Genomic DNA, 56,200 nt, shown 5'->3' on the forward strand with positions numbered 1-56,200 from the left:
CGATCTAGGTCAGCATTCCGTTAGCCTGGTCGGTTGGATTCGGCAAGAAGATGGGATACAAAACTTCGGTTGGAATGCAGAGAAATTCGAGAGCCCAACGCTCAGTAGCATGATGCTTGCCGGATCCGGCTCGTTTGCATTGAAGGAATATTCGAAGTTGGCGGACGGCAGTGACTTTGCTTCGAATTCCCCAGACACTTCGTTTCATGCGGTAGGTCGGGCGCTTATGCTGGGTGGGATGCTCCTACAAAGTGAATATCGCGGCGGATACTCCGCGCCCACGCTAAGAAATATGTTCGGTGGCGGTTATCAAATAGCTTTGCACCATGAAGGCCGAGTTAAGAGAGTGAACGAATTGACGTACGTGTTTTGGGATGCGATGCTAAAGGGCAGAAAGCTCGGATTGACTATGCCCCAATTCCTAGTGAAGCAAAAATATCTCGGCGACTATTTGTTCTTGAGAAGTTGTCGCGTGGAGAATCAGGACGGGCATAACCCAGAGGTTGTTGATGAGCAGCGGTTTGTGGTTCCTCCTATGTACGATGCGGTGCCTCAAATTGACCATGCTGGGGTATCTGCAATCTCGTATCAATCACCTATGTACGTGCATTGCTTGCCTGTTTTCGCGCCAAATCACTTGGGGATATACACCCGTGTGGTTCAACAGGGCTCAAGCGGAGAGCCAACAATGCGATTCGAAGACAAGGAAGAGGGCCGAATTGTTGTTGGTTTTCGTCGCGACATCATGGAAGAGCTTTTTTCCGATCTCAATAAAGCTGTTCACCAAGGTGAAAAACGTACCCACGATGAACGCCGAAAGGCATCACCAGCTAAGCGAAAACTGAAACCTAAGCGCGGCGGAAAGAAAGGGAAGGGCGCCAAGCAGACCAGGCGGAAGCGTTAGCCTTTGGTTGCAACCCCCGAAAGCATAAATGCCGCTTATTTTTTCTCGGGGTCGATCTTGTTGCTGAACTGAATACCAGAAACACGAGGGTCAGGAAACACGAGTAGGAAACACGAGAGGAAACAGGGAAACACGAGGGGCTAGCCTTTTGCCTGCAGTCGGCGGAGTTTATGAAATGCGATCTAGCTCACCCTGATCCGTTCTCACAGCTTCGGAAAGCTGGCTTCAAATCTGCAGTGTACGTATTCAATTCGTAGAGCAACCTGATTGAATCCCAAAGCTTGATCCATTCGCAGCCAAATTCCTCGGCCGCAAACCTCTCGGGCACTTCCTTGAGCAATGAAACTACCGTTTAAATGCATGGGCTCGATTTCATTTCGCTTGCGGCTTGACCCGGGTCGAGCTTGCAAAACGGCATTTCTCAATCACCGGTTGTCTTTAAAGACGTTCGTCCTGCTCAGCGATACTTTCGCGTGCACCGGATGATGGCTTCGTTGCTTCCCGCTTTGAGGCAGGTGCGGGCATCCTTGTGACGATCGACCTGAGGGCGGGTATTGCGAACCAAGACCGTGGTCTTCGCCGCGGACATCTCCTCGGCTTTCGCCGACTTGGAATTGTCCTGCTCTACCGCAAACGCGGCACCGCCCGCAAGCAGGAATGCGAAGGCAACTGCTGCAACTGGAATCGATTTGATTTGCATGAAAACGCGCTCCCTGAAAGATTGCACAGGATGATGATCCGGCGCGGTCGTGGGTTCGTCAAGGGAGAAAAGCGGTCGCGGCAGACGTCCCATGCCAATGGCGTGATCGGCGACGCATTTGTCGTCACGTTGCGACGGTCGTCACGTTTAATGCGAATGTCGGCACAGAGCGGTGGTACGAGGCTTGGCCTGCAGTGTGCAGTAGTGAGTCGTAAATTTATCCGACCGATTCCCTACTTGGTTCGTTTATCAAATCTCTTTTCACCCTAAGCCGTTTGGCCACGCCAAGTTCGAATTCTCCGATCAGCGTGCGCTGAGGACCGCGCGCCGTCAGAAAGAACTGACCTTCAATTCCTCGTAAGTCTCGAACGCCATCACCGCGAGAAGTCCCGCAAGCACCAGATACTGCGCCGCATATTTCAGCCTGACTTCGCGCGGCGCCCGGTAGTAATCCGACGCGAGGACATTCTTGTCCTTGAACGCCGTCCAGAGCTGGGGGAGGGCGAAGAGTCCGATGAGAATCAGGAGCGGGCTGGGGCGCCAGATGAACAACGCGACCAGCATCGGAAAGCCTAGGAACCAGATTCGCGGGGAGATGACGGAGACGATGCGGCCGCCATCCAGGGGCGAGACCGGAATCAGGTTGAACAGGTTCAGGACGAATCCGGCGTAAGCCAGAGCCAGCAACAGGTGGCTCCCCGAGTCGATCGCTAGAAGGTAACAAACGAAAGCCCCCGCGCTTCCCAGCATCGGGCCGGCGATGTCGACGAAGGCTTCCGTTTCCGCATCCATCGGTTGTTCCTTCAACTGGATCCATGCGCCCACGAACGGGATGAAGGTGGGGGCGCCGACATTCAGTCCGCGTTGCTTCGCCGCCAGGAAATGACCCATCTCGTGCACGAAGATCAGGAGGACGAAACCCACCGCGTAGCGCCAGCCGAAAACAAAGGAGTACGCGAACACCGAGAGCAGCATTGTGCCGCCGGTCGTCAGGAATTTCCCCAGCTTGCCGGCGGCGAACAATGCGGCGAGCAGCTTCAGGCGCGCTCTCCGCGTTGCCGCATGCCTTCTTCGTAGGCGACGTTGATTTCCTTCGACTTGCGTTCGGCGACGGTCTTCAGCTCGTCGCCGAGATTGGCGACTTTGTCGGGGTGATATTGGCTCATCAGCGTGCGGTAGGAAAACTTTATTTCGGCCGCCGTCGCGTCGGGCGATACGTTCAGTGTTTCGTACCAGGTCGGTTCCGCGTTTTCCTCTTTGAGATCCCGATCGGGAGGAGGGGCCGATTGATATTCCGGCGCGGGCTGTGCTTTCGGCTTGTCCATGATCAGTTTCGAGACGATCCAGTAGCCGAAGTAGAGCCCGGCAAGCGCGATGAGGATTTCAGTCGTGGACATGATGTTTTCTATTCCGCCAGTTGCAGGCGGTGCGCCTGCAACTTCGCCATGCGCTCGGTGCCTTCTTCCTCCAGTTCGATCTCTTCATCGAGGCGAAGGATCAGTTGCTGCCGGGTCTTCGCCTGACCATCGAGATCCTGCAGGCGGCGCGCGGCGGTGACCAGATCTTCCCCGACCTTCGGAATGGATGAAAGCGTCCTGACGACATTCAGTGCGAACGGCGGGCAGGTCAGATATTCGAACGCGAACTTGCCGACCTGCTTTATCGACAGATTCATTTTGTTGCGATGGAACCACAGGTACGCCAGCAGGGAAACGATGCTGAGATAAAGCAGCACGACGGCGGCCAGCAGCATGCCGTGACCCAGCCGGGTAAAGAAGCCCAGAGGCAGCATCACGAACAGCGCAACGGCTGTGCTCCATACCAGCGCCACCATCGGCAGGGGAACCTTTCTCCTTGCCTGCCAATTCTCCACCCCGGGTTGCGGCGGAATGCCTTCGAACCGCCAGGACAGCCGGAACATCGGCCGATGCGGAAACCAGGGCACCGGGATAAACAATTCCTTTCCCCGTATTCTGGGCTCGCGGAAGCCGAAGCGAACCTTCCAGCCCTTGCCCGCGGGAACGAGGACGCCTTCATTGCAGTAAAGCAACATCATCGAATCGTAGAGGTACAGCCCGACGGCGAGAACCATCAGCAGGACTTCTTCCTGAAGCGGCATCACTCTTTCTTTTTGAACATGGATTTGAAGCCGGCCACCGCCGCTACGAAAACGCCGACAAGAATCTTCCAGAACGCCACGAAAAAGCCGCCGATGACCGCCCACAACCCTTTCTTCGTGGCAACGGCCGCGGCGCCACCGAGTATCAACGCACCCAGGCCGTAGGCCGCGAGCTTGTCGCCTTGCTTGAACTCCGAATAATTTTCGCCGGGCGCATAGGAGAATTGCTCCAGCGCGGTTTTGAATATGGCCGAGTCGGCCGCCAACGAACTGGTGCCGGTGACCAGCGTGGCGCTCATCACGCCCGACCGGCCAAGCAGGCGGCTCGTGTAGTTGACGTTGGTGCGACCCTGTTCATTCCTCAACCGCAAGCCCCATTCCAGGCGCTTGGTCTGGTTGTCGTAGTGCGGGAGGACTTCCCAGCCGTCCGTGTATATTTTCGACATACCCAGGCGCTGACGCTCTTCGTTGGAAGGCTCGTCGTTCGCCTTCAACGACTTCAGCAATTCATCAGGATCTATTTTCTCGTCGTCCTTCACATATCCGGAAGGGTTGAAAGAAAAAACCGCGAACCATGCGAGCGTTTTGGGTGCGAACAGATAGTGACCTTCGGGGGGAGGGTTGCCCATCAGTTCAAGAAACCGCCGCGTATTCTTGTCGTCCAGAAAAACATAGCCGTCGGGGACCTTGATCGTCGCCTTGTCGCCGATCCGGGCTTCGGATGGGCCGACTTGCCAGGCGAGCTTCTTCAGCTCCGTCTCTATCGTCGAGTCGCCCTGAGCCCATCCGAAAATCGGCCAGACGAGAAATAAAACCCACAGAACCTGCCGCATGATGCGCATCCCCTTTGCTAATTGCGCAATAAATCTGCGCGTTGAAATTCAGGACTATTGACTCAACCCTTCTTCGAGGGATGGTGGAGAAAATCGACCGGGCGGAGAAACATGACAGCCCGGGAATTCACCCGCCCGGCATATTGCGCCACCGGATGTCGCCTTTGCAAGCGACGAGAGCATGCCGTCTAAGTTGCATAAGGAACTATGCGATCACAGGAAGGGTAGGCCTTGCCTTTTGCCTGTCGTCAAGGAAGAACGAACGGGGCGGGCCTGCAGTGTGAATAAAGGATCACGCGATCGGACGAGTAGCAGCGGCGTCTCGTGGAGTGAATAAGAATGATCCGCAGACTTGTAAAATGGACAATTAGCCCAACTTACAAGACTCGACCAATCTATTGAGCCCCCATGAAAAAGCCGCCCTCCATGGCAACCAAGTTTCAAAGCAGCATCGCGAAAACCGAAGCGGTAGGCGGAACGTCGGAGGTAAAAATCATGTTCACCGACGAAAGCGGTTTTTCGTTTCAGGCTGTAGCCGGCGATCCGAAGCCAAAGGTGAATGGCGCCGGGGATTCATTGGCGCATGAATTCTCTGCCGGAGTGAACAAATACACCTTTCTCGCCGCCGGCGTGCAAATGGCATTCAACGATGGGAGCTCCTGCAACATGAATTTCGGCAAGGCGATCGGCGCCTTGCCGTCGTCGTAGTCCGCCGCAATATCTCGTCGCGATCACACGGAATTGTCGGCTCGCTCCTGCAGATTACACTCATCAATACAGCCCGACAGGTTCGGGCCTACACCCCGAAGCGAACGCGGCTTCGGCTCTTTCGACAGTCAAGCAGCCATCGGTCTGACCAGTGATTCGATTTCCGCTTCGGCATCATCCTTTGCCAGACGCAATTCGTAGTCCTTTTGCAAATTCAGCCACAAGTCGGGCGTCGTGCCGAAATAGCGCGCCAGCCGAAGTGCGGTATCGGCGGTGATGCCGCGTTGGCCCTTCAGTATCGCCGTGATCCGGTTGGCCGGCACATGCAGCGCGTTCGCCAGCGCATTCGCCGTCAGCCCGTGCGGCTCCATTCCGGAAAGCCCGATATTCCCCGAGATTAAATCCCTGGTTGCGAAGACCTTCGGCATCGCCGACGTGGTGCGTGAGTCGCTGCAACCTTTCGCCCGGAAGATCCTCGCCGCGTTCATCTACGGTTCGGTGGCCCGCGGGGAACACGATGCATCAAGCGACGTCGATGTGCTTGTGGTGGGCGATATCGCGCCATCCCGGCTTGCGCCGATGCAACTGGAGCTCGGTCGTATTCTCGGCCGCCGCATGTCCGTCGTAGTCTACGGCGCGGCCGAATTCCGCAAACACATCGCCGAGCGCGAACACTTTATCGCAAACCTGATGACGCAACCTCGTATCTGGCTCATCGGCACGGAGGCGGATCTTGCGGCCTGGTATGGCAACGGCGCTAGACAATCTCGTCGTCGCAAGGCAGCTTAAGGCGGAGCCGTCCTCGCCGGCTGAGATCGACGCGCTGTCCCCGCGCCTGCCACGCTTTAACCGATTGCAGTTCTGCGGGCGCCCGCTGGTCATGACTTCAGGCCGGCACCAGCCTGAGATGGGTAATTTCGGAAGGCGCGCCGAAGCGCTTGGGCGGCCCCCAGTAGCCGGTGCCGCGGCTTACGTAAATCCAGAGGTCGTCCAGACGATGCAACCCCGCGGCAAACGGCTCCAGAAGCTTCACGACAAAATTCCAGGGAAAAAACTGTCCACCATGCGTATGGCCGGACAGTTGCAGGTGAAAACCGGCTTTCGCAGCAGCGAAGGCCGATCGCGGCTGATGCGCAAGCAGCACTTTCACGGCGGCCTTTTTGGGCGCGCCAGCCAGCGCCGCAACGGGATCGCTCCGATGCGCAGGATCGAAATGATGCGCGCTCAAGTCGGTAACCCCGGCCACCACGACGGACTCTCCGAAGTGCTCGAGCACGACATGTTCGTTCAGGAGCACCGACACGCCGAGGCGGCGCATTTCAGCAATCCAGGCATGTACACCGGAGTAGTACTCATGATTCCCGGTGACGAAGAAAGTGCCGTAGCGCGCCGACAACCGTCCGATCGGCTCCGTATGCGCGGCAAGCCGCCCGACGCTGCCGTCCACGAGGTCTCCCGTGATCGCGATCATGTCCGCTTCCAGGGTGTTCACCGCATCGACGATCCTGCTCACGTAGCCGTGTTTGATGGTCGCGCCGATATGGATGTCGGTGATCTGGACAATGCTGAATCCGCGCAACGTCTCCGGCAAGCCTGCGATCGGAACCTCGACCGTCCGTATCCGAGCCCGACGTCGAGCATTGACGAAGCCGACTATCGTGATGAGAACGGCAAGAACCGGTACCGCGGCCGCACTCCATGCGCGCAACTGCTGGAAGGCGGCCGCATCGATCAACGAACCGCTCGCGGCAACTCCCGACAACAGGACCACTTCGCGCAACAGCGTCAGGATCAGGAGCGTCGAGAAGAATCCCATGGCCAGGAAGCCCGCTCCGGCCAGGTGATCCGCACAGGGATTCTGTTTGTTCCGGCGCGCGTACTCGGCGAATGGCAGCACGGACAGTGAGAGGGCCAGCAAGAGAACTGTCGCAACAACGCCCGGCACGCCGAAAGGCATGTCGGGAACCAGGCGCCATCCCATGTAGAGATGGAGCAAAAGGACTAGGACAAACAGTCGGAGCATGGTGGCCCGCTTTCAGGGCGTGTTCGCACGTCCCCTTATCCAAAGGGACAACGACTCTGAGATGGGGCGTCTGACGCCAGATACAAGCACGGCTGCTTCCAGTTTGCGAGGGGGGGACTACCAAGTCTGCATAATTGCATTTTCAGTGCATGTAGACGAACGACTGCCGTGCCTTAGCTCAACTCGTCTGCCAGAGCTCTTTTCACCGCGGACGTTCGGACATTCGTCCACGGAATTCCAGGATCTTGGGATCAAGAGACCTATTTCAGCAGGTTATCGAACGATTCCTTGATTCCGTTCCGCACTGCCGGCAGCTCATCCCGTTTTTTCTCGACCAGATCGTATAGATCCATGCCGAACACCAGATGGACATCGTTGGAGATGCCCTCCACTTCCGATTTGTGCAGTGTCAGTCCCGCCGAGTATCGGCCGTAGCGGAACAGCGCGCCGTAGCCCATGCCCTGTCCTGTGCTGGTCGTGACGACGGCCGAGACGCCCCACCACTTCGCGTAGCGGCTATCGTCGACGTATCTCACAAAGCCGATGGGTTCCAGCAACAGGCTTCCCTCCAGATTCGCCCGCTCGCGGCTGCGCGTGTTGATCTCAACGCCGGCAGACGGACGCAGGAACACGACCTGGGTCTTGAACAGCGGATCGGCATCCGACTTCCCAAGACGCTTGCCATTGAGCCACAGTTCCCAGGGCCACATGGGCAGGCCGTTGCGGATGAGGTCTTCGTGATCCGTCGCCTGCTTTTTGACGGCGAGCCACAGCGCCTTCTTATCCTTGTCCTCCTGGGCGGCGAGGGCGATGCCGACATAGCCGGCGATAGCCACCATGTCGTGGGCGTACGCGGGGACCGGACCAGGCCGGCATGGAATGGTGGCCTTCGACCCGGTCGTGTCGCGTTCGAACAGGATCGCGTCACCGGTGTCGTCGTCCCTGGAGATTTCCCACAAGCTCGACTGGCGCGATGTCGGCGCGCGCAGATGCCGAAGAAAAGTCTGCACCTGCTGGGTTACCCTCTCCTCGGGGCGGAGCGATTGCTCATACGCATCCGCGAGCCGGTTCGTCGCCGCCTGCGGGCGGCCGGCCACGAAATCGGGGTAGGTCTGGTCTTTCAGTACCTCGCGTTCGAACTCTGGTGATGGGGTGACCGGGACGCCGCACAGCCTCGCAACTTCCTGCGCCCTGCTCGTCGATGACGGCAGGGCGAAGCACACCGCAACCAGGAGCCACGCCACACGCACTTTCCACTCCGGGACAGAAAGTCTCATACCAACTCCTTCAGCGCCTTGAACTTCGCCATCAGATCCTGGATGTCGCCTACGCCGATCATCGCTTCAAGCTTCTCGCGCAATTCAGCTTGGAGGGCCTCGCCGAGTCCATGCCAGCCCTCTTCGGCCAGCTTTTTTGATTTGTCGATATCGTCCGGCGTGACGACATCGGTCATGCGGACCAGCAGCGGCATGTGCACGAGCGGGTTCGAGAGGTAGTGGCCGAAACCATGCACGTTCTTCTCATGGATATGGTCGACGTCGATCCGCTTGCCGTTGGTCCGGTTGCCGACCGCAAAGCGCTTCACGTTGCAGATCGGATCGAACCGGTTGTTGACGTCTCGGAAAGCAGCGCATTGCAACAGGTTGTCGTGCATGCTGCTGAGGTAGTCGCCGTTCACCCGGCTGATCAGCGGGATCACGTTGGACACGAGCAGCAGCGTATTGACCGGGAAGGGCATCGGCCGATCGGGATGGTCGCGTGTGCCCGTTTCCACTTTCTCGAAGTGATCGCGTTGATCGTCTGACAGGGTTGTCGAAGCGATCAGTTCGGGCGCTTTAGTGATGGCCCGCGACGTCGCAAGCGTCGACTTGTCCTTCAGGAAGTCGGCGGTGGCAAGTGTCCACAAGGCATCGTGCGCGACTGCCGTTCCCATGGAATGCGCGACGATCCCGAACTTCGGGAACTGGCCCTCGAGATTCTGCGCCTTCAGGTGCCGCTGGAGCACCTCACCCGCGAACACCGACGCGACACGCAATCGCACCGCACGTGCCACGAGGTCGAAGCCCCCGTACAGCAGTACGTCGCCGCCGTAGTCCGCGTACTCGTTCTTGTTGTCGCCGACCCCGGTGAGCAGGGATTGCACCTTGCCGATCCAGTCGATGTTGCCACCGACGGGGCCGAGGTCCTCGGCGAGCTGCGCCCACTTCGACAACACCAGGTCGAACAAGTCGTCGTAGAGAATCTCGACGGGGTCCACGAAATCGGAGAGGGACTTGCCCTGGAAGCAAGCGTACTGCTTCATGGCTTCGTTCAGCGCGACGACTGGCCCGTCAGGCGCTTGCGACCATCCTTTGCCGTGACGACCGATACCGTGGACGAAAAAGATCACGTTCTTCATGGGACGGCCTCCGACAAGTGTGGGGGACACATCATCCGGCCTCGACGAGTCGCATCGTCGTCTTGACCGGTGGACTACTCGAACATCATAGTTGGCGGAAGGAGAAAGTCAACCGACGGGATCGTGCCTTGATTCTTGCGGGGATTTTGATCAGAGATCTTTTCACTGCGGGACGTTCGGACATTCGGCTGCGTAATTCCAGGACCTGCGGAATCCCCGCCTAGTTAAGAAAGGAAGTGATCCGACTCAACGGCCCGCCGCGTCGAGCCGTGCGAGCTTGACGGCATCGAGCTGCAGCCGGGTGGCTGCGAACAGATCTTCGAGTTGGGGCAGGGACGTTGCGCTCGCAATCGGAGCCGTGATTCCGGGCTGGGCCATCAGCCAGGCGAGCGCGACGCGCGCCGGCGTCGACGACGTTTCCTTCGCAACACTGTCCAGGGCGTCGAGAATGCGGTAGCCCCGCTCGTTGAGGTATTTCTTCACGCTTTGCCCGCGCGGACTTTTCGCGAGATCCGCTTCGGAACGATATTTTCCCGTCAGGAAGCCGCTCGCGAGAGAAAAGTAGCTGATTACGCCCACGTTGTTGCGAACGCAGACCTCCCGCAGCCTGGCTTCGAAATCCGCACGGTCGTAGAGGTTGTAGTTCGGTTGCATCGACTCGTAGCGCGGGAGATTGTGCTGATTGCTCACGGTGAGCGCTGCCTCGAAGCGTTCGGCGCTGTAGTTCGAGGCGCCGATGACCCGGACCTTGCCGGCCTTGATGAGCGCGTCGTAGGCGCCCAGCGTGTCCGCCAGCGGCGTCCCCGCGTCATCGGTGTGCGACTGGTACAGGTCGATATGGTCGGTCTGCAGGCGCTTGAGCGAATCCTCGACGGCGCGCTTTATGTAAGCGGGCGAGAGGCCCTTCTTGTTCGGCGCCATCTCCATGCCGACCTTGGCGGCGATGACGACCTTGTCGCGCTTACCGCTCTTCTTCATCCATTTGCCAATGATGGTTTCCGATTCGCCGCCCTTGTTGCCGGGGACCCAGCGCGAATACGTGTCGGCCGTGTCGATGAAGTTGAAGCCTTCATCCACAAACCGGTCAAGCAGGCGCATCGAGGTCGCCTCGTCAGCCGTCCACCCGAAGACGTTGCCACCGAATGCGAGGGACGAGACTTCCAGGCCTGAGCGGCCGAGCTTGCGTTTTTGCATGCCGATTCCTTCGTCGAAAGAGGAAAAAGTCGTGCACTCACGAACTCGCCGGGCCGTGGCTCACAGCAATGATCCTTCAAATCTGCGCTGGCGGGATATGGATCTTGAATATCGATTGATGAGGATCAGGTCCGCATAGCATAAACTGCCTTTTACCAACGACTGCAGGCCGCCAGGTAGGGCAAGCGCGAACTACTGATTCCCACTTCACAATGCCGTGGCCGAAGCTCGCAACCGGTGTGTGAAAATCATCGTTCGTTAGTACGGGATGACAGTGCTTGATAGGGCGTTGGTGGGACGGAGACGCAGAAGGCGGCCAAGACGTAACTACTAAAGTGAGTTTGGATCGAACCAGATGCGATGAGGGCCAATATGCAATTATGCACGTCTCTGACAGACCCGCATGCCACCTAGCGCCTACTATGTGAGTGTATGAAACCGCTATCTGCAACCTGCTGGCCGTCGTGCGCCAGGGAAAATCGTTCGCGAATGATCAAGATCGGACACGCAGGCATGCTGGTGGCAGCCGGCTTCTTGCTCAATGCGCTTTTGTCGTCAGGCTTTGCCGAAGAGACGAAGATCCGTCCCGGGACAATCATCCAGTTCAAAACCGCGACTCCAGCCTGTTTCTCCCGGGAAGGCCTGCAGGAATACCTGACGTATCTCGTGAGACGCGAGAAAGCCAAAGCCAGGGCCATGTTGTTCGAGTCCGGCGGGAACAAGTGCTTCATTCTGCCGCCGACGAAGAAACTCAAGGTGATTTCCGCAGAATATAATCCCGGTTCGGATGTCGCGCTCCTGCAAGTCGTCGGCGCCGATGTCACATCAGCCGAGGGTACTTGGACTTTGGCAACCGGAGCCGTTCCGGTCAGCCCGTGACGATCCGCCTCGCGGCATGAACGTACTGATGGGGTCAAATCGGAAAATCGCGTCAGCCTGACCCCTCTGGCATCACTCTGGCTCTCACGCCTCTAGCCCTCTGTTGGCTCTCTGGCTATGGCGACGCGCATGCGTTCGTTCTTCTGTCTTGCCGGTCTGATCAGTTAACGCCGCCGAAAGCAAAGCCGCGCCCCGGCGCTGCTTCCAGCAATGCTCGGGTGTACGCATGGACCGGATGCCGGAACACTTCAGCAATCGGCCCCTGCTCCACGACTCGCCCCCGCTGCATCACCGCCACCCGATTGCAGATCTGCGCCGCAACCCTGAGATCGTGCGTAATGAAAATCATGGTCAGTCCCAGGCGCCCCTGCAGGTCCCGGAGCAGATCGAGAATCTGCGCCTGAACCGAGACGTCGAGCGCGGAGACCGCCTCGTCAGCGATCAGCACCTCGGGCTCGATCGCGAGCGCACGGGCGATGCAGATTCTCTGCCTCTGTCCGCCCGAAAACTCATGCGGATAGCGGTCGAGGGAGCGTTGCGTCAGGCTTACCAGCTCCAACAGCTCGGCCGCCTTTTTGTAAGCTTCACTGCGGGCCGCACCGAAATTCATCGGTCCCTCGGCAATCGCGGCGCCGACTGTTCGGCGCGGATTGAGAGAGCGGTACGGGTCCTGGAACACCACTTGCACCTTGCGGCGGAAGCGCAAAGCCGCCTCGCCGCGCAGCCGCGTCACCACCTCGCCGTCGAGTTCGATTTCGCCACTGCTGGGTTCAATCAGCCGCGCGATCATGCGGGCGACGGTGGACTTGCCCGATCCGGATTCGCCGACGATGCCGAGCGTCTCTCCCCGGTTCACACTCAGTTCTACCGACTCGGCCGCCCGCACCTGGTGGCTGCTGCGCAGCCAGCGGCCGCTTTCGAACACCTTACCGAGGGCGCGGGTGCGCAGATGAACCGGCGCCTGTGCCCGCGATTGCGTATTGCGCGGAACGAGGCTGGGTACGGCATCGAGCAGCATGCGCGTGTATTCGTGCCGCGGATGCACGAGCAACTCCCGCGCCGGCCCGGATTCGACGAGCTCGCCGAGCTTGAGCACCGCGACCCGGTCGGCGATCTCCGAGACCACGCCGAAATCGTGAGTGATGAACAGCACCGCCGTACCGTTTTCGCGCTGCAGCTCGCGGATCAAGTGCAGGATCTCCGCCTGGGTGGTGACGTCAAGCGCGGTGGTGGGCTCGTCTGCGATCAGTAGCATCGGCTTCAGGATCAGCGCCAGGGCAATCATGATGCGTTGGCGCTGTCCGCCCGAAAGCTGGTGCGGGTAGGCGGCGTAGATTCGCGCCGGGTCCGGCAGCCGCACGCGCTCGAGCATTTCCAGGATGCGCGCGCGCCGCTGCGCCTGTTTGACAGCCGTATGCTGGCGCAGCAGTTCGTCGATCTGAGAGCCGCAGGTCATCACCGGGTTGAGCGCGGTCATCGGCTCCTGAAATATCATCGACATCTTTTCTCCGCGCAACCGGCGCAGCCTGTCCGGCGCCGCCTGCAGCAAGTCCTCGCCCGCGAGCAGTACGCGTCCGGTAACCGGCCGCACGCCGGCCGGCAGCAGACCCATCACGGTATGGGCGATGACCGATTTGCCCGAACCCGATTCGCCGAGCAGGCAAACCACTTGCCCGGCAGCTATTTCAAAGCTGACCCGGTCGACGGCATGTAGGCGATCGGCGCCGGGCGGCAGCCGCACGCGCAGGTCTTCAACGCGCAGAACCGGCATTGCGGCGCTCATATCTTGCGCGCCCCACGCTCGTTGAAACGCGGGTCGAGCGTGTCACGCAGCCCGTCACCCAGCATGTTCACGGCGAGCACCGTGAGCGCGAGGAATACGCCCGGGAACAGGACATTGTGCGGATACTGGTTAAACTGCAGCCGCCCCTCGGCCATGATGTTGCCCCAGGTCGGCACGTCCGTTGACAGACCCGCACCGAGAAAACTCAGGATCGCCTCGACCAGGATGGCCGATGCACAGATATAGGTGCCCTGCACGATCAGCGGCGCCAGCGTGTTGGGCAGGATGTGGCGGTAGAGCAGCCTGAAGGTGCGGGTGCCGACCGCTACCGCTGCCTCTACGTAGGGCTCCTCCCGGATCGACAGCACCAGTGAGCGCGTCAGCCGCGTCACGCGTGGGATCTCGGGAATGGCGATGGCCAGGATGACGGTCCACAACGAGGCGCGCCACAGCGACACCAGCGCAATCGCGAGCAGGAGCCCGGGAATCGCCATTATCCCGTCCATGATGCGCATTACGATGCCGTCGAGCCAGCGCACGTAGCCGGACACCAGCCCGATGGCCACACCCGCCAGCAAGCTGAGCGCAGCCACCGTTATTCCCAACACCAGCGAGACGCGGCCGCCGTAGAGCACCCGGCTGTAGATATCGCGCCCATAACTGTCGGTGCCCATCCAGAAGGTATGGGCAAAGCTGTCCCCGAGAAGCGTGGTGACCGTGGCGGCGGCGCCCGGCAACAGGTCGCGATTGGTCGGGTCGATCCATGTCGCATCGATGGTGCCGAGCCAGGGCGCGCACGCGGACACGATACCCAGCACGATGAGCACCATCCCGCCGATCAGCACCGCGGTGTTTCCGAGCAGCCTGCGCGACGTACCTCGCGCCGCAAGCGCTTCATCCCGTCCGGGAGATTCCAGAGTCGGATCGGAAAGCGGAATCATCAGTAGCGAATGCGTGGGTCGAACAACGTGTAACTGAGGTCGATGAGCAAATTGACAACCACGTATGCGGCGGAGAACAACAGGATTACGCCTTGAATCGTGGGGAAATCGCGCGCCAGCACGGCATCCACGGTAAGCCGCCCCAGTCCGGGGATCGCGTAGACGCTCTCTGTCACCACCACGCCACCGATCAGCAACGCGATGCCGATTCCGATCACGGTCACGATAGGGATGGCGGCATTGGCCAGCGCATGGCGGACCAGCACCACGGGCTCCGGCAGCCCCTTCGCGCGCGCGGTGCGCACAAAGTCCTCGGTAAGCGCGTCGGATACGGCGGCGCGCGTAACGCGCGCAATCAACGCAATGTAGATCACCGACAGGGTGAGGCTCGGCAGGATCAAATGTCGCATGCATGGAATCAAGCCATCGGCAATCCGGCGATAGCCCTCCACCGGAAGCCAGCCGAGTTTGAGCGAAACCAGCCAGATCAGCAGGTAGGCAAGCACGAATACCGGGATGGAGAAGCCGAGCGTGGAAAAACCCATGAGGACGCGGTCGAGCCAGCCACCGCGTCGCCAGGCCGCCAGCACCCCAAGCGGAACGGCAACCAGTACCGCGAGCACGATGGTGGCGAGCGCCAGCGCGAGCGTGGGTTCCAGCCGCTGCGCGATCAGCGCGGTCACCGGCATCTTGAAAAAGAACGACTCGCCGAGATCGCCGCGGAGAACGGCAGCGATCCAGATGCCGAACTGTACCGCGAGCGACCTGTTGAGCCCGAGGCTGTCGCGGATCTTCGCGATCTGCTCAGTCGTCGCGCTGTCGCCGGCAATCACCGCCGCCGGGTCTCCGGGCGTGAGCCGCAGCATCAGAAACACGAACACCGCCACCACCAGCAGGACGGGAATCGTGGCAAGAATCCGGCGCAGAATGAAACGAAGCATCTGGAAGAAAGGGTTCGTCGCTGACGAATCTGGTTAATCGGGCATACCGTCAGGATCTCGATGCAGCAGATCCCCGGCGACCTGCACGCGATCAGTGCTTCTGCAGATTCCAGGGCACTAGGAAGAAGCCGATCACGAACCCGGTCACATTCTTGCGGGCCGCCACGGGAAAGTTGTACTCGCCTACCGGCACGTGAGTGCCGATTTCCATGGCGCGCGCCTGCGTCTTTTCCGCCAGCGTCTTGCGTGACTTCTGGTCGTCCGCACGGGCAAAGGCATCCCGCAAGTCCTCGAGCGCTTTGTCGCAAGGCCAGCCGAACCAGGTCTTGTCGCAGGCGGCGTTGAGCGCCGAATTGGAGATCGGGTTCATCACGTCCACCGAGGCCCAGACCGTGAGGAAGATATTCCACCCGCCTTGCGAAACGGGGTCCTTCTTGGCCCGGCGCGACACCAGCGTTTGCCAGTCCATCGCCTGCATGTCCACCTTGAACCCGGCCTGGCGCAGCAACTGGGCGGCGACGACCGGCAGCTTGGCGATCACCGCAAGGTCGGTGGGCTGCATGATCACTACCGTAGTACCGTCGTAGCCGGAATCCTTGAGCAGTTGCTGGGCCCGCTTCATGTCCGGTTTGGCGATAAAGTCCATCGCGACTTCGGTGGCATAAGCGGTACCGCAGGGATAGACGGAAAAACAGGTGCGGTACATCTCGGGGATGCCCACCTGAGTGCGCAGGAACGCAAGCTGGTTCATCGCGGCCATTGCCGCCTGGCGCACCTTGGGGTTGTCGAAGGGCGGTTGCAGTTGGTTGAAGCGCAATATCGCTTGATATCCGAGCGGGTTGGTCTCAACCACCTGGATGTTCTTGTCCGCCTTGAACGATGCATAGAGCTCGTGAGCCGGCGCTTCGATTACGTCGATCTCGCCAGCTGCGAGCGCGTTGGCCTGGGTCTGGGGATCCTTGATGATCACCCACTCCACGCGGTCCACGTTGACCCGTTTGCCACCGGCGGTACCACTGGGCGGTTCCGGGCGCGGCTGGTAGTTCGGGTTCTTGACGTAGACCACCTTCTCACCCGGCTTCCATTCGTCTTTCCTGAAAATGAAGGGACCGGAGCCGGTGTAATCGTCGATCTGCTTGTCGGCGGGCGTTTCCGCCACCCGCTTGGGCATGATGAAAGGGACGTTGGAGCTGGGCTTGCCGAGAGACTCGAGCACCAGACCGTAGGGCTCGGTGAGTTTCACGCGCAAGCTCCTGGCGTCAATCGCTTCCATGCTTTCGACAAAAGACATGAGCTTCTCGCCCATGCTGTCGCGCTTGCCCCAGCGGCTGAGCGAGGCGATGACATCCTCGCTGGTGACCGTGGCGCCGTCGTGAAAGGCAAGTCCTTCGCGCAGCGTGAAGGTCCAGGTCTTCTTGTCCTTGCTGACCGTGTATTTGTCCACCATCTGCGGCCGGATCCCGCCCTTGGCATCCATGCCGAAAAGCGTGTCGTAGATCATGTAGCCGTGATTGCGGGTGATGTAGGCGGTGGTCCAGATCGGATCGAGAATGGTGAGATTCGACTGCGGCGTGATGCGCAGGATCTTCTCGCCTTGCGCGGACGCTGGCCCGCACAAAATCAATGCGAAAAATCCGGCAAGCACCAGAAGTAAGCGCAAGCGCATATGTGACCCCTTTTCTTCGCGGACTGCCCGGATGGTAAGGCAAGAGATGTGCCGAGCAATACCACCCGTCTGCGCCGGCACGGCAGGTCACATCAGAATGCCATACCACGCACCTAGGCGCACCGTCATCGCAGGAATACATATATTGACCTTTCCTGGACATCCGAATCCGATCGGGTTTACCTTGGAATCATGGCAACCTCCAAAGATGCTCGACTGACGGACCGGCAGATTGCGCGGATCTCCCGCGCCCTGGCCGAACCGCGACGCTATCAGATCCTCAAGCAGATCGGGTCCTCCGACGACCCGTGTCCCTGCAGCGTCCTGCACCAAGCCCACGACGTAAGCGCCGCGACCCTCTCTCATCACATCAAAGAGCTGGAGACGGCCGGCTTGGTCCATATCGTTCGCGAAGGCAAGTTCATGAACCTCGTCCTCCAACGCGACGTACTGCGCGCCTACCTGGACCGACTCTCGAAAATTTAATCCTGCAGAGCCGTGCATGGTTGACTTCACGCTTTTTCAGTTAGATACTTGTCTAATCGTCTAATTGAAGACGAATTGATTAGGAGAATGCAGATGAGCAAGTTGACAGGCAAGGTGGCCATCGTGACGGGCGCGTCGAAGGGAATCGGCGCGGGGATCGCGAAGGGCCTGGGCGCTGCGGGGGCTGCGGTCGTGGTGAATTACGCCTCCAGCAAGGAGGGTGCGGACCGCGTTGTCGCGGAGATCAGCAGCAAGGGCGGCAAGGCGATCGCGGTCCAGGGCGACATGTCGAAGTCGGCCGACGTGCAGCGGCTGTTCAAGGAAACGAAGAAGGTGTTTGGATCGCTGGATGTGCTCGTGAACAACGCGGGGGTCTTTGAGTTTGAGCCGCTCGAGGCGGTCACGGAGGCCGAGTTCCACCGGGAGTTCAACACCAACGTCCTCGGTCCGATGCTGACGATTCAGGAGGCGATGAAGCATTTCGGGCCCAAGGGCGGAAGCGTGATCAACATCAGCTCCGTCGCCAGTGCAAACCCGGTGCCAAACTCGGTGGTGTACGCGGCGACCAAGAGCGCCGTGGACTCGATCACGCGCGGGCTTGCGAAGGAGTTGGGACCCAGGAAGATCCGGGTGAACGCCATCGCTCCGGGTGGCGTGGAAACGGAAGGCACCCATCGGATCGGAGTCATCGGAAGCGACTTCGAGAAGCAGATGGTGGCGGAGACCCCGCTTGGACGATTTGGGCAGCCGGAGGACATCGCGCAGGTTGCGGTGTTCCTGGCCTCAGATGACTCCGGATGGCTGACGGGCGAGAGAATTACGGCATCCGGCGGCTATCGGTAAGGCCGCGCGATAAGGTCCGCCCTCTGCCGATGGTCATGCAGAGGGTGGACCCCTTGGTCTGCCTAACAGCTCAAACAGTTACTTGTCTACCTGCTCGGATGTCGCTTGATCGCGTGACGGTTTTTCGGTCGACGGCGCCTTGTCCTGACTCGCGTATTCAAGCTGGCCCAACACCGAATACCCACAGGCGCACCGGATGTCTCTCTCCCGAGTGGGTGCGCTCTGTTCCTGGGGAGGGGTGCCTCCCCTTTTTTTCGACTATCGGTGCCAGCGCATGCTCTTCGAGAACGGCACCGGAGACCGCCAAAGAGGAGCGAGGAAACCCGGATCAAGCTCGCGGTGCGCATAAACTTTCTTTCTCAAATAGCAGCTTGTCCGGTCAATAAATGGTCTTCATGGGATGTGCCACTACCGACCGGTTAATCCCCCATCCGTTCCCGTGGTTTTGAATGACTGCTTCGCCTTGGCAAGCGAAACGTCCGAAGACCGCTGAAACAATCAGACTAAAGTCAAGAAGATTCTTGCATAATGTTTTGGTCGCCCACCAAGATTACCTAGCATGAGACTTGCCCCGGTAAAGTCTGCGGCGCAAAATGCGCGGTCACACTCGAATGCACCGTAGGGATACCCGGATGAACACCTCAATTCTCCAATTTCTGAGAGACAACGGCGAACAAATGGACGCCGAGATTGCCAAGGCGCTCCGCATGCCTAAGGCGCTGGTTCAGAAACACATTTCGCAACTTTCATCGGCGGGAGAAGTGATCTGCTGTCAGGCGACACGATTCTTCAACGGAAAGAAGGTCGAGGGCGTAAGTTGCCGTCTGTCCGCCTACATACCGCCGCGCGCCACGGGGCCCAAGCCCGGAGCGAAGCGAGGCGTCGCCCCTGTGACGAGTGTCGCGTGAGGCAATGATCGATCCAGGCAGATCCTCGCCTCGCTTCACATTAGGAACAAACCGATCTGAGCGCAGTTAGATCAAATGAAACGGGCACCGAATGGTGCCCGTTTCTTTTTCAGCGCCTACCCTCTGGAGTGGGTACGTGGAGGAAAAACCGGGGCGCTCCTGCAGTGTGCACAAAGCGTTTTCTTGGGGCCAGCGCAGCCTGATCCTTTCCTTTCTTCCCGGCCAAGCCGCGGTTGACATCGGATGATCGGCTATTACACTCCATGTCATCCGAGTGCTGGAGGTGGCACGCGCTACCGAAAGCCGGCTGGTCACCGTCAACATGAGGAGTCGATGATGAAGTTGAATCGTCATGCGTTCCGTGTTCGCCCCGGCATGCGCCAAGGTCTGCGAACGGAAGTGCCGATCCCGACCCGGCTTGTATCCAACGAGGAGTTTCCGCCGCTGCTGCAGACCGCCGCCCAGCGGGAGGTGGAGGCCCGGATCCTGGCCGAGGCGGGACGCCTGGCCGCGAGGCTCGGCGTCAGCCGGCGGGACTTCCTGCGGACGAGCGGCGGGATGGTGACGTCGTTCCTCGCGATGAATGCGGTCTTCGGCCGGTTCTTCAACGTCTCCGAAGCCGAGGCGGCGGATCAGGCGGCCGCACGGGAACTCAAAGGCGGTCCCCTCTTCATCTTCGACGTGCAGCTTCACTATGTCGGGGCGGGATACGACCCGACGAATGCGGAGGCCGAGCGCAAAGGCGCCGTCGCCAAGGGCAATCTACTGCGCTTGCGCGGTCGGGCGAAGCAAATGAATCCGAAGCTCGCATCCGACAGCGGCACCCTCGCCGACCTTTCGTGGCAGAACTTTATCAAGGAGGTGTTCCTCGACAGTGAGACCGCGATCGGGCTCATCTCCACGCCGCCTGGGCCTTATCCGAATGAGGCGGTCGTTCCGCCGAAAGAAATGACGCACATCCGTGACGAGATCAACCGCATCACGCAGTCGCGCCGGATGCTGGCTCATGGTCTGGTGACGCCGCAGTTGGGGCAGACCGATCTCGACTTCATGGAGATGCAGGCGGAAACGCTGAAGGTCGACGCCTGGAAGGGCTACACCGGGTCCTGTCCCAAGGGGTTCGACCGGGGCTGGTTCGTCGACGACGAGAAGATCGCTTACCCCATGCTCGAAAAGACCCGCCAGCTCGGAATACGGCGCTTCTGCGTCCACAAGGGCCTGCCGCTCGGCCCCGTCGCCGATTACAACCATCCGCGCGATCTGATCAAGGCGGCGAGGGATTTTCCCGACATCGATTTTCTCGCCTACCACTCCGGGCTGCTGGGGGTGGCGGCGGCGAAGGCGTCGGGCGAGGTGCCCTGGACCACCGAGTTCTGCGAGATGAAGAAGAAGAATCCAGGCATCAACAACATCTACATGGAGCTGGGCTCCACCTTTGCGCAGCTCGTCACGACCAACCCCACGGCCTGCGCCCATCTGCTGGGCCAGATGATCGAAGCGTTCGGCGCGGACCACGTGCTATGAGGGACCGACTCGATCTGGTACGGCACGCCGCAGTGGCAGATCGAAGCGTTCCGGCGTTTCGAGATTCCCGACGCACTGATCGAGAAGCATGGGTACGCACCGCTGACCCGCTCGGTGAAGGAGCAGATCTTCGGCCTGAACGGGGCGCGGGTTTTCGGCGTCGACGTGAATGCCAAACGCAACGAAATTCCCAGCGACTATCTGAGCCGGATCAAGATGAGTTATCTCGAGGAGGGCGCTGACCCGAGCCACCACTGGTACGGTTGGGTCGCGGCCTGACGGGCCGTCGCTTCCCTGTCATTTGGCGCCGGCTCCCCGGCGTCTTCGATCACAATTCCGGTGCTGAGAAAGAGCTTTTTTCGAACACGAAAAAGCGTTCGTTCTCGTAGCGGAATCGATTTCCTGAAAATGAAACGCCCCGATCGATTTCACGTTCGGGGCGTTTTTTTTGGCGCCCAGGCATTCCGGCATGATCGAGTGCCGGCGATAGACCGGGTCAAGCGTGCATAACTTTTTTTCTCGAACGAACGCGATCACGTCTACAAATTTGAATGAGCAACAAAAGGCCGGGTTGTTTCATCGTTTCGTAATCTGCCGCGGCTAATCTGGCCAGCGTTCCCGCCCGTGTGAGAAAACCAGGGTACAAAGGGGCGGGAGCATTCGCGCTGACGTCATATTCAATCGACCCATTCAGATTGCAAAGACCCGCTGACCAGTTGCAAGTAAGGTAATCCGCGCCAGGCCTGCCGCAGGTATGGAGACCAAGCAAACGGGCACCAATCGGTGCCCGTTGCTTTACAGGCGCCAGGCGGCGCCTTTCGATGCGTTGCTCACGTCGGGTTAGGCCGATACTTTCTAGTGGGAGACGAGTCCGAAATCTATATGCTGAACACCCAGGCCGCGAACAAAATCACGCACAGGATCTGCACGATAGCCAAATGCAGCGTGCAGCGCATGATGGCCGTCGTCAGCACTGAAACACTCAATCCTCGCAACACGTTGGTCTTCATGCCCTCTCCCTCTTGGCTTTCACAACCACGCGCGGGCAAGAAAAACTGGACCTGTCCGCATCCCGACGCGTCCTTACGTGGATCGCGCTGGGCGGGATGCTGTTGCCAACCTTTGGTGCGGGCAAGCCGGCCGGGCGGTGTTGCTACCAGCGCTGCTCCGAGTATCGAAGAACGCTACAATGGAGTAGTCGGACCGTCTCGGTTGCCCGACGAGCCGCTAACTGACCAGAGGGAATTCAGATCGACAAGCGGGCCTGGAGTCAGGTTGTAGGGCTCTTGGCCCCCAAGGAACTAAGCTGCTGCAGGAACTTCGATCCCTTCCTGCTCGCACGTGGGCGCAACGTCCGACACCGTCGCGCGCTGCATGTCACGCGGCCAGCGCAAATCGTCGTAGCCTTTGCCGCGATGCATGGTGCAGCGGTTGTCCCACATCACGAGATCGTGCATGCGCCAGCGGTGCGTGTAGACGAACTGCCGCTGGGTCGCGTGCTCGATGAGCTGCTGTAGCAATGCCTGGCCTTCCTCTTCCTTGATGCCGAAGATCCGCCCGGCGTGGGAGGCGAGATACAGCCCCATGCGCCCGGACCCGGCATGCCGGCGTACCAGGGCCTGCGGAACCGGCGGCAGCGTCTGATTCTCCTCGTCGGAGAAATCGGTAAAGCCCAGTTTTTTGCGCGAGTACATGATGGCGTGCTCGGCAACCAGCCCGCGCAGGCGTAGTTTCATTTCATCCGCGAGGGCATCGTAGGCGGCCCGCATGTCGGCGAACTCGGTCTGGCCGCCGACCGGTGGAATGCTGCGTGCGTACAGCAGCGAGGCTTTCGCCGGCAGACGTCGAAACGAGCTGTCCGTATGCCACATCCGGTTGCCCATTTCGAACATGCGCTTGCGGCTCTTCTCGCCCCAGATCCCGTCGTTTGGATCCAGGTTGGATACGTCCGCGATTTCGGCGCGGACGCGCAACTTCGCGTCGCTGCGGGTGGCATGAATGGTGGTTTCCAGCGGGCCGAAGTTGCGCGCGAAATCGAGGTGCTGGTCGGTCGATAGCTGCTGGTCAGGAAAGACCAGCACCGAGTAGCGATTGAACGCCGCATCTATTTCGGCGCAGTCTTCACCCGACAGGGGTTTCGAGAGATCGATATCGCCGATCTCGGCGGCGAAACTTTCGGTAACAGGGTAAACCGTCATTGGCTCCTCCCATTTTTATCATCAGGGTGTCCGGAAACTATAGCGCCGCCGTCCAGGTTGTCAATTGTCCGTATTCCGTTCATGGGCAATCCAGGTCAGGCATGCACCACGCTTGCAGATTGCATTCGTCATTTCACTCCGCCTTGAACTCGATCACGATTCCAAGAAGCGGTGTGTCTCCTACATTTTTGACCATATGGATCACCGGCGGGCTGAAGGCGGGACGGTCGGGTATGGTCTCCACGAACTTCGACGGCTCGCCGTCGGGCCACTGCTGAAGACGAGCCTGGTTCAACTGGATGACGACGCGCTGGCTGTGGCTATGCCGCGCGCGGGTATCGCCGGGTGCGAGTTTTTCTTCGAAGACGAAAAAATCCTTACCGTCGTAGCGGATCGTGTTTTTCTCCGGCGGGATAAGCTCGCCGGGTGACTGGCCCGGAGGGTGATCTGTCTTGATCGCTACTTCGAAGAAAGAACCGCCGTTCGGCGGTTCGTACGATTGCCCCGGCCCGAAGACCGCGATGTCGCCACGTGCCATCGTTCGTCGGGCACCGTCCGAGGTCAGTTCGATATCGCCAAGGGCCACGATCACGCGGTCGGCGCATTCCGGACCATGCGCCAGGGCGCACGGTGCTGCGTCCCGCGTGACGCGGACGTAATCATTGTCGAGGACGATCTCGCCGGCGAAAGCGGAGATCGACAGCAGCAGGAGCGCCAGGAATCTCATCGCCAAGAATCTCATCGGTTACCTCGCAGTAGAACACCGGGGTCTGGCCCGAAGGTAAATGGAGAGCACCCAGCGCGCAGAACTGCATTATGGATGCATTTATACGGGCCTGCGCCTGTTATCGCCCCAGTCAGATGAGAGACAGCGCCAGCATGAGGTGATTTGTTGGTCGGCGGGTGCCACCACGTTGATTACTTGCCCTTGACGTAGCCCAGGCTCTCCACGATGAGGTTGTCGCGCACACACGTCAGGTTCACGCCGCGCACGGAATTGCTGTCGCCTTCGCCCCATCGATACCGCCAGCGGACGATCGCCCGCTCCCCGGCGATGAAGATATCCTCGACCTCGAAGTGTGTGCCTGGTGTGGTTGCAATTCCCTGCCAGAGAGCCAGGCATGCCTCGCGCCCCACGTGCCGCGAGCCATTCGGCGCAGGCTGCGAGTTCTCGACGACGCATTCCTCCGCGACCAGATTGGTCAGGGCGGCCGCATCATGACGATGAAACGCCTCATTGAACAGCCGGATCACTTCTGCCGTCGCGCTGTCCGTCGCCGACACCGGCTCTTTCGCATTACTCATGGCCTTGCTCCCGAATTATTGAGTCCTACAAAATTAGAGACAAACATTCCCTCATCCCATTCCTTCTCCCTGAGGGAGAAGGGCATGCACTTCTCTCTCCGCAATTCATACGGACCCTCTCCCTCCGGGAGAGGGTAGGGTGAGGGAGGCATAGCCCGGGTGAGGGCAAACAGCACGAGGATTTCCAGACTGTCATCTATTCTGTAAAGCTCAATAGCCACATCAGGACTTCGCGCGACTTTTCTGCTCTTCCTGGTACAACGCCCATTCCTCGCCGACCGCCTTCGCGACGCTTGGCCGCTTTAGCATCCGCTGGTGGTAGGCACTGACCGCGGGCCAGTCGGCCAGATTTACCCCGCTCGACGCCGCCCAGTTCAGCACGGTCGCCAGATACGCGTCGGCCACGCTAAAGCGATCGAGCAGGAACTCGTTTGCCGAGAGGTGGCGTTCCAGGACCCCAAGGCGCAGCGCGGCCTTTTCGCGCGCATAAACTTTCGCACCCTCGGGCGCCTTGGGGTCCAACAGTGGAACGAAGACGGCCTTCTGCAGTTCCGTTCCGATGAATCCGAGCCATTCCTGGAGTCGGGCGCGTTCCAGGCCCTCGGCTGGCGCGAGCTTCGCGGCGGGAAAGCGGTCGGCGACGTACTGCAGTACTGCTGCATTCTCGGTGAGTAGAACGCCATCGTCCGTGCGCAGCACGACCACCTGTCCCATCGGGGTGATGTCGAAGAAGTTCGATCCATCGGCGAGGCGCTTCGTCTTCATGTTGACGTAGGTGTATTGGGCTTCCGCGCCGGCTTCGTACAACGCAATTCGCGTGGCGAGCGAGCACGCGAGCGGGGCGAAGTACAGGTTCATCGTCAATTCCTCCACGGTTTGGTGTTTTTGTACTATATTGCACATAAATAACCCGCGTCAACGAGTTTTAGGCAGAATGGTACAAAAAGGCAAAATGGCACAACAAGAAGAGAAGAAGCGCCGCGGTCGGCCGCGCGCCTACGATACGGAGCAGGCGCTCGCGCAGGCGACGCGTGCGTTCTGGCGAACCGGCTTCTCGGGCACGTCGCTCGATGATCTGAGCGCGATGACCGGCATGAACCGGCCCAGTCTGTATGGTGCGTTCGGAGACAAGCGCGCCTTGTACCTGACGACGCTCGAGGGCTACATCGCGCGCGGGCGCAGGGGCATGGAAGAAGCCCTGGATTTCGACCGGCCGCTGCAAGAGGTGCTGATGCGCGTCTACGACGGGGCTCTGTCGCTTTACATGCCGGAGAAGGGAATGGCGCGCGGCTGTTTCCTGATCGGCACCGCCGCGACCGAGGCCGTGGGTGATGCGGAGATACGATCGAAGCTCGCGGAGGGCTTGCGCGAGTTCGACCGCGCATTGGAAGCGCGCCTGCGGCATGCCCAGGCACAAGGCGAACTGGATGCGGCGGCCGATCCGGCCGTACTCGCCAGGATCGCCTCCGCCGTTTTGCACACGCTCGCAATCCGCTCCCGCGCCGGCGATTCGCGCGCCTCGCTGAGAGCGACCGCGGACGCGGCGATGCAACTGATCTGCGGAACGAAGACTGTCGCGCGGAAAAAGCGCGTCGTGCGGAAGAAACGGCTCAAGCCTGCATAGCTGCCCGTTGCTTTGGGTTGTGCTGCTGAATTCGAAACCACTGCGGGTCAGGCTGTGCCCGCAATTCCCCCCACCGGACACACGGGTTCCGAACGTACAAAACTTCCGCAAGCGCATTCAATAAGCAATCTGCGGCAACGCCTATCTTGCAAGCCATGGACGGTGGAAGGAAGTTTCCAGTCCTCGGTGCCGCTGGACGCTGTTCAATGAAGCATCCTGCGACAATTTGCATCAAAAGCATTCGAAGAATGAAAGGATTTGAAAATGAAAGTTTCTTACCTGGCTCTTGCTGCGGCGTTTGCCGCGACGGCGACCGGCGCTTTTGCAGAAACTGGCGTGAAGATCACACAGATCGATAACGTGGCCAACGTCTACGGTCGCGCAGGCGTTCCGAACGTGAGAATCGCCGGCCCCGTTGTAACCCGTCCCGCTGAAGCAGTCCCCGCCGGGTCTACCATCGAACCCGGTCCCACCGCCGTTGCAATCGGCACCGGAAGTTCGAACGTCAACAACGTACTCGGCCGTTCGTAATCCCCGGGAAGTAGTTCGTGGCGTTTTAGTCCCGAACTTATTCACGGTTGCAATAAAGTCCAAGCGGGCCTTGAACTGTCGATACGACAAGTTCGAGGCCCGTTTCTTTTTTACCCGGCGCCATTCGAGCGGATGAAGCGCATGGGGTTCATCACCGAGGAGACCTCAGCGCGCAGGCGCTATTTCGCGGCGAGCGGATTTGGTGTGGGCGCGCCGATCCTGGTCAGCGTATTGCGATCCGTGTGGTGAAAAGGTTCGGTCTGGCCGCGGATCATCAGCACGGTGTCCTCGTCGTAGGACCAGGTGCCATCGGCGTTGATGTCGACTTTGATCCGGTATTCGACGGTCTTGAATGCATGCTCGAGAAACGGGTTCGAGCAGATGCCGTACGTTTCGGTTCCGCGGGTCGCGACCAGTTCGAAACTTTTCGCATCCGCACTGGCCTTGCCGACCGCCATCGCGATCTGGCCGCGCGGGATCGCGAGCGACTGGATCACCGTGCCGGTTGCCGGCTCCCACAGCCAGTATCCCACCTGGTCGTGGTACAGCTTGGTCAGACCGGGTTTCACTATATAGGTGTGGTAGCGCAGGCCATAGAACAACTGCGGCCCGTTGGTCACCGGATCGATCGGCTGGAGCTCGATCCGTTCGAAGAATGCCTGCTTTCTCGGGCCGTCAGCCTTGGGCTTGACGTCCAGGCCACGCTCCCCCATCCAGATTCCCGCCATGCCGGACAGGGGGCCGAGATTCTTCAGCGTATCGCCGTCCTGGTCGGCCGGCTCGGTGTAGATATCTTCCGGATAGGCGCTCATGCTTGTTCTCGTGAACGGATTGTCGAATATGGCGTCTTTATCGCAGCGGCGTTGCATGCTTGCGCAGACTCTCATGTCACATCTTGCCAGCCTTGCGCGGCGGGCGCCAAGTTCGCTCTTCGAGAGGTTGTTCCAGGATGATGGGAGGATAAGTGCTGGTTCCCGCACGCGCGGCCGCTCTTTCGCGCTCTCACGATGGTCGCCGGGCTGGCGGACGCCGTGAGTTATGTCAAGCCGGGACCTGTCTTCGTCGCCAGCGTAATCGGTGCCCGGTTTTCCGGGAACGAGCCGCCTTTTACGTTGCGCGTCGGCGTTGCGGCTGCAGCAAGGTGGCGATTGCCGCATCGACGCGGCCATTGGGCTGCACCTGCAGCCATGCGCTGATATCGATGACCAGGGGCCGAATCTCGTCGATCTTCAGTTCCGCGGCTCGGAGGGCCGATATGAGTTCACTGGCGACTACGCGGATATAACTCCCCTCGGGGGCCAGGCTTTGCGATACCAGCCCTATCGCCAGGAGATCGGAGCGATGACTTTCACGGAACCAGGGTTTGCCGATGGCTTCCAGCCCGACCAGCGCGGGAAGTTCTGTTTTGATGGGATTCTTGATCCCGAGGGGAAGAAGCCGCTTTTTCATCGATTGTGAAACGGCATAAAAACCGGTTTCTTGAGCCCGTAGATGAAGACCCGAAAATGAAACGCCCCGGTCGCTTTCGCGAACGGGGCGTTTTTACTGCCAGGCATTCCGGCCTAGTTGCCAGCCAGACTCCTGAACCCTGCGGTTGATCCAGTTCCAGAGTGCTGCCGACCGGTGCTGCCTTGGTTGTCTCTCACGGGATCACCTCCTTTCAAAGTTGCCAGACATTAGTGTATCAAAAGGAATGCGAACTTCAAGCGCCCGAAACCGGGCCAAGCCTGTACAGTTGCGGAAGTTGTGGACATCCCGTCGACCGCAGCATTCTGCAAGCCGGCCGGCGTTATTTCATTTGTAGGTCATCCGACACCTCGTTAAGCGCACAGGCAGCGTAGAAAGGCGCCCATCAAAACCCCGAAAAGAACCCGGCCGCCCGTCGATGAAGGCCTCGTCGACGAGGTCATCGGCCAGCTCATGAGCGACAAGGAAGCGGTGGTCTACGTCGTGCGCTGCGGGGAAGAGATTCGCTGCGCAAAGGTGTACAAGGAGGCCAACCAGCGCAGCTTCCGCCAGGCCGTTCAGTACACCCAAGGCCGCAAGGTCAAGAACAGCCGCCGTGCCCGTGCCATGGAGAAGGGCTCCCGCTACGGGCGAAAGGAGCAGGAGGAGGCTTGGCAGCACGCCGAAGTCGACGCCTTGCGCCGTCTCGCGGCTGCCGGCGTGCGCGTTCCGCAGCCGTATAATTTTCTGGATGGCGTGCTGCTGATGGAGCTGGTGAAAGACGACAACGGCCATGCCGCGCCGAGGCTCAACGATCTTGCGCTGACACCGGAGCAGGCCCGCGAATATCATCACACGCTGATCATGCAGGTCGTACGCATGCTCTGCGCCGGCGTCGTCCACGGTGATCTGTCCGAATACAACGTGCTCGTCGGCAGCGACGGGCCGGTCGTCATCGATCTGCCGCAGGCCGTCGACGCCGCGGGCAACAACGGCGCCGAGGCCATGCTGGAGCGGGACGTCGACAACCTGACCGCTTACTTCGGCCGCTTCGCTCCGGAACTTCGAACCACCGACTACGGCAAGGAAATCTGGTCGATCTACGAAAGCGGCGCGCTTCAGCCCGATGTCGCGCTGACCGGTTGCTTTGTGCGCAGTGAAGATCCCGTCGGCGTAAACAGCGTCATTCGCGAAATCGACGATGTGGTGAAGGAAGGAGCGGCACGTCAACGCCACAGGCAGGCGCTGGAGTTCGAGAAGTAGGCGGAGATCCGGTTTTGCCCGCTTCCTGGACAAACCATACCATTGACGATCTGCGCCGTGGCCTGGTGCCTCTCGAAAGAGGAAACGTCCAAAAATGCGGAAGCATTGTCCAGCACCTCAACACCGTGCGGCCCATGGCCGGGGAACTTCAAGCCCATGACAGAATCTTCTATCAGAGTCGGTTCGACTCTTACCAACCTAAAGGAGCAATCATGGTCAGGAAGGCATGGGCAGTGTGGAAGGGCGGTATCAAGGAAGGTGGTGGCACGATTTCCACCGAGACCGGCGTGCTCAGGGAAGCGCCTTATGGTTTCAAATCGCGCTTCGAAGGCGGCAAAGGCACCAATCCGGAAGAACTGATCGGCGCCGCGCATGCGGGCTGCTTTTCGATGGCGTTTTCCCTGATGCTGGGCACGGCGGGCCTGACCCCGGAGAAAATCGAGACGCATGCCGACGTCACGCTCGACAAGATCGGCGACGGCTTCGAGATCACCGCGAGCCACCTGACCGTAACGGCGAAAATTCCCGGCGCGAGCGCAGCGCAGTTCCAGGAAATCGCGGCCAAGGCCAAGGCCGGCTGCCCGGTGTCGAAGTTGTTGAAGGCCAAGATCACGATGGATGCGAAGCTGGAAAGCTGAACCGCTTGCAGTCCGGGGTGCTCCTCGCCTCGGGTCCAGATTCGCAGGGCTCGACTGTCGGCTACGCGTCAGCCGGAATCGGTAAGTCGGAATCATACGCTTCATTCGCCGCGGTTCTTCGCGGCGAATGAAAACTGGAGTGGTGCTACATTGGCAATGCCGGCGAGATGATTGGCGAGAATCGCAGTTTCGTCACCCCCCGTTTCCAACAACCCGTGTCACCGATGCAGGAGCCGCACGATGGCGAACGATCTTCTCGAAAAGCGTCGCGAACAGATGTTTCCCAAGCTCACGTCACGGCAGATCGAACGCCTGGAAACGCATGGTCAACGCATCGAGACGCGCGAAGGTGACGTGCTGATCGAACCGGAGGACCGCGAGCACAAGCTCTTGGTTGTCCTGTCCGGCAGCCTCGAGGTTCTCCTTCCCGGGATGCTCGGCGAGCAATTGGTAACGCTGCTGATGCCGGGTGATTTTTCCGGCGAGATGAGCACGCTGCGCGGCGTCGCCGGTTTCACGCGTATCCGCGTTCGCGAAAGCGGAGCGGTGCTGGCGATCAGCGAAGAGAATCTGCGCAACGTCGTGCAGACGGACGCCGAGCTGAGCGAGATCTTCATGCGCGCCTTCATTCTGCGCCGCATGGGATTGCTGGCATCCGGGCAAAGCGAGGTGGTGCTGCTCGGGTCGCGCCATTCGGCGGGCACGCTCCGGGTCAGGGAATTCCTGACGCGTAACTCCTTTCCCTACGTGAATATCGACATCGACAGCGATCCCGGCGTGGAGGCCTTGCTCGAGCGTTTCCATCTCACCGTGGAGGATATTCCCGTCGTCATCGGCCGCGGCGGACGGGTGTTAAAGAATCCCAGCCTTCACGAGGTTGCCGAATATCTGGAGATGAATCCCACGATCGACGATACGACGATTCATGATCTGGTCGTGGTCGGCGCCGGCCCGGCAGGACTGGCGGCCGCTGTTTATGCGGCTTCGGAGGGACTGGATGTACTCGTCGTGGAAACGACTGCGCCCGGCGGGCAAGCCGGATCGAGTTCGAAAATCGAGAACTACCTGGGTTTCCCCACCGGGATTTCCGGCCAGGCGCTGGCCGGTCGCGCGCTGGTGCAATCGCAAAAATTCGGCGCCCACGTGAACGTTGCCTGCCAGGCAAAGCAGCTCTACTGCGAGCGCCGGCCTTACCAGCTCGAGTTGTCGGATGGGCGGGTTTTGCTCGCTAGCGCTATCGTCATCGCAACCGGCGCGAAGTACCGCGAGTTGAAGATCGAAAACCTGCAGCGATTCATCGGTACGGGCGTCTACTATGCCGCCACCCACCTGGAAGCGAGGCTCTGCGACGGCGAGGAAATCGTCATCGTGGGTGGAGGCAACTCCGCGGGGCAGGCCGCGGTGTTCCTGGCCAGCAGTTGCCGCCACGTCCATATTCTGGTTCGCTCCGATGGTCTGGCCGAAAGCATGTCCCGCTACCTGATCCGGCGCATCGAAGAAAATCCGAACATCACCTTGCACGTGCGCACGGAGATCGTGGCGCTCGAGGGAGCGGACCGGCTCGAGAGAGTCGGCTGGCGCAGCGCTTCGAGCGACAACGTGGAAATGCGCGAGATCGGTCACGTCTTTCTCATGACAGGCGCCGTGCCTAACACCGACTGGATGCAAGGCTGCGTGAGTCTCGACGACAAGGGCTTCGTACGCACGGGAGCCGACCTGCATGCCGAGGATCTGACGGCCGCGCAATGGCCGCTGCCGCGATCACCTTACCTGATGGAGACGACTCTGCCGGCCGTGTTCGCCGTGGGCGACGTGCGCTCCGGCAGCGTCAAGCGCATTGCTTCCGCGGTCGGCGAGGGATCGATCTGCATTCAGTTCGTGCATCGCGCGCTGAGCGAATTATCCGTTCCTTCCCGGCAACGATCCGCAGCCTGAAAGCAATGCCGCGAATGCCTGCGGCGGGAGAATTAGAGTGCCAGCAACTGCTTTTCTCCCGGCACTCAGCACTCACTCCCATTTTGATAAAGTCCGTCTTTCCGGGAGGAAACGCGATGAGCGGATTCGCCGAGTACGAACAATACGACGCGCTGGGACTGGCCGATCTGGTTCGGTGCAAGGAAGTGACGCCGGACGAACTCCTCGAGGCCGCGATCGGGCGCGTCGAGGCGCGCAATCCGGCGGTCAACGCCGTGACCATGAAGCTCTACGACTACGGCAGGAAAGCGATCGCCGACGGGCTTCCCGACGGGCCGTTCCGCGGCGTGCCCTTCCTCATGAAGGATCTCACCTCGCCGGTCGCGGGTGTGCGCATGACGCGAGGCTCCCGGTTCTTTGTCGATACGCCGCCGTCCCCGGCAGACAGCGAACATGTGAAGCGGCTGAAGCGCGCAGGGCTCGTCATCTTCGGACGAACCAACACCTGCGAGCTCGGGCTTTCGCTGACATGCGAACCGCAGCTCCATGGCCCGACTCGCAATCCGTGGAACGTCGCGTACATCTCGGGAGGTTCGAGCGGCGGCGCCGCTGCGGCTGTCGCGTCGCGCATGCTGCCGATGGCGCATGCTTCCGACGGGTTCGGCTCGATCCGCGCGCCCGCAGCGTGTTGCGGACTGGTCGGATTGAAGCCGACGCGCAGCCGCAACACGTTTGCACCGTTTTCCGGCGAGGGCCTCGGCGGCGTGTCGACCGAGCACGCCGTGACGCTCAGCATCCGCGACAGCGCCGCGTTGCTCGACGCGACGCGCGGAGCAGGGCCGGGAGATCCGTACGTCGCGCCGCTGCCCGCGGGCTCCTATCTGAAGGAAGCCGGCACGAATCCGGGCAAACTGAAAATCGCGTGGACCGCCGCGGCGCCGAACGGTGCTAAAGTCGATCCGGAATGCCTGCGACTGCTCGCCAAGACAGTGAAGCTCTGCGCCGATCTCGGCCATCACGTCGAGGAGCGTGATCCCGAGATCGATCGGGCGGCGGTCGTGCCGACCTTTCTTACGCTCGCATCGGCGAATACCGTCGTGAACCTCGCCGGCCATCCGACGGCCGGCCGGCCGGCGCGCGAGGGCGAAGTGGAGCGTATCACCTGGCTGACCGCGAAAATGGGAGAGAACATCAGCGCACCGGATTACGTTCGCGCCACGCAAACGGCGCATCGCCTCGGACGTCAGATGGCCGCGTTCCATGCGGATTGGGATGTGCTGCTGACGCCGGGGCTGAGTTCGCCCGCCGCGAAGCTCGGCTGGCTCGACATGATGATGAACGACGTGAACGAGTACTGGCACCGTGTATTCACCTTCTCGCCGTTCACGGTGTGGTTCAACCTTACGGGCCAGCCCGGACTCATGCTGCCACTCGATCAGAGTGCGGGCGGGTTGCCGCTGGCGGTCCAGCTCGTCGGGCGTTTCGGCGACGAGGCGACATTGATTCGCCTCGGTGCCCAGCTCGAAGCGGCACGCCCCTGGTTCGACCGCAAGCCCGCGCTCGCGGCGTGAGTGTCGTGCGCCCGGCGCCGGAGGCGCCGATGCCGGATAGGGTCGCGACAGAGTTGCCCGAGCGCGGTATCTTGCTCGCAGCGGTTCTCATGCAATGATCTCGCTGGGAGGACTTCATGGCGGACGTGGAAGACACTTCAAAACCGGATCTGAAAAACGGCGTTTCGCTCGACAGTCTCGTGGATGGTGGGATGGTTGTCGGGCGCGTCGATGAAGAAGACGTGATCCTGGCGCGGCGAGGCGACGAATTTTTCGCGGTGGGTGCGCACTGCACGCATTACCACGCGCCGCTCGCGGACGGCCTGATCGCCGGCGACACGCTGCGTTGTCCATGGCATCACGCCTGTTTCAGCCTGCGCACCGGCGAGGCGCTGCGTGCGCCTGCGCTGGATCCGATCGCCTGCTGGCGGGTCGAGCGGGTGGGCAATACGGCCTTCGTCCGGGAGAAAATCGCCGAGCCGGGCCCGGGTAACGCGCGGCCACATACGAATTCGGGCGGCACCCCGGCCCCGGTCGTCATTGTCGGGGGTGGTGCCGCCGGATTGGCCGCCGCGGACATGCTTCGTCGCGAAGGCTACGAGGGGGGTGTGACCCTGATCAGCGCGGACGACTCGCCGCCTTGCGACCGGCCGAATCTGTCCAAGGACTATCTCGCGGGCACGGCGCAAGAGGATTGGATTCCACTGCGACCGCCGGAGTATTACACCGAGCGGCGCATCGACCTCGTGCTCAATTCGCGTGTGTCATCGCTCGACTTGAAACTGAAACGCGTGCAACTCGAGAACGGCAAGACCTACGGATTTGGGGCCTTGCTGATCACGACCGGCGCCGACCCGGTGCGATTGCCGATCCCCGGCGCGGCGGATTCCCAGGTCCATTATCTGCGCACATTCGCAGATGCCCGGGCGATTGTCGCCAGGGCCGCAAACGCGAAGCGCATGGTCGTCGTTGGCGCAAGTTTCATCGGTCTCGAAGTCGCCGCCTCGCTGCGCGCACGCGAGATCGAAGTGCATGTCGTCGCGCCTGATAAGATGCCCCTGGAACGCGTCATGGGACCGGAGGTGGGCGGCTTCATCCGCAAGTTGCACGAGGCTCACGGGGTGGTCTTTCATCTGGGACAGACCGTCAGCCGCGTGGACGGACGCCGGGCAACGTTGAGCGATGCGACTGTGCTCGATGCGGATTTCATCGTCCTCGGCGTGGGCGTGCGGCCCTCGATCGCCCTGGGCGAGCAAGCCGGCCTGGCCATCGACCGTGGCATTGTGGTCAACGAATATCTCGAAACCAGCGCGTCGGGGGTATTCGCCGCCGGCGACATTGCACGGTGGCCCGATCCGCATTCCGGCGATCGCATTCGCGTCGAGCATTGGGTGGTGGCCGAACGCCAGGGCCAGGTGGCGGCAAAGAATATACTCGGCCAACGCGTGCGCTTCGACGCAGTGCCGTTTTTCTGGAGCCAGCACTACGATCTCGCCATCAACTATGTCGGCCACGCGGAAAACTGGGATGCCGTCGAGATCGATGGTTCGCTCGACGCAAAAGATTGCGCCGTGACTTACAAGCGCGGCAATCGCACGCTCGCTGTGGCGACGATCTACCGCGACCTTCACAGTCTGCAGGCCGAACTGGCGATGGAGCAGAAGGCATCGGAAAAGCCGGACAGCCAAGGCGGGTATAAATGAACCTCATAACAACGAAAGGTCACGAATGGCTATGATCTCCGTGACGGACAAGGCATGGCCGGCATTGCCGCTCGACGCATGGCGAGATACGTACGCGACGCTGCACATGTGGACGCAGATCGTGGGCAAACTCTGTCTCGCTCTCACGCCGCGCACCAATCATTTCTGGAATGTCGCGTTTCAGGTCACGTCGCGCGGGCTCGCGACACCGTCGCTGACGGCGGGCGACCACTCGCTGACGATCACCTTCGACTTCGTCAGCCATGAACTCGTCTTTCAGTGTTCGGACGGCCGCACGGAAACGATTGCGCTCGAGCCGCGCACGGTGGCCGACTTCTACCGCCTGGTGATGGAGACGCTGGGCCGGATGGGTCTCGACGCGAGGATCTGGACGATGCCGGTCGAAATTCCGGATCCGATCCGCTTCGAAGCGGACACGATGCACCGGTCGTACGACCGGGCGTATGCAAGCGCCTTCTGGCGAGCCCTGGTCGCGATGAAACCGGTGTTCGAGCGTTTCCGCTGCGACTTTGTCGGAAAATGCAGCCCGGTACATTTTTTCTGGGGAAGCTTCGATCTCGCCGTGACGCGTTTCTCCGGCCAACGGGCGCCGCAGCGCGCCGGCGCCGACTCGATCACTGCTGAAGCATATTCGCACGAAGTCATCAGTCACGGCTTCTGGCCGGGCAGCGGTGCGATTCAGCAACCGGCGTTCTACGCCTATGCGGCACCCGAACCCGAGGGCTTCAAGGACGCTCCGGTCCGTCCGGCGGCTGCGTTTTACAGCAAAGACCTTTCCGAGTTCATGCTGCCGTATGAAGCAGTACGGACCGCGGCATCGCCCGAAAAGGAACTCGCCGCATTTCTCGAGAGTACATACGACCTGGCGGCTGCTCTCGCAGAATGGAACCGCGCCGACCTTGAACGAAAGTGAGAAACGACGAAATGAGTGAGAGATTCTCGGGCAAGGTGGCACTGGTGGCCGGCGGTACCGGCGGATTGGGACGCGCGGTGAGCCTGGCGTTCCTGCAGGAAGGCGCCAAGGTGACGGTCACCTATCGCAAACTAGAAGAATTCGACGCCTTGAAACAAGCAGCGGGCGCGAAGGGCTCACGGCTGGTGGGCCACGCTACCGATGTCACCGACGAAACTTCAGTGAACCAGCTCGTCGGGAAGATTCTCGCGGAACACGGGAAGCTGGACGCTTTGGTGAATACAGTCGGCGGTTACGCCGGCGGTGTACCACTGTGGGATTTGCAGACCAAGGTCCTCGATCAGATGCTGGCGCTGAATCTGCGCCCGGGTTACGCGTTGTCGCGTGCAGTGGTACCGGCGATGCTGAAACAGGGACGCGGGGCGATCGTGAACATTGCCGCCAAGGCGGCACTCGATCACCCTGCCGGCGTGGCCGCGTACGCTGCTTCAAAAGCCGCGGCGTTGGCGCTGCTGGATTCCCTGGCCGCGGATCTGAAGGGTAGCGGGGTGCGGGTGAACTCGATTCTTCCCAGCATCATCGATACGGAGGTCAACCGGAAGGCAATGCCCAAGGCGGACTTTGCGATCTGGCCGAAGCCCGAGGACATCGCGCGCGTCATCCTGTTCCTGTGCAGCGACGATGCCAAAGTCATTCATGGGGCGGCCATTCCGGTTTATGGGGATAGCTGAAGCTTCAACTTCCCGCGACTATCTGTGTGCCTTCGCGCTGCGGGCCGGGACAGCGAACTCGCGATGACATACCTCGGCGAGCCTGGCGACGCCCTCACGGATGCCCTGCTCCGAGGGATGGGCGAAGCAAAGGCGCAGCCGGGTCTGTCCCGCGCCGGCATCGATCATCCATTCGGCACCGGGGTTGATCGCCACGCCCGACTGCAGCGCCAGTTGCGTCAGGCGAGTCGTGTCGACGCCATCCGGTAACGTCACCCAGAGGAAAATGCCGCCCGCCGGATCGTCGAACTTGGCTGCCGCCCCGAACTGTGTGCGAAGCGCCTCGATCATCACATCAAGCTTGCGGCGCAGGGTTTTCCTCAGCGCCCGCACGTGAGACTCGAAATGGTCTTGACAGTATTCCGCGAGGATCATCTGCTCGAGGGCACCCGACCCGCCATCGCTCTTGATACCGAGAATGCGGCTCATCAGCGGCCAGCCGGTGACGAGATAACCGATCCGCAGCGCCGGCGCGATCGACTTCGAGAACGAGCCGATGTGGATGACGCGGTCGTCGCTCACCATGCCGCGCAGCGCTCGCGGACGCGTGCCTTCCCACACCAGATCCGCGTAACACTCGTCTTCGAAGACCGGCGCGCCGTAATCCACGGAGAGCCCGAGTATCTCGGTCCGCCGTGCCTCGCTCATCACGGTGGCGGTCGGGTTTTGCACCGTCGGGATCGTGTAGATGTACTTCGGCCTGATGCCGCGGCGCTTGAGATCATCGAGCGCCGTCTTCAGCCCGTCACTGCTCAGGCCGTCGTGATCGACCTCGACACCGACGATATTCACGCCCAGGCGCTTCAACCGCGTAATGGCACCGCCATAAGTCATTTGCTCGACGATGACCGTGTCGCCCGGCGACAGCAGCACCTGATTGACGAGATCGAGGCCTTGCAACGAGCCCGACGTAATCAGGATCTCGTCGGGCGAACAGGCGATGCCGGCATCGTTGGCGAGCTTGCGGGCGATGAATTCGCGCAACGGGCGATAACCGAGAGGGCCGCTCTGGAGTCCATACGTGGACAGGGTCCTGCCCTCGCGTTTCAGCACCGTGGTTGCGGCCGCGATCAGGCCCTCGACCGGGACGCTGTCGGCATCGTTGTGGCCGCCGACGAAATTGTATTTCGGAAAGTCGGTCCACCTGGCGGTGGCCGGCGGCAGATCGGGGCGAAGCAGTTCAGCGTAGTCGAATAGCTCGGCAGCCATGGGCTTTCCTTATCGGCGCGCATCGGACAGGCTGCGCGCGGGATGGCATCCTTTCAAAACGTCGGTGCATATCGTATGGTATTCGTGAAAGGAGTTCTGGTGGGCGGGGCCGCAGTGGCTGATGGACAGCGGGGAATTCCCGCGCATGTTGGCCCGCTAGCCGGAGAAGACCCGCCGGCGCTAGGTGTGCGGCGGCGTTTCGTCGCGCAGATTGCGGGGCTCCGCCGGGAGCGCGGTCCGCACCTGCTCGCGCAAGGTGCGCAGTTCCATCTGGAGTTGGTCGATCTGTTGTTGCTGGCGATAAATGGTTTGGTTCAGCGCTTCCAGCAATTCCTCGGAAAAACTCAGCTTTGCTTCAATTTCCGCGAGGCGGGATTCCATATTCTTTACTCCTGGCGCGGGCTTCGCTTTGTCGTTACGAATACTTTGACGCCGCGGCACTCCACCGTCTGCCCGGCGTGAATCTTTGCGGTCTTGCGGCTTTCCGGCCGGCCGTCCACCGTGACCTTACCTTCGGCGACCATGTGCTTGCCCTGCCCGCCGCTATCGGCAATGCCCGCCAGCTTGAGCAGATCGCACAGCCGGACATGCTCGTCTTTCAACTGAATCTGGATGGTTTCCATAGTGTCCCGATGGGTTTTATTCGACTCTAGCTCAATCAGCCCGGCCCGCGAAGGGGGATGGGTGTCCTGCGCATGCATTGCGGTGTTCTGGACTTACAATACCGGAATCCATTGCCGATCTGATCGGTCCAACTTTCCGAGTATCGCCTGATGCAATCCCTCAGCTTCGACAATGCGTTCGTGCGCGAACTGCCTGCGGACCCGACGACCGGGCCGGGACGGCGACAGGTGCACGGGGCATTGTATTCGCGCGTGGAACCCACGCCGGTGGCCGCGCCACGACTGATTGCGTATTCGCACGAGGTGGCCGCGATGCTGGACATCGATCCGGCCGATATCGAATCGCCGGCCTTTGCGCAGGTATTCGGCGGCAACGCATTGCTCGATGGCATGCAACCGTATGCTGCCAACTATGGCGGACATCAGTTCGGCAACTGGGCAGGCCAGCTCGGCGACGGCCGCGCCATCACGCTGGGCGAAACGATCAATGCGAAAGGCGAACGCTGGGAGCTGCAGTTGAAGGGCGCGGGTCCGACGCCGTATTCGCGCACGGCCGACGGCCGCGCCGTGCTGCGCTCGTCGATACGCGAATTCCTGTGCAGCGAGGCAATGCATCACCTCGGCGTGCCGACGACGCGTGCCTTGAGCCTGGTGGCGACCGGCGAACCGGTCGTGCGGGACATGTTCTACGACGGCCATCCCCGGTCCGAAGCGGGCGCGATCGTGTGCCGGGTGGCGCCGTCGTTCATTCGTTTCGGCAACTTCGAACTGCCGACGTCGCGCGACGACGTCGACCTCCTGAACAAGCTGATCGCCTTTACGATCCGACGCGATTTCCCGGAGTTGATTTCCGACAGGAGCGGTCGCGGGCAGGCCGGGCAACCGGGCGAGCAGGTGCGCGCGGAGTGGTTCACACAGGTCTGCGAGCGTACCGCCCGCATGGTTGCGCACTGGATGCGGGTCGGTTTCGTGCACGGCGTGATGAACACCGACAACATGTCGATCCTCGGCCTGACCATCGACTACGGCCCGTATGGCTGGATCGATGATTTCGATTTCGACTGGACACCGAATACGACCGACGCGCACGGGCGCCGCTACCGCTTCGGCCAGCAGGCGCAGATCGCGTACTGGAATCTGGGGCAGCTCGCCAACGCACTGGTGCCGGCCTATGCCTCCGTCGACCCGCTGCACGCCGGTCTGCAGCGTTATGTGGACGTTTTTACTGCGACAGATCGCGGCAACATTGCAGCAAAACTCGGCCTGGCCGAATGTCTGGATGAAGACGAGGAACTCATGCAGGCACTGCAGGCGTTGCTGCAGGAAGCGGAGGTCGACATGACTTTGTTCTTCCGCGCGCTGAGCGACATCGATTTCAATTCGCCGAACCTTGCGCCGTTCAGCCATGCCTTCTATGACGAGGCGAAGCAGCGGCGAGCCGAGCCGGGATTCGACGACTGGCTGCTGCGCTACGCCGCGCGTGTGCGGCGCGACGGGATGCTGGCCGTGGAACGCCGTTCGCGCATGCATGCCGCCAATCCGCGCTACGTTCTGCGCAATTATCTGGCGCAGCAGGCGATCGACCGTGCCGAACAGGGCGACGATGCGGGGATCCACGAACTACTCGACGTGTTGCGTCGTCCCTACGAGGATCAGCCCGGCCGCGAGCAGTTTGCGCAGCGCCGGCCCGATTGGGCGCGTAACCGGGCAGGGTGCTCGATGTTGTCCTGCAGCTCGTGAAGAGTCGAGGATCGAGCCGGCGCGTTTTTTCTTTACAAACCCGTGACCCTAAATCGATACTGGGGCCACATGGAGGCTAGTCATGGCTAAAGCACCAGCAGTTATCGGGTTCATATCACGGGAGGACTACGCCGAGTTTCGTGCGGTTTGTGTCGACGGGGATGGCATGCCGAATGACTACAAAGTCTTTCTGAAAACCTACAACCAGCAGCTTGGCGAGCTTCGCGCAGGCGGCGTATCCCCCACTCAAATGAATATAAAGCCCGGTGAACTGGCTGCCTGGTGCAAGGCCAATGGGCATGCAATCGATAGCAGCGGCCGCGCTGCCTATGCGAACTTCGTTTTCGCGGGATTGAACATCAAAAGATAACGCGGCATTGATGTCCGGATTTTTTTCTGACTGAAATCCGTGGCGCCGCCGGACATCAGCCTCAACCACATTTTCGTCTCGGTGCTGCCGTTCATCGCGCTGCAAATCGCGGGCCTGCTCGTCGTGCTCTTTCTGCCGGACGTGGCGCTATTCCTGCCCAGGCTGCTACACCAGTGATTCGTGACGCGTCGGACATGCAGCCGGGAAATCCGCGATAGGGTAGTATCGCGGTTTTTTAGGAGCGGCTTTGTGATGCGAACCATTGTGCTCTGCCTGCCGGTTTTGCTCGGCATCGGATTTTCCGCCGCGCAAGCTGCGGATCTTGCGAACGACGAGCAGAAAGCCCTTTACGCCCTCGGCGTTGCGATCAGCGAATCCCTGGCCGAATTCTCGCTGAGCGAGTCCGATCTGGAAATCGTGAAATCCGGCCTCTCCGATGGCATCCTCAAGCGCCCGCTGAAGGTCGAAGCGCAGAGCGTCAAGCCAAAGGTGCAGCAATTGGTCAAGGCGCGTGCCGCGATTGTCGCGGAAAAGGAAAAGAAGGGCAGTGCCGCATTTCTCGCGAAGGCCGCCGCGGAACCCGGTGCCAGGAAGACCGCATCAGGCGCCATCGTGACCACGCTGCAAGAAGGCAAGGGGCCGTCGCCCAAAGCCTCTGACACGGTCAAGGTCCACTATCAGGGAACCCTGGTAAATGGAACGGTGTTTGACAGCTCCATTCAGCGCGGTCAGCCGGCCACGTTTCCGCTCGGTAACGTGATCAAGTGCTGGACCGAGGGCGTGCAGGAGATCAAGGTCGGTGGCAAGGCCCGCCTGGTGTGCCCGGCCGACATCGCTTATGGGGATCGCGGATCACCGCCCGCCATCAAGCCCGGCGCTACTCTTCTCTTCGAAGTCGAGCTGCTCGAAATCGTCAAATAAAGAAGACGGTCGGGGTCCCCGTTGGGGACACCGACATGAGCTAAGAATGCCGCTCGGGTGTTTTGGCCGGCCCGAGCACCGGTTCATCGTCGGGCTCCGCGCCGTGATAGGTCACGCGCAACGCCTCGTCCTCGGCGTCGTCCCAGGCTTTTGCGGCGCGCTGGTCGAAGCGCGCACGGCTGCTGCGCTTCATCACGGCGTCGTAGGCCCGCTCGACGCTGAGCCCGCGCTTCTCGATCAGTGCGGTCGCGGCCCGGCATCCCGCCTCGATATCGTCCGTGGGTGCCCGGGAATCGAAAATCCAGAGTTTCATGGGTGTTCCTGCAGTAAGAGATTCCGTGTTTCGCGATTCTAAAAAAATATCCGGACAAATGCGAGGACGGGCGAAAACGAAAAAGAGGCACTCCGGGCGAATTCGCTACCCTGTCCGCTCAGCTTTTCCGCTGAATCGGAACCGCGTTCAGCCGTTCGGGCGCCAGATATTGCTGCCGGTAGATCTCGAAAGGCAGGCTATCGGACACTTCAATGTTTCGTTGTTCCTCGAGCGACTCCTTCGCCAACTGGGCAAATCGTTCCTCCACTTCAGCGGGAAGCGGCAATCGCTTGATGTCGGCAGCGTGGCGCAGCGACTGCGCGACGGTGAAGCGGATGTAGGAGCTGTCGTGGCGCTCCCGTATTTCCCTGAGCACGCGGGCGGAAGGGACGGAATCGGGATCGTTCAGCGCGGCGACGGCAGCCGCGAGCGCGTCGCAATACGCAGTGCCCCCGTGCGCGGCATCGAGCGCCGCGGCGATCGGCTCGCATTCGACCATCAGTTGCCGACCCCATTCGAACAGACCCACTTTCTTTCCATGCCTTTCGAGCCGCAGGCCGGGCTCGCGCCCGCGAGCGGCGACACGGTTCTGGTTGCGCCCGATGGCGGCGATTTCCTCGGGGGTGTCGGCGGGGCTCTCTTCGAGCAGGCAATGCAGCAGGAACACGTCGAGCAGCCGGATCGTGGCCGCGCCTATGCCGATCGCACGGAACGGATCGAGATCCATCAGGCGTACTTCGACGTATTCGACGCCGCGCTCGCGCAATGCGTGCAGCGGCCGCTCGCCCGGACGGATGACGCGCTTCGCCCGGACCTTGCCGTAGAACTCGTTCTCGATCTGCAGCAGGCTGGTGGCGAGCTGGCGGTAGTCATCGCCGTCGCGGATGCCGATCGTCTCGTAGGGCGGGTAGGGTTGGGTGAGCGCGTCGTAAAGCGAGGCGCCGTAGTTTTCCAGGTTGTTGTAGCTCACTGCGAGCGCGGACTGCGCATCGCTGTGGTAGCCGAGCCGCCCCATGCGCAGCGACGTGGCGTGAGGCAGATGGAACGTGCCGCGGCCAAACTCGCGCAGCTCGTGCTTGCGGCCTTCGACGAAGCTTGCGCACACCGCAGGCGATGCGCCGAACAGGTAGAACAGGAGCCACGCATTGCGCCGGAAGTTGCGGATGAGCGCGAAGTACGCTTCGTTCGGCTCGCCGACACCCGGTATCGGCCAGACGATGTCGGGCAGCGAGAAATTGTAGTGAATGCCGGAAATCATCTGCATGCGCCGGCCGTAACGGTGCGACAGTCCGGTGCGGTACACCGTCTTCATGCGGCTGACGTTGGAGCGACCATAGCGGCCGATCGGGATGGCATCGTCCGCGGGCAGTCCGCAGGGCATGCTCGCGCACCACATCATCTCGTCGCCGAGCGCGCGATAGACGACCTGATGGATCCGGGTGAGTTCCTCGAGGCAGGACTCTACGCCGGTGTGCACGCCGGTGATCAGCTCGAGCTGCGACTCGCTAAAGTCGGTGGTGATGTGCGGATGGGTAAGCGCCGAGCCGAGCGTCAACGGGTGCGAGGTCATGGCGAGCTTGCCCTCGGGACGCACGCGCAGGCTTTCCTTCTCGATACCGCGACGGATGCCCTTCAGTACGGCGGGCGAAAGTGTGCGCAGGCTTTCCTGGATCTTGTTCAAGCGGGTGTGCCTCGACGTGGAGAGGGCGTAAAGTAACAGAAGGTTGGGTTCGATTCGTATGCCAGGCGCCAGGCGCCAGGGGCCGGGGCGGGCGCGGGCTTATTTGCCGAGCGCTGCGACGACGGCTGCGACGAGCTGGTCCTGGGCCCAGCGCTTTCCGTCCGGATCGACGCCGGTGCGCACGATCACCAGATCGCGGCCGGGAACGATCGTCACGAACTGCCCCTTGTTGCCGGCGGTCGTGAAGGTTCCCGATGGCACGCCCGGCATCTGATCGAGCAGCCAGAACTGCGCGCCGTAGCCCCATTGTCCAGCGACCGGCGGCCGCGTGGGCGCAGGCGTGCTGGAAAATTTCACCCAGCCTTCCGGCAGCAATCTTTTGCCATTCCACACGCCATCGTTCGAGAGCAGCAGGCCGAAGCGCGTCAAATCGCGGGCTGTGGTGTAGGTCTGGCTCGAGCCGACGAAATTCCCGAGATGATCGATCTCCATGCGCGTGTGATACATGCCGAGCGGATGCAGCAGCTCATCGTAAGGGAAACGCAGGTATTTCAGATCATCCGCGAGCCGATGGCGCAACGCCCGCAGCAGCAGCAGCGTGTCGTTGTTCGCATACTTCCAGCGCGTGCCCGGCGCCACTTCCAGCGGCGTGGTCGTCACTGCGCTGATCACATCCTCCCCGCCGAAGTAGACCGCGTAAGTATTCGGACCGCCGCTGAAGAGCCCGCTGGACATCCACAGAAGCTGCTTGTGCGTGATGGCCCGCCGCGGATCGCCCGGATAATTCCATTCGGGAATGTTCACCGGCGCGTCCAGATCCAGCAGGCCCTGCTTCGCAGCGATGGCGAGCAGCGCCGCCGAGATGCTCTTCGCCGTTGACCAGGTGCGATAACCCGAGTGAACGCCGAATCCGGGACGGTAGCGCTCGGCGACGATCTTGCCGTTCTTCACGATGATGACGGCGGTCGTGACGACCCCGGCGCTCTCCCCGTAACTCTTGCCGTCGAAGGCGCGATCCAGAATGGGCGCCAGTGTGCGATGGCGTGCGTCGAGGCCGCTCGCGGGAAGATCGACGCGATCGCCGCCGGGAAATGGCAGGTTACCGACATCGGGCGGGGGCGAGTACTGGACATTCGGCAAGCGCGGGATGTCGCCGATCTGCCAGTGCGGCGGCAGCACCGTACAGCCCATGGTGTCGCGAAAGGCGGCGACGCGGACGATCTCGCCCGAAATGTCGGTCGCCGTCACGAGTCTGCGCTGCTCGTCGATGACCGGATCGGGGTAGCCGAGCCCTCCGACGTCGACCAGTTCGACCGTTTTGATGTCGTCCAGCGGACGACCGGCGAAGAAGTGCGCCGAACAGGTAAACAGCGCACGATAGCCCGCCACGATAAGGGGTTCCTTCTCGTCGGCTATGCCGGCGGGGCGCTGATAGGGCGCCGCAGCAAGAGCAGGGGCGAGCAGCGACAGCAGGATAATCGACAGGGCGAACTTGTTTTTCATATGTACGCCTTCATTTATTGACGGGCGGGATTCAATTAAAGTGAGCCGAACGTTTCGACGGTGCCGAAGCGTAACATGCAAACGATTTCCCGCTGGGCTGGTCGAACCCGCCGCGAAAAACAAGGAACCCCATGCCTGCATTCACGCAAGCCCTCATCATCGCCAACGTCGTGGTCTATCTCCTGGATGTGCAGATGGGGCATGCTCTGATTCAATGGTTCGCCCTCTGGCCGGGCGACGGCGCCGGCCTGGCGAGCCTTCCGCTCCTGACGCCGTGGCAACTCGTGACCTACAGTTTTCTGCACGGCGGCCTGACCCATCTTGCATTCAACATGTTCGCGTTGTGGATGTTCGGCGGCGAGCTGGAGCGGGTCTGGGGCGTACGCCGCGTGGCCATGGCTTACTTTGCCAGCGTCGTGAGCGGCGCAGTGGTGCAGTTGTTGGTCAGCGGCCTGTTTGGTCCCGGTGGCGGACTCGTTGTCGGTGCGTCCGCGGGCGTGTTCGGGATTCTGCTGGCCTACGCTCTGGTTTTTCCGAATCGCACCATCGTGCCGCTGATTCCGCCGATTCCCATGCCGGCACGCGTATTCGTGCTGCTCTACGCGGTGCTGGAACTGGTGCTCGGTGTCACGGGAACGCAAGCGGGCGTCGCCCATTTTGCGCACCTGGGCGGACTGCTGGGTGGCTGGCTGGTCTATCGCTACGGGCGCAGTGCACCCGGAAACTGGCGCGGTCGCATGCGCTAGCCGGCGCGCTATTCGATATCGGATTCGAAGTTGCGCGTCGCCTCGGGCGCGATGGCGACATCGAAGTAGACCCGCCCGATCTCGCGTTCGTCTGTGGTTTCCACCTGCAATTTCCAGTCGCCGGGCTGATAGTTGGATTTCATGCCGTAGCCGCGGAAACCCTTTTCGCGTCCCCCGAGTATCTTGATGGGAATGGAATCCTGCAGTTTCCAGCTCCCCGTGTTGTCCTTCCAGTACCAGCGCATCAATACCTGGTCGGAAAAGCGCGCGGGAGAGAAGACGCGGAAGAACACATAAATTTTGTCGCCGGGCTGCGCGAGGAATTTCTGGTCGCCGTGGTGCCAGATGCGCCAGAACGGCCGCTCGTGACTGAGCCTGAACGTATCCTCACTGCGCTCGACGTTGTGATAGACGCCGATGAAGGGAATGGACAGCGGCACGGGCGGGATCAGCCTGAATACATAGAGCGACAGGAAGCCGATCAGCACCAGGCCGAACGGCACGAGGATCTGCTGCCTTGCCTGCTGTGTCCTTTCGGGCGCGTGAATGCGGATGCGCCGGTTGATCACGGCCAGCGGCAGGCAGCCCGCCAGCATCGATAGCAGGAAGACGAACAGCCCGATCGATCCCACGAACACCGGAACGATGTTGGCCGAGAACGACAGCAGGCAAAGGCTGAACAGGGCGAACTTGAGCGACAGTCCGAGTTGCGCCTTCAGTCGACTGGATTCGTTGGCCACCAGCAGGGCCGCCAGCACCAGCATGAAGGCGAACGATACGAAGAGTGAGGCGCTCTTGAAGAAGAACAGCGTATACAGGTTGAGCAACGTGCCCAGTAGAAAGTGGACGAGGGCGGTGCGGTACGCGTAATACCAGCGCTTCAGGGTGGGCATCGCGCCGGTATCGGGAGCAGGTCCGCCTTCCGAGAAGAACATCTGCAGCAGGATCACAGCGATGAGCAGGAGATACGCTGCTTGCTGGACGATCGTGGACCAGGCGTCGATGCGATCGAGCATCGCAATATCGAAAACGAAGCCCCCGGCGAAAGCCGCAATGTCGAAAGCAGGTTCGTGGCGTTCGTAGTAAAGCTTGAGCCGCTGGAACCGGGAGGATGGCGTTTGGTCCATTTTTATTCTGTGGGCAGAGCGGCCTCGGAAAATTGAGCCGTCTTTCGCCGGCATCGGGGCTGCAACGGGCGCGGCGGCGAATAATGATCTCGTCGGGCGACGCAGGTCAAGCGCCGCCAGACACGGCGCTCTGCGGTGAAGGTTTCGCGCCTCCTTGGTGCGGCAAACCGTCCCGCGCACCATCGCCGGCCGCTGCCAATCTGTCCGGTTTTCCTAAGCGCTTGATTGCGCGAATACCGATGCTTGGCATGTTCGTTGCGATGCGTTGGTGGCGACAAGTCGAAGGCCGAACCGGCGCGCGCCGTTCGCCGTCCAAGACTCGAGCATCTTCCATCAATCACGCAAAGGGGGTCTGCTGTGAAACGAAAACTCGCATCAGTATTGGTTTCCCTGGTATTCGGATGGCTGACCACGGCCGCAATTGCGGAGGAGGAGACTGCGACGGCATCCGCCGACTCGTCCGCCGGCACGAGCGAGCCGGCGGCTGTGACGGATCAGTCAACCGATACGGCGACCATTGATACGTCAACCAATGACGGAACCATTGCGGCCTCGCCCACTGAAACCGAGACCGACTCAAAGTGAACTATCCCGGGGCAGTACCCGGCGGCAGACATAGGTCCGGTGTAGTCCTCCGCAAAAAATAACCCGCTTCGGCGGGTTTTTTTTCAGATCAATCCGGCCACCATGTTGATCGTCAGGGCCAGTATCCCGGTTGCGTAAAAGAACGAGATGATGCCGTGCGTGAGTGCAAGCCCGCGCATGGCCGGATTCGTGATCTGAACGTCGGACACCTGGAACGTCATGCCGATCGTGAACGAGAAGTAAACGAAATCCATGTAAGTTGGCATCGCCTCTCCGGGAAACGCCAGGCCCTTGTACAGGGTCGCACCGTTGGCGGTCCCGGCGGGCGTGCTGGAGTAATAGTCGTGGGCGTAATGCAGCGCAAAGATGGTGTGAATGAATGCCCAGGAAAGAACAATCGTCGCGACGATCAGGCTGATACGCACGATCTTCTCGAATTCACCGGCATTCCTGATCAACGGCACCTCCCCGGCAATGGCAACCAGGCTCGCGCTCCCGGCGACCAGCGTCAGGAACAGCACTGTCCACTTCCCCGCGTCCTGCTGGGCAGCGATGCGCTTCATTGTTTCGGGTAGTGCGCGTCTGAGCCCGATGAGCAGGGCCGTCGCGACCAGAACGCCGGCGTCCCAGGAAAGAATGAAGCGCAGCCGGCCCGACATGGAGCTGAAGACGAAGAGAAGCCCATATATCAGGACTCCGCTCGCCACGCCCGCGGCCAGACGCGGCCGCCGCAGGCGAAGCCAGAGGATGCGCATGCCGGCATGATCCAGTTTGTGCCCCGTCACCTTTGCACCCTGTCTTTCGAATCCTCGCCGACTCCGTGGAGGACTTGCGTCAGGTTTCGGCGCTGTACCGGTTCGTCGTCGGCGTAACATCAGAAAACACCGGCGGAAACCGGCGCATCATCTTCACTTTACCGCAAGTTTGGATTCGCTTGTCTGCGAGGATGACTATGCATGCAATCGACCTGTTGCCTGGACGAAATCTCTTTTTCAGCGTGCTCGTGCTCGGGCTGCTGCTTGCTGCCTGTGGCGGCGGCGGGAACGGCGGAGGCACAACGCCGGCCGGGGTTGCACTTCACCTCGAGCGCATCGATGCGGCCCTGAGCCTGAGCTTTCCCGTCTTCCTGACCGCCCCTCCGGGGGACACGGCCCGGTTGTTCGTGGTCGAGAAGGGCGGGCGTATCAAGGTCGTGGACAAGGCCACAAGATCGTTGATCGGAACGGGCACCTTTCTGAACATCACGAGCCTTGTTTCCACCGGCAGTGAGCAGGGTTTGCTAGGCCTGGCCTTCGATCCGAACTATGCGGCCAACCGGCGCTTCTACGTCAGCTATACGGACACGAGCGGTAATTCCGTCATTGCGCGATACGTGGCCGATCAGAACAGTCCCAACGTGGCGGTCGGTACTGCCGATCGCATCATCCTTACGTTGGCGCAACCATTTACGAATCACAACGGCGGAATGATCGCTTTCGGTCCGGACAATTTCCTTTACATCGGGTTTGGCGATGGAGGAAGCGGGGGAGATCCCGACGGCCGTGCGCAAAATCCCGCGGATCTCCTCGGGAAGCTGCTGCGCATCGACGTGTCGCAGGGCACCGCACCCCAACCTGCTTACACCATTCCGTCCGACAACCCCTTTGCGGCAGCGGTCCTGGGCAAAGAAATCTGGAGCCTCGGCCTGCGCAATCCCTGGCGGTACAGCTTCGACAGACAGACGGGGGATCTCTACATCGCGGATGTGGGGCAAGGCAACTGGGAGGAGGTCGATGTTTCGACTTCGACTGTGGCCGGCGACGCGGGCAAAGGAGTCAACTACGGATGGAACGTGATGGAAGGAAACCATTGCTATCCTCCCGGTACGGCGATATGCAGTACAGGCGGGATGACCCTGCCTCGACTCGAGTATGACCACAGAAACGGAGCATGCTCGATAACCGGGGGCTATGCCTACCGCGGGGCCGCCATCCCCGCTCTGCAGGGTACGTATTTCTATGGCGATTTCTGCGCGGGATTCGTGCGCAGTTTCCGGCTGGTGAACGGTACTGCCACCCAGTTCTTCGATTGGGCCGCACTCCGCCCCGGAGGAAACATCACCAGCTTCGGCGAGGATGCGGCAGGCGAGCTCTATATCATGACTTCGGGCGGACGGCTGTATCGCATCGCGCAGGGCTGAGCGCGCATCATTTCACCGTAAATTTCGTTTCGTTCAGCGTGACGCCTGCGGAGTCACTGACCGTGACGGTCCAATCACCGGCTACATGTAGAGTCTTGTTCGCCCAGGTGCGCCACGGAGTGCCGCCTATGTTCAGTGTCGCCGGGTAGGCCTGGTCGTTGATCTTCCAGGTTACCGTCAGCGTTTCACCGGCCGCGTCTTCCACTTTCAGCCAGAGGTAAGCTTTTTCGCCGGGAGCGAAGGTCGTGGTTTCGTCGGTAATTTTTCGATCGACGATACTCTTGCCAAGTTTTGCCTCGGCTACCTTGCCGGCCGGGAACGCCAGCGCCGGAACGAGCAACGCGAGCATTGCAAACAGAGCGAGAAGCTTTTTCATTGTGAACCTCCTGTCTCCAGTTGTGTCTTTGCCGAAAATGTCCGGCAACCCTTGGCTGCATGCCACTAATCCACAATGGCGCCATGACAGCGCTAAATCATACGTCGATTCGGTCCGCTTCTGTGAATTGGGGAACAATTGCCGGAACTGGCCGCCGCGCGGGCCGACGAATTGTCCGGCCAATTCGTGGTCGACGGCCACACGCATTTCCTGCGCGACTATCTTGCCGCCGGCGGTGTGCGCAGCAACCTGCGCCACGGTTACGTGACGCGCGCCTGACCCAGCGACCGATGCGCGGCAACCCGCACGGCGAACCAATATCCGAGCAGACCCAGTCCGGCACCGCTGATCACGAAAGTCCAGCCATAATTCAGCAGGCGGATGGCAACCCCGCAAACGGCGACGCCACCCGCCTGTCCCATGAACAGACAAAAAGCGAAAACGGCGATCGCGGTGCCGCGCGCCTGCGGCGCCATTTCGGTGGCCCGCGTCTGCAGCGTGTTGTGGAACATGTAGAAGCCGAATCCCGCGACGATGACGACTGGAATGGCTGCCTGCCACCATGGCAGCAGCGGCAATATCGCCATGCAGATGAACATCAGCGTGCCGCCGAGCCGCACGAAGCCTTTTTCGCCGAGCCGGGCAAGCAACCATTTCACCATCAGGCTGTAGACCACGCCGCCGAGGCCGAACCCCGCGAGCATGCCTCCGATCAACAGGTAGGACAGGCCGAAGCGTTCCTTGAGATAAGCGCCGGTGTAGGCGAACGCGCCATAGAACAGTCCGCCTTCCAGAAATACGGTGAGGACCACGATGCGCACCCATCGATCGCCGAGGACGGCGGCGTAGTTGCGCCATACGTTGCCGTGAGGCTTCCCGACTGCGGAAGCCGCGGGACGCGTGCGGCGATCGACCGTGAACAACACGATGCTCACCATCAGGAACACCGCTGCCATGACGTCGAACACCCGGCGCCAGCTGATGAATTCGGCCAGCGCGCCGCCCAGCGCCGGCCCGAGGATCTGCCCCATGAGGATGAAGCTGAGGAAGCGGCCGAGCGTGGCCTGGCGTTTCTCGTAAGACGTATTGTCGCCGATCCAGGCCAGCGAGAGCGGCACGATCGCGGCGGCGCCGATGCCGGTGGTGAAGCGCAGCGCAGCCAGTGCAGGCAGCGTCGGTGCAAATGCGCAACCGAGCGAAGCCGCCGAGGCGATCAGCGTGGCGCCGCCGATGACGCGCAGTTTGCCGATGCGGTCGCCGAGCGGGCCGTGCACGATCTGGAACAGCCCGTAGGCGAGCGTGAATGCGGTGACGACGACCGAAGCCGTCGTTGGCGGCACCGCGAAATCTTCCGCTACGGTCGGCAGCAGCGCGTCGAACAGGCGCAGGTTGGCGCCGGATGCGAATGCAGCAGCGGCGAGAGCGAGGAGGGCTGGAGGCATGGCGGGCGAAAGCGGCATTCTGCCCGGTTGCGTTGCTTAAATCGACAGAAACCTCGGAGTAGAATCCGGCACGAAGTGGGCAATCCGATCCCCTCGTCCTTCTCATGGAGCAGACTATGAACGCACAACAAAGTCCCGGCCCGGCGCGCCTTGGCAACCGGTTGGTCGTCATCGGATTACTCGTCGCCCTGGCAAGCGCCGCAGCGATGGTTTTTTCCGGGATCGGCTATCGGCTCGACCTCTATCATTTTCGCATCGGATTCACGATTCTTCGCTGGGCCTTCTGGTTCGCGCTGGCCGGCGCGGTCCTGTCGGTGGCCGGCCTAGTGATCACCGGCGGAAGGCCCCGCCGAACCCTGGTCGCGGCGTTCATCGGCGCCGCGGTCGGTGTCATGGCGGCATACATTCCCTGGACCTGGAAGCAGACGGCCGACGCGCTGCCCTACATCCACGATATCAGTACCGATACCGCAAGCCCGCCGGAGTTCGTCGCCGCCGCCAAACTCCGCAAGCCGGGTGACCATCCGGTGACTTATGACGGCAAGGAAGTCGCCGACCTGCAGCAGAAGGCGTATCCCGACGTCGTTACCCTGACGACCAAGACCCCCGGCGAAAAAGTATTTGAAGCCGCGAAGACCGTCATCGCGTCGATGGGCATGCAATTGGTCGATGCCGACCCGGCCCAGGGACGCATCGAGGCCAACCAGACCAGTCTGTTCTACGGATTCACCGATGACATGGTCGTTCGCATTACAACCGGCACGGATGGAACGAAAGTGGATGTGCGTTCAAAATCGCGCGTCGGCCGCAGCGACCTCGGCCAGAATGCGAAGCGCATCCGCGCTTTTCTGCAGCGTCTGAAAACGAACCTGGGCTAGAACGCCATCGGTTTGCGGTCCTGCAGCGTCAGCCAGCCGCGCGCGACCCGGTAGATGACCCAGAGGCCGGCCGCGATGCAGATGATCCACGCCACTGGGATGCCGATCAGCGTCACGAACAACATCGCGCCGATCACGATCCACAGCAGCGCAAACCAGAACGTGCGGATCTGCCAGCGAAAATGGGATTCGAGGAATGTGCCGCGGGTGTTGTGCCGATAGACGTAGTTGATGATGACCGCGATGATCGACGGAATGCCGAATACGAAAGCGCCGACGATGGTGACCGCACTGGTCAGCCCGATGAGGATGCTGAGGGCATGCAGCGCGTAGATGATCTGCGCGGTGGTGACGAGCGAGCTTGGAGCCCCGTCGCCGGAAATTTCGATTTCTGCCATGCCGTTCTCCAGGGTTTCGATAAGAGCTACGGGCTTCGACCCGTTGCCGCCCGGAAAATTCAACCGGCGGTTCGCGTCACCAGGCTGTTGCCAGCATCGTGACGACGACCAGTGCCATCGCCGCCGTTGCCAGCCAGCCGAGAAATTTCAGACGGCGCTTGATCACGAACTGACCCATAACCTCGGCCCGGGTTGCTATCAGCATCATCACGATCATGATCGGAACCGCGATGACGCCGTTGATCACGGCGCTCCAGAACAACGCCTTGATCGGATCGATCGGGGTGAAATCTAGCAGCAGCCCGCCCAGGGTCGCGAACGCGATGATTGCGTAAAATTCCGTGGCCTCGAACAGTTTGCGGTCGAGGCCCTGGCGCCAGCCGAAGCTGTCAGCCACGGCGTAAGCGGTGGCCCCGGCCAGCACCGGCACCGCCAGCATGCCCGTGCCGATGATGCCGAGGCTGAACAGCAGGAAGGAGAAGTCGCCCGCGATCGGGCGCAGCGCCTGCGCTGCCTGGGCGGAAGTCTGGATCTGGGTGATGCCCGCGACATGCAGGGTCACCGCCGCGGAAAGAATGATGAAGAAGGCGATCAGGTTGGAGAAACCCATGCCGACGTAAGTGTCCAGCTTGATGCGACACAGGTGCAGCCGGGCATCTTCCGGCGTGCTCGTCAGCGAGGAGGAGCCGTTGCCGGCACGCAGCTCCTCGACTTCCTGGGAGGCCTGCCAGAAGAACAGGTAGGGACTGATCGTGGTGCCGAACACCGCGACCACGACAGCGACGAACTCCGGATTGAACGACAGTTCCGGCGCCAGCGACTGCCGGATCGCCGGGATCCAGTCTATGTGCACCGAGAACGCGACCGCCACATACGCCAGCAGCGACAGCGTCAGCCATTTCAGCACGCGCACGTAGCTCTGATAAGGAATGAAGACCTGCAGCAGCAGGCTCAGCATGCCGAAGACGACGGCATGGCCGTGTTCGCCGCCGCCCACAACCAGTTGCAGAGCTTCGCCCATGGCGGCGATGTCGGCCGCGATGTTGATGGTGTTGGCTATGACGAGCAGTGAAACGACGACCAGCAGGACCCAGCGCGGAAACAGGCGGCGGATGTTGGCGGCAAGACCTTCACCCGTGACGCGGCCGATGCGCGCGCTGACGATCTGGATGCCGACCATCAACGGGAAGGTGATCAGCGCCGTCCACAGCATGTTCAACCCGAACTGCGCGCCGGCCTGCGAGTAGGTGGCGATGCCGCTCGGATCGTCGTCGGCGGCGCCGGTGATCACGCCGGGACCGAGTTTGCGCAGGAAGGATTGGCCGTCCGTCTTTTTCAGCGGTTCGCTCATGGGTTCTCCGGAAAGGAGCACAGGGCGAACGCAATGGGGTCGCGCGGTGCCGCGGCTCTAACGCCAGCCGGCGAATAGCGTTGACGTCGCGGACGACGGGCCAACGAACACGGTGTCAGGCGCCTGCGGTCACGGCCGGAGTGCGACCGCGACGACGCTCATTCCAGGTCCTGGCCCTCTCGAGATAAAGGTAGATCACCGGTGTGATGTACAGGGTCAGCAGTTGCGACACCATCAATCCGCCGACGACTGCGAGACCCAGCGGCTTGCGGGCTTCCGATCCGGCGCCGAGACCCATTGCGATCGGCAGCGTGCCCATCAGTGCCGCGGCCGTCGTCATCATGATCGGCCGGAACCGGATCAGGCAGGCCTCGTAGATCGCCTGTTCGGGCGGCTTGCCGTCCTTGCGCTGCGCTTCGATGGCGAAGTCGATCATCATGATGGCGTTCTTCTTCACGATGCCGATCAGCATGATGAGTCCGACGAAGCCGTACATGTTGAGGTCGAGCTTGAACAGCATCAGCGTCAGCAGCGCACCGAAGCCGGCGGTCGGCAGTCCGGACAGGATCGTGACCGGATGGACGTAGCTCTCGTAGAGGATGCCGAGGATCAGGTAGATCACGAAGATCGACATGATCAGCAGCATGCCCATCCCGGCCAACGACGACTGGAATGCCTGCGCCGCGCCCTGGAAGCTGCCGATCACAGTCTGCGGAATGCGCAGGTCGGCGACGAGCTTGTTGAGCTGGCCGATCGCCTGGCTCAGCGACACGCCCGGCTTCAGGTTGAACGACAGCGTTACCGCCGGCAGCTGTCCCTGATGGGTGACCGTCAACGGGCTGACTCCGCGTTCGACGCGAGCCACCGACGACAGCGGCACCAGCGTGCCCGTGCCCGAGCGCACGTAGAGCAGGGACAGCGCTTCGGGGCTGGACTGGTACTCCGGCGCCAATTCCAGGATGACCCAGAATTCGTTGCTCGGCGTGTAGATGGTCGACACCTGACGCGAGCCGAATGCGCTGTAGAGGGCGTCCTCTATTTGTTCCGCGGTCACGCCCAGGGAGGAGGCCTTGTCGCGGTCGATCTGCACCTTCACGGTCGGATTGGTGATCTGCAGGTCGCTGTTCACGTCGATGAATTCGGGCAGGCTGCGCAACTTCGCTTCCAGGATCGGCGCCCAGTGATACAACTCCTGGGTATCGGCATCCTGCAGCGTGTACTGGTATTCGCTCTTGGTCACCTTGCCGCCGATGCGCACTGGAGGGATATTTTGCAGATACACCTTCATGCCGGGTATGGACGTGAGCTTCGGCCTCAGCTCCTGGATGATGGCGTCCGCGTGCAATCTTTCCTTGCGCGGCTTCAGGCGTATGAAAATGCGGCCGAGGTTCAGCGTCTGGCTCGATCCCGAAGAGGAAGGACCGATGAAGGCCATGGCGGCCTCGACGTTCGGGTCGGCTTGCACGATCCGCGCCGCCTGCCGTTGTTTCGCCGCCATGGCATCGAAGGAAATATCCTGCGCGGCCTCGGTGAAGATCAGCAACTGCCCGGTGTCCGTGCTGGGCAGGAAGCCTTTCGGCATGGCCGCGAACAGCCATGCGGTCACGCCGAATATCGCGAAGAACACCAGCATCGTGACCCGGCTGTGTCTGATCGACCATTTCAGCGTCGAGTCGTAGACGTCGCGCACCGCATCGAACGCGCGCTCGCTCCACCGGTAGATCCTGCCGTGGCGGTCGTGCGCGACCGGGCGCAGCCAGCGGCTGCACAGCATCGGCGTCAGCGACAGCGACACAAAACCCGATACCAGCACGGCGGCCATGATGGTGACCGCGAACTCGTGCAGCAGCTTGCCGAGAATGCCGCCCATGAACAGAACCGGAATGAACACCGCGGCGAGCGACAACGTCATCGACACGATGGTGAAGCTGACTTCGCGCGCGCCTTCCAGCGTCGCCTGCATGGCGGCCTTGCCCATTTCCATGTGGCGGCTGATGTTCTCCAGCATGACGATGGCGTCGTCGACGACGAA

At 61.1% G+C, this 56,200-nt stretch carries 60 protein-coding genes (2 of these 60 only partly in view); 27 read left to right on the forward strand and 33 right to left on the reverse strand.

The window, feature by feature from the left end; all coding sequences use genetic code 11:
* Positions 1-904, forward strand: the 3' portion of a protein-coding gene (locus tag HY067_13715) for a hypothetical protein (protein MBI3529012.1). Its footprint begins 314 nt before the window's first position; only the last 904 of its 1,218 coding nucleotides appear in the window; its start codon lies off the left edge, out of view; its stop codon occupies positions 902-904.
* Positions 905-1,361: 457 nt separating this feature from the next.
* Here the strand turns inward: HY067_13715 and HY067_13720 are convergent, their stop codons facing one another.
* The 5 genes from HY067_13720 to HY067_13740 all read right to left on the reverse strand — a co-directional run bounded on the left by HY067_13720 (position 1,362) and on the right by HY067_13740 (position 4,556).
* Positions 1,362-1,604, reverse strand: a complete 243-nt coding sequence (locus tag HY067_13720) for a hypothetical protein (protein ID MBI3529013.1) — start codon at positions 1,602-1,604, stop codon at positions 1,362-1,364.
* A gap of 330 nt (positions 1,605-1,934) precedes the next feature.
* Positions 1,935-2,645, reverse strand: coding sequence for a site-2 protease family protein (locus HY067_13725; GenBank protein ID MBI3529014.1), 711 nt, complete (start codon positions 2,643-2,645; stop codon positions 1,935-1,937).
* Positions 2,642-3,001, reverse strand: a complete 360-nt coding sequence (locus HY067_13730) for a J domain-containing protein (protein MBI3529015.1) — start codon at positions 2,999-3,001, stop codon at positions 2,642-2,644. The genes HY067_13725 and HY067_13730 overlap by 4 nt, the downstream gene beginning before the upstream one ends.
* Before the next feature lie 8 nt (positions 3,002-3,009).
* Positions 3,010-3,723 carry a hypothetical protein gene (locus HY067_13735; GenBank protein ID MBI3529016.1) on the reverse strand — a complete coding sequence of 238 codons (714 nt, stop codon included), beginning with the start codon at positions 3,721-3,723 and terminating at the stop codon, positions 3,010-3,012.
* Complete coding sequence (locus HY067_13740) at positions 3,723-4,556, reverse strand: DUF2167 domain-containing protein (protein ID MBI3529017.1); 834 nt, start codon at positions 4,554-4,556, stop codon at positions 3,723-3,725. The genes HY067_13735 and HY067_13740 overlap by 1 nt, the downstream gene beginning before the upstream one ends.
* 408 nt (positions 4,557-4,964) lie before the next feature.
* Between HY067_13740 and HY067_13745 the strand changes: the two genes are divergently transcribed.
* On the forward strand, positions 4,965-5,264 hold the full coding sequence (locus tag HY067_13745) for a hypothetical protein (protein MBI3529018.1): 300 nt from the start codon (positions 4,965-4,967) through the stop codon (positions 5,262-5,264).
* 128 nt (positions 5,265-5,392) lie between these two features.
* On the opposite strand, the gene HY067_13750 is transcribed toward HY067_13745, so the two are convergent.
* Complete coding sequence (locus tag HY067_13750) at positions 5,393-5,692, reverse strand: HigA family addiction module antidote protein (protein MBI3529019.1); 300 nt, start codon at positions 5,690-5,692, stop codon at positions 5,393-5,395.
* Between the two features lie 7 nt (positions 5,693-5,699).
* Between HY067_13750 and HY067_13755 the strand changes: the two genes are divergently transcribed.
* Positions 5,700-6,053, forward strand: coding sequence for a nucleotidyltransferase domain-containing protein (locus tag HY067_13755; protein ID MBI3529020.1), 354 nt, complete (start codon positions 5,700-5,702; stop codon positions 6,051-6,053).
* 97 nt (positions 6,054-6,150) lie between these two features.
* Here the strand turns inward: HY067_13755 and HY067_13760 are convergent, their stop codons facing one another.
* The 4 genes from HY067_13760 to HY067_13775 all read right to left on the reverse strand — a co-directional run bounded on the left by HY067_13760 (position 6,151) and on the right by HY067_13775 (position 10,879).
* Positions 6,151-7,287, reverse strand: coding sequence for a metallophosphoesterase (locus tag HY067_13760; GenBank protein ID MBI3529021.1), 1,137 nt, complete (start codon positions 7,285-7,287; stop codon positions 6,151-6,153).
* A 260-nt stretch (positions 7,288-7,547) separates the two neighbouring features.
* Positions 7,548-8,564: a hypothetical protein gene (locus tag HY067_13765; protein MBI3529022.1), complete on the reverse strand. Its 1,017-nt coding sequence runs from the start codon at positions 8,562-8,564 to the stop codon at positions 7,548-7,550.
* The gene (locus tag HY067_13770) at positions 8,561-9,685 is read right to left on the reverse strand and encodes a hypothetical protein (GenBank protein MBI3529023.1); all 1,125 of its coding nucleotides are present in this window, start codon (positions 9,683-9,685) and stop codon (positions 8,561-8,563) included. Before HY067_13770 ends, HY067_13765 begins: the two co-directional genes overlap by 4 nt.
* Positions 9,686-9,931: 246 nt before the next feature.
* On the reverse strand, positions 9,932-10,879 hold the full coding sequence (locus tag HY067_13775; protein MBI3529024.1) for an aldo/keto reductase: 948 nt from the start codon (positions 10,877-10,879) through the stop codon (positions 9,932-9,934).
* Between the two features lie 489 nt (positions 10,880-11,368).
* Here HY067_13775 and HY067_13780 point away from each other — a divergent pair, with 489 nt between their 5' ends.
* Entirely contained in the window at positions 11,369-11,758 is a 390-nt protein-coding gene (locus tag HY067_13780; GenBank protein MBI3529025.1) for a hypothetical protein, read from the forward strand.
* Positions 11,759-11,918: 160 nt separating this feature from the next.
* Here HY067_13780 and HY067_13785 read toward each other — a convergent pair whose 3' ends face one another.
* From HY067_13785 to HY067_13800, 4 genes are all read right to left on the reverse strand, one after another.
* Complete coding sequence (locus HY067_13785; protein MBI3529026.1) at positions 11,919-13,541, reverse strand: ABC transporter ATP-binding protein; 1,623 nt, start codon at positions 13,539-13,541, stop codon at positions 11,919-11,921.
* Positions 13,538-14,482, reverse strand: a complete 945-nt coding sequence (locus tag HY067_13790) for an ABC transporter permease (protein MBI3529027.1) — start codon at positions 14,480-14,482, stop codon at positions 13,538-13,540. The genes HY067_13785 and HY067_13790 overlap by 4 nt, the downstream gene beginning before the upstream one ends.
* On the reverse strand, positions 14,482-15,423 hold the full coding sequence (locus tag HY067_13795) for an ABC transporter permease (GenBank protein MBI3529028.1): 942 nt from the start codon (positions 15,421-15,423) through the stop codon (positions 14,482-14,484). Before HY067_13795 ends, HY067_13790 begins: the two co-directional genes overlap by 1 nt.
* A gap of 91 nt (positions 15,424-15,514) precedes the next feature.
* Positions 15,515-17,089 (reverse strand): ABC transporter substrate-binding protein, encoded by a 1,575-nt coding sequence (locus tag HY067_13800; protein ID MBI3529029.1) that lies wholly within the window; start codon positions 17,087-17,089, stop codon positions 15,515-15,517.
* A gap of 192 nt (positions 17,090-17,281) precedes the next feature.
* On the opposite strand from HY067_13800, the gene HY067_13805 reads away from it, so the two are divergent.
* The 5 genes from HY067_13805 to HY067_13825 all read left to right on the forward strand — a co-directional run bounded on the left by HY067_13805 (position 17,282) and on the right by HY067_13825 (position 21,129).
* Entirely contained in the window at positions 17,282-17,575 is a 294-nt protein-coding gene (locus tag HY067_13805; GenBank protein MBI3529030.1) for a helix-turn-helix transcriptional regulator, read from the forward strand.
* 93 nt (positions 17,576-17,668) lie between these two features.
* Positions 17,669-18,418: a glucose 1-dehydrogenase gene (locus tag HY067_13810; protein ID MBI3529031.1), complete on the forward strand. Its 750-nt coding sequence runs from the start codon at positions 17,669-17,671 to the stop codon at positions 18,416-18,418.
* 632 nt (positions 18,419-19,050) lie between these two features.
* The gene (locus tag HY067_13815) at positions 19,051-19,326 is read left to right on the forward strand and encodes a helix-turn-helix transcriptional regulator (protein MBI3529032.1); all 276 of its coding nucleotides are present in this window, start codon (positions 19,051-19,053) and stop codon (positions 19,324-19,326) included.
* Positions 19,327-19,659: 333 nt separating this feature from the next.
* Entirely contained in the window at positions 19,660-20,850 is a 1,191-nt protein-coding gene (locus HY067_13820; GenBank protein ID MBI3529033.1) for a hypothetical protein, read from the forward strand.
* Positions 20,851-20,964: 114 nt separating this feature from the next.
* The gene (locus HY067_13825) at positions 20,965-21,129 is read left to right on the forward strand and encodes a hypothetical protein (GenBank protein ID MBI3529034.1); all 165 of its coding nucleotides are present in this window, start codon (positions 20,965-20,967) and stop codon (positions 21,127-21,129) included.
* Positions 21,130-22,151: 1,022 nt separating this feature from the next.
* Here HY067_13825 and HY067_13830 read toward each other — a convergent pair.
* The 4 genes from HY067_13830 to HY067_13845 form a co-directional block, all read right to left on the reverse strand.
* Positions 22,152-23,048, reverse strand: coding sequence for a TauD/TfdA family dioxygenase (locus HY067_13830; protein ID MBI3529035.1), 897 nt, complete (start codon positions 23,046-23,048; stop codon positions 22,152-22,154).
* A gap of 133 nt (positions 23,049-23,181) precedes the next feature.
* Positions 23,182-23,775 carry a hypothetical protein gene (locus HY067_13835; protein ID MBI3529036.1) on the reverse strand — a complete coding sequence of 198 codons (594 nt, stop codon included), beginning with the start codon at positions 23,773-23,775 and terminating at the stop codon, positions 23,182-23,184.
* Between the two features lie 191 nt (positions 23,776-23,966).
* Positions 23,967-24,353: a nuclear transport factor 2 family protein gene (locus HY067_13840; GenBank protein MBI3529037.1), complete on the reverse strand. Its 387-nt coding sequence runs from the start codon at positions 24,351-24,353 to the stop codon at positions 23,967-23,969.
* Between the two features lie 222 nt (positions 24,354-24,575).
* Positions 24,576-25,211, reverse strand: coding sequence for a glutathione S-transferase family protein (locus HY067_13845; GenBank protein MBI3529038.1), 636 nt, complete (start codon positions 25,209-25,211; stop codon positions 24,576-24,578).
* 94 nt (positions 25,212-25,305) lie between these two features.
* Here HY067_13845 and HY067_13850 point away from each other — a divergent pair, with 94 nt between their 5' ends.
* Positions 25,306-25,977: a TetR/AcrR family transcriptional regulator gene (locus tag HY067_13850; GenBank protein ID MBI3529039.1), complete on the forward strand. Its 672-nt coding sequence runs from the start codon at positions 25,306-25,308 to the stop codon at positions 25,975-25,977.
* Positions 25,978-26,241: 264 nt separating this feature from the next.
* Entirely contained in the window at positions 26,242-26,508 is a 267-nt protein-coding gene (locus tag HY067_13855; GenBank protein MBI3529040.1) for a hypothetical protein, read from the forward strand.
* Between the two features lie 179 nt (positions 26,509-26,687).
* Here HY067_13855 and HY067_13860 read toward each other — a convergent pair whose 3' ends face one another.
* Entirely contained in the window at positions 26,688-27,320 is a 633-nt protein-coding gene (locus tag HY067_13860) for an FABP family protein (protein MBI3529041.1), read from the reverse strand.
* Between the two features lie 295 nt (positions 27,321-27,615).
* Positions 27,616-27,957, reverse strand: coding sequence for a hypothetical protein (locus HY067_13865; protein MBI3529042.1), 342 nt, complete (start codon positions 27,955-27,957; stop codon positions 27,616-27,618).
* Positions 27,958-28,359: 402 nt separating this feature from the next.
* Between HY067_13865 and HY067_13870 the strand changes: the two genes are divergently transcribed.
* From HY067_13870 to HY067_13900, 7 genes are all read left to right on the forward strand, one after another.
* On the forward strand, positions 28,360-29,217 hold the full coding sequence (locus HY067_13870; protein MBI3529043.1) for a serine protein kinase RIO: 858 nt from the start codon (positions 28,360-28,362) through the stop codon (positions 29,215-29,217).
* Positions 29,218-29,429: 212 nt separating this feature from the next.
* Positions 29,430-29,855, forward strand: coding sequence for an OsmC family protein (locus HY067_13875; protein ID MBI3529044.1), 426 nt, complete (start codon positions 29,430-29,432; stop codon positions 29,853-29,855).
* Positions 29,856-30,095: 240 nt separating this feature from the next.
* Positions 30,096-31,790: an FAD-dependent oxidoreductase gene (locus HY067_13880; protein ID MBI3529045.1), complete on the forward strand. Its 1,695-nt coding sequence runs from the start codon at positions 30,096-30,098 to the stop codon at positions 31,788-31,790.
* Positions 31,791-31,906: 116 nt separating this feature from the next.
* Positions 31,907-33,340 (forward strand): amidase, encoded by a 1,434-nt coding sequence (locus HY067_13885; GenBank protein ID MBI3529046.1) that lies wholly within the window; start codon positions 31,907-31,909, stop codon positions 33,338-33,340.
* A gap of 116 nt (positions 33,341-33,456) precedes the next feature.
* Positions 33,457-35,022: an FAD-dependent oxidoreductase gene (locus HY067_13890; protein MBI3529047.1), complete on the forward strand. Its 1,566-nt coding sequence runs from the start codon at positions 33,457-33,459 to the stop codon at positions 35,020-35,022.
* 25 nt (positions 35,023-35,047) lie between these two features.
* Positions 35,048-35,956 (forward strand): hypothetical protein, encoded by a 909-nt coding sequence (locus tag HY067_13895; protein ID MBI3529048.1) that lies wholly within the window; start codon positions 35,048-35,050, stop codon positions 35,954-35,956.
* A gap of 11 nt (positions 35,957-35,967) precedes the next feature.
* Positions 35,968-36,687 carry an SDR family NAD(P)-dependent oxidoreductase gene (locus HY067_13900; protein MBI3529049.1) on the forward strand — a complete coding sequence of 240 codons (720 nt, stop codon included), beginning with the start codon at positions 35,968-35,970 and terminating at the stop codon, positions 36,685-36,687.
* Positions 36,688-36,705: 18 nt separating this feature from the next.
* Here the strand turns inward: HY067_13900 and HY067_13905 are convergent, their stop codons facing one another.
* The 3 genes from HY067_13905 to HY067_13915 all read right to left on the reverse strand — a co-directional run bounded on the left by HY067_13905 (position 36,706) and on the right by HY067_13915 (position 38,558).
* Positions 36,706-37,935, reverse strand: a complete 1,230-nt coding sequence (locus HY067_13905) for a PLP-dependent aminotransferase family protein (GenBank protein ID MBI3529050.1) — start codon at positions 37,933-37,935, stop codon at positions 36,706-36,708.
* A 180-nt stretch (positions 37,936-38,115) separates the two neighbouring features.
* Positions 38,116-38,316: a SlyX family protein gene (locus tag HY067_13910; GenBank protein ID MBI3529051.1), complete on the reverse strand. Its 201-nt coding sequence runs from the start codon at positions 38,314-38,316 to the stop codon at positions 38,116-38,118.
* 5 nt (positions 38,317-38,321) lie between these two features.
* Positions 38,322-38,558, reverse strand: coding sequence for an RNA-binding S4 domain-containing protein (locus HY067_13915; GenBank protein ID MBI3529052.1), 237 nt, complete (start codon positions 38,556-38,558; stop codon positions 38,322-38,324).
* A gap of 150 nt (positions 38,559-38,708) precedes the next feature.
* On the opposite strand from HY067_13915, the gene HY067_13920 reads away from it, so the two are divergent.
* From HY067_13920 to HY067_13935, 4 genes are all read left to right on the forward strand, one after another.
* Positions 38,709-40,298 carry a YdiU family protein gene (locus HY067_13920; GenBank protein ID MBI3529053.1) on the forward strand — a complete coding sequence of 530 codons (1,590 nt, stop codon included), beginning with the start codon at positions 38,709-38,711 and terminating at the stop codon, positions 40,296-40,298.
* Between the two features lie 82 nt (positions 40,299-40,380).
* Positions 40,381-40,668 carry a hypothetical protein gene (locus HY067_13925; protein ID MBI3529054.1) on the forward strand — a complete coding sequence of 96 codons (288 nt, stop codon included), beginning with the start codon at positions 40,381-40,383 and terminating at the stop codon, positions 40,666-40,668.
* 39 nt (positions 40,669-40,707) lie between these two features.
* Entirely contained in the window at positions 40,708-40,845 is a 138-nt protein-coding gene (locus HY067_13930) for a hypothetical protein (protein MBI3529055.1), read from the forward strand.
* 75 nt (positions 40,846-40,920) lie between these two features.
* Positions 40,921-41,589 carry an FKBP-type peptidyl-prolyl cis-trans isomerase gene (locus HY067_13935; GenBank protein MBI3529056.1) on the forward strand — a complete coding sequence of 223 codons (669 nt, stop codon included), beginning with the start codon at positions 40,921-40,923 and terminating at the stop codon, positions 41,587-41,589.
* A gap of 40 nt (positions 41,590-41,629) precedes the next feature.
* Here the strand turns inward: HY067_13935 and HY067_13940 are convergent, their stop codons facing one another.
* The 3 genes from HY067_13940 to HY067_13950 form a co-directional block, all read right to left on the reverse strand.
* A complete protein-coding gene (locus HY067_13940; GenBank protein MBI3529057.1) occupies positions 41,630-41,902 on the reverse strand; it encodes a hypothetical protein in 273 nt (90 codons plus the stop codon).
* 118 nt (positions 41,903-42,020) lie between these two features.
* On the reverse strand, positions 42,021-43,583 hold the full coding sequence (locus tag HY067_13945; protein MBI3529058.1) for a glutamate--cysteine ligase: 1,563 nt from the start codon (positions 43,581-43,583) through the stop codon (positions 42,021-42,023).
* Positions 43,584-43,682: 99 nt separating this feature from the next.
* Positions 43,683-45,086, reverse strand: coding sequence for a serine hydrolase (locus HY067_13950; GenBank protein ID MBI3529059.1), 1,404 nt, complete (start codon positions 45,084-45,086; stop codon positions 43,683-43,685).
* 131 nt (positions 45,087-45,217) lie between these two features.
* Here HY067_13950 and HY067_13955 point away from each other — a divergent pair, with 131 nt between their 5' ends.
* Positions 45,218-45,832: a rhomboid family intramembrane serine protease gene (locus HY067_13955; GenBank protein MBI3529060.1), complete on the forward strand. Its 615-nt coding sequence runs from the start codon at positions 45,218-45,220 to the stop codon at positions 45,830-45,832.
* 8 nt (positions 45,833-45,840) lie between these two features.
* On the opposite strand, the gene HY067_13960 is transcribed toward HY067_13955, so the two are convergent.
* A complete protein-coding gene (locus tag HY067_13960; protein MBI3529061.1) occupies positions 45,841-46,959 on the reverse strand; it encodes a DUF2914 domain-containing protein in 1,119 nt (372 codons plus the stop codon).
* Positions 46,960-47,316: 357 nt separating this feature from the next.
* Between HY067_13960 and HY067_13965 the strand changes: the two genes are divergently transcribed.
* On the forward strand, positions 47,317-47,544 hold the full coding sequence (locus HY067_13965; protein MBI3529062.1) for a hypothetical protein: 228 nt from the start codon (positions 47,317-47,319) through the stop codon (positions 47,542-47,544).
* Between the two features lie 83 nt (positions 47,545-47,627).
* Here HY067_13965 and HY067_13970 read toward each other — a convergent pair whose 3' ends face one another.
* Positions 47,628-48,329 carry a DUF1345 domain-containing protein gene (locus HY067_13970; GenBank protein ID MBI3529063.1) on the reverse strand — a complete coding sequence of 234 codons (702 nt, stop codon included), beginning with the start codon at positions 48,327-48,329 and terminating at the stop codon, positions 47,628-47,630.
* 161 nt (positions 48,330-48,490) lie between these two features.
* Here HY067_13970 and HY067_13975 point away from each other — a divergent pair, with 161 nt between their 5' ends.
* Positions 48,491-49,723, forward strand: coding sequence for a PQQ-dependent sugar dehydrogenase (locus HY067_13975; GenBank protein ID MBI3529064.1), 1,233 nt, complete (start codon positions 48,491-48,493; stop codon positions 49,721-49,723).
* Between the two features lie 7 nt (positions 49,724-49,730).
* On the opposite strand, the gene HY067_13980 is transcribed toward HY067_13975, so the two are convergent.
* Positions 49,731-50,099, reverse strand: coding sequence for a DUF2914 domain-containing protein (locus HY067_13980; GenBank protein ID MBI3529065.1), 369 nt, complete (start codon positions 50,097-50,099; stop codon positions 49,731-49,733).
* 138 nt (positions 50,100-50,237) lie between these two features.
* Between HY067_13980 and HY067_13985 the strand changes: the two genes are divergently transcribed.
* Entirely contained in the window at positions 50,238-50,378 is a 141-nt protein-coding gene (locus tag HY067_13985) for a hypothetical protein (GenBank protein ID MBI3529066.1), read from the forward strand.
* Here HY067_13985 and HY067_13990 read toward each other — a convergent pair.
* The gene (locus HY067_13990; GenBank protein MBI3529067.1) at positions 50,360-51,541 is read right to left on the reverse strand and encodes an MFS transporter; all 1,182 of its coding nucleotides are present in this window, start codon (positions 51,539-51,541) and stop codon (positions 50,360-50,362) included. The two genes, HY067_13985 and HY067_13990, sit on opposite strands and share 19 nt — an antisense overlap.
* Positions 51,542-51,657: 116 nt before the next feature.
* Here HY067_13990 and HY067_13995 point away from each other — a divergent pair, with 116 nt between their 5' ends.
* The gene (locus HY067_13995) at positions 51,658-52,419 is read left to right on the forward strand and encodes a DUF1499 domain-containing protein (GenBank protein ID MBI3529068.1); all 762 of its coding nucleotides are present in this window, start codon (positions 51,658-51,660) and stop codon (positions 52,417-52,419) included.
* Here the strand turns inward: HY067_13995 and HY067_14000 are convergent.
* The 3 genes from HY067_14000 to HY067_14010 form a co-directional block, all read right to left on the reverse strand.
* Positions 52,416-52,817 (reverse strand): hypothetical protein, encoded by a 402-nt coding sequence (locus HY067_14000; GenBank protein MBI3529069.1) that lies wholly within the window; start codon positions 52,815-52,817, stop codon positions 52,416-52,418. The two genes, HY067_13995 and HY067_14000, sit on opposite strands and share 4 nt — an antisense overlap.
* A 76-nt stretch (positions 52,818-52,893) precedes the next feature.
* Positions 52,894-54,168: a divalent metal cation transporter gene (locus HY067_14005; protein MBI3529070.1), complete on the reverse strand. Its 1,275-nt coding sequence runs from the start codon at positions 54,166-54,168 to the stop codon at positions 52,894-52,896.
* A gap of 115 nt (positions 54,169-54,283) precedes the next feature.
* Positions 54,284-56,200: the 3' portion of an efflux RND transporter permease subunit gene (locus HY067_14010; GenBank protein MBI3529071.1), read on the reverse strand. It continues 1,191 nt past the right edge of the window; the window shows 1,917 of its 3,108 coding nt (coding positions 1,192-3,108); its start codon lies beyond the right edge, outside the window — the gene reads right to left on this strand; its stop codon occupies positions 54,284-54,286.

Source organism: Betaproteobacteria bacterium (genome assembly GCA_016194905.1).
In the GTDB taxonomy this organism is placed as follows: domain Bacteria; phylum Pseudomonadota; class Gammaproteobacteria; order Burkholderiales; family JACQAP01; genus JACQAP01.

Coding starts and splice junctions, on each gene's coding strand:
- HY067_13720 (MBI3529013.1), bottom strand. CDS start 1,604: ATGCAAATCAAATCGATTCCAGTTGCAGCAGTTGCCTTCGCATTCCTG.
- HY067_13730 (MBI3529015.1), bottom strand. CDS start 3,001: ATGTCCACGACTGAAATCCTCATCGCGCTTGCCGGGCTCTACTTCGGC.
- HY067_13735 (MBI3529016.1), bottom strand. CDS start 3,723: ATGCCGCTTCAGGAAGAAGTCCTGCTGATGGTTCTCGCCGTCGGGCTG.
- HY067_13740 (MBI3529017.1), bottom strand. CDS start 4,556: ATGCGGCAGGTTCTGTGGGTTTTATTTCTCGTCTGGCCGATTTTCGGA.
- HY067_13745 (MBI3529018.1), top strand. CDS start 4,965: ATGAAAAAGCCGCCCTCCATGGCAACCAAGTTTCAAAGCAGCATCGCG.
- HY067_13750 (MBI3529019.1), bottom strand. CDS start 5,692: ATGCCGAAGGTCTTCGCAACCAGGGATTTAATCTCGGGGAATATCGGG.
- HY067_13760 (MBI3529021.1), bottom strand. CDS start 7,287: ATGCTCCGACTGTTTGTCCTAGTCCTTTTGCTCCATCTCTACATGGGA.
- HY067_13765 (MBI3529022.1), bottom strand. CDS start 8,564: ATGAGACTTTCTGTCCCGGAGTGGAAAGTGCGTGTGGCGTGGCTCCTG.
- HY067_13770 (MBI3529023.1), bottom strand. CDS start 9,685: ATGAAGAACGTGATCTTTTTCGTCCACGGTATCGGTCGTCACGGCAAA.
- HY067_13775 (MBI3529024.1), bottom strand. CDS start 10,879: ATGCAAAAACGCAAGCTCGGCCGCTCAGGCCTGGAAGTCTCGTCCCTC.
- HY067_13780 (MBI3529025.1), top strand. CDS start 11,369: ATGATCAAGATCGGACACGCAGGCATGCTGGTGGCAGCCGGCTTCTTG.
- HY067_13785 (MBI3529026.1), bottom strand. CDS start 13,541: ATGAGCGCCGCAATGCCGGTTCTGCGCGTTGAAGACCTGCGCGTGCGG.
- HY067_13790 (MBI3529027.1), bottom strand. CDS start 14,482: ATGATTCCGCTTTCCGATCCGACTCTGGAATCTCCCGGACGGGATGAA.
- HY067_13795 (MBI3529028.1), bottom strand. CDS start 15,423: ATGCTTCGTTTCATTCTGCGCCGGATTCTTGCCACGATTCCCGTCCTG.
- HY067_13800 (MBI3529029.1), bottom strand. CDS start 17,089: ATGCGCTTGCGCTTACTTCTGGTGCTTGCCGGATTTTTCGCATTGATT.
- HY067_13805 (MBI3529030.1), top strand. CDS start 17,282: ATGGCAACCTCCAAAGATGCTCGACTGACGGACCGGCAGATTGCGCGG.
- HY067_13810 (MBI3529031.1), top strand. CDS start 17,669: ATGAGCAAGTTGACAGGCAAGGTGGCCATCGTGACGGGCGCGTCGAAG.
- HY067_13815 (MBI3529032.1), top strand. CDS start 19,051: ATGAACACCTCAATTCTCCAATTTCTGAGAGACAACGGCGAACAAATG.
- HY067_13820 (MBI3529033.1), top strand. CDS start 19,660: ATGATGAAGTTGAATCGTCATGCGTTCCGTGTTCGCCCCGGCATGCGC.
- HY067_13830 (MBI3529035.1), bottom strand. CDS start 23,048: ATGACGGTTTACCCTGTTACCGAAAGTTTCGCCGCCGAGATCGGCGAT.
- HY067_13835 (MBI3529036.1), bottom strand. CDS start 23,775: ATGAGATTCCTGGCGCTCCTGCTGCTGTCGATCTCCGCTTTCGCCGGC.
- HY067_13840 (MBI3529037.1), bottom strand. CDS start 24,353: ATGAGTAATGCGAAAGAGCCGGTGTCGGCGACGGACAGCGCGACGGCA.
- HY067_13845 (MBI3529038.1), bottom strand. CDS start 25,211: ATGAACCTGTACTTCGCCCCGCTCGCGTGCTCGCTCGCCACGCGAATT.
- HY067_13850 (MBI3529039.1), top strand. CDS start 25,306: ATGGCACAACAAGAAGAGAAGAAGCGCCGCGGTCGGCCGCGCGCCTAC.
- HY067_13855 (MBI3529040.1), top strand. CDS start 26,242: ATGAAAGTTTCTTACCTGGCTCTTGCTGCGGCGTTTGCCGCGACGGCG.
- HY067_13860 (MBI3529041.1), bottom strand. CDS start 27,320: ATGAGCGCCTATCCGGAAGATATCTACACCGAGCCGGCCGACCAGGAC.
- HY067_13865 (MBI3529042.1), bottom strand. CDS start 27,957: ATGAAAAAGCGGCTTCTTCCCCTCGGGATCAAGAATCCCATCAAAACA.
- HY067_13875 (MBI3529044.1), top strand. CDS start 29,430: ATGGTCAGGAAGGCATGGGCAGTGTGGAAGGGCGGTATCAAGGAAGGT.
- HY067_13880 (MBI3529045.1), top strand. CDS start 30,096: ATGGCGAACGATCTTCTCGAAAAGCGTCGCGAACAGATGTTTCCCAAG.
- HY067_13885 (MBI3529046.1), top strand. CDS start 31,907: ATGAGCGGATTCGCCGAGTACGAACAATACGACGCGCTGGGACTGGCC.
- HY067_13890 (MBI3529047.1), top strand. CDS start 33,457: ATGGCGGACGTGGAAGACACTTCAAAACCGGATCTGAAAAACGGCGTT.
- HY067_13895 (MBI3529048.1), top strand. CDS start 35,048: ATGGCTATGATCTCCGTGACGGACAAGGCATGGCCGGCATTGCCGCTC.
- HY067_13900 (MBI3529049.1), top strand. CDS start 35,968: ATGAGTGAGAGATTCTCGGGCAAGGTGGCACTGGTGGCCGGCGGTACC.
- HY067_13905 (MBI3529050.1), bottom strand. CDS start 37,935: ATGGCTGCCGAGCTATTCGACTACGCTGAACTGCTTCGCCCCGATCTG.
- HY067_13910 (MBI3529051.1), bottom strand. CDS start 38,316: ATGGAATCCCGCCTCGCGGAAATTGAAGCAAAGCTGAGTTTTTCCGAG.
- HY067_13915 (MBI3529052.1), bottom strand. CDS start 38,558: ATGGAAACCATCCAGATTCAGTTGAAAGACGAGCATGTCCGGCTGTGC.
- HY067_13920 (MBI3529053.1), top strand. CDS start 38,709: ATGCAATCCCTCAGCTTCGACAATGCGTTCGTGCGCGAACTGCCTGCG.
- HY067_13925 (MBI3529054.1), top strand. CDS start 40,381: ATGGCTAAAGCACCAGCAGTTATCGGGTTCATATCACGGGAGGACTAC.
- HY067_13935 (MBI3529056.1), top strand. CDS start 40,921: ATGCGAACCATTGTGCTCTGCCTGCCGGTTTTGCTCGGCATCGGATTT.
- HY067_13940 (MBI3529057.1), bottom strand. CDS start 41,902: ATGAAACTCTGGATTTTCGATTCCCGGGCACCCACGGACGATATCGAG.
- HY067_13950 (MBI3529059.1), bottom strand. CDS start 45,086: ATGAAAAACAAGTTCGCCCTGTCGATTATCCTGCTGTCGCTGCTCGCC.
- HY067_13955 (MBI3529060.1), top strand. CDS start 45,218: ATGCCTGCATTCACGCAAGCCCTCATCATCGCCAACGTCGTGGTCTAT.
- HY067_13960 (MBI3529061.1), bottom strand. CDS start 46,959: ATGGACCAAACGCCATCCTCCCGGTTCCAGCGGCTCAAGCTTTACTAC.
- HY067_13975 (MBI3529064.1), top strand. CDS start 48,491: ATGACTATGCATGCAATCGACCTGTTGCCTGGACGAAATCTCTTTTTC.
- HY067_13980 (MBI3529065.1), bottom strand. CDS start 50,099: ATGAAAAAGCTTCTCGCTCTGTTTGCAATGCTCGCGTTGCTCGTTCCG.
- HY067_13990 (MBI3529067.1), bottom strand. CDS start 51,541: ATGCCTCCAGCCCTCCTCGCTCTCGCCGCTGCTGCATTCGCATCCGGC.
- HY067_13995 (MBI3529068.1), top strand. CDS start 51,658: ATGAACGCACAACAAAGTCCCGGCCCGGCGCGCCTTGGCAACCGGTTG.
- HY067_14000 (MBI3529069.1), bottom strand. CDS start 52,817: ATGGCAGAAATCGAAATTTCCGGCGACGGGGCTCCAAGCTCGCTCGTC.
- HY067_14005 (MBI3529070.1), bottom strand. CDS start 54,168: ATGAGCGAACCGCTGAAAAAGACGGACGGCCAATCCTTCCTGCGCAAA.